This is a genomic window from Microbispora sp. H11081, from assembly GCF_012999535.1.
Lineage (GTDB): Bacteria > Actinomycetota > Actinomycetes > Streptosporangiales > Streptosporangiaceae > Microbispora.
The window spans coordinates 1-54,686 of the sequence record NZ_JABBWV010000007.1 but is presented as its reverse complement, the minus strand read 5'-3'; the positions used below and the strand labels follow the sequence as shown (position 1 = coordinate 54,686).

Here is a 54,686-nt window from a genome sequence, read left to right as displayed (position 1 = left end):
GGCCGACTGCTCGGGCCGCGCCTCAACGAGGGGGAACGGCTGGTCATCGCCGTCTTCGCGGTCGCCATCCTCTACGCCCAGCTCCGCCACCGGCTGTGGCGCCTGGTGCGGCGCTGGGTCATGGGTGACCGAGGCGATCCTTACCACCTGATGTCCGGGCTCGCCGAGCGGCTGGAGCGGACCGACGGCTCGGAGGCGCAACTCGCCACGCTGGCCAGGACGGTGGCCCAGGCGTTCCGCACTCCCTACGTCGGCGTGGAGATCACCCAGGTCAGCGGCGAGGTGCTGCTCGTCGAGGACGGCGAGCGGCCCGCGGAGACGCAGGCGCTCCCCATCACCTACCGCGGGGAGCGGATCGGGCGGCTGCTGCTGCCCAGCCGGGCCGCACATCGCCGGCTCAGCGGCGGCGACGAACGCCTGCTGGCCGACCTGATCCGCCAGGCCGCCGCGGCGGCCCGTGCCGTACGCCTCGCGGAGGAGTTGCAGCGCAGCCGGGAGGGCATCGTCTCCGCCGTGGAGGACGAGCGGCGTCGCCTGCGCCGCGAACTCCACGACGGTCTCGGCCCCGCGCTGGCGGCGGTCGCGTCCAGGATCGACACCGCCCGGATCACCGCCCGCCGTTCCGGCGAGGACGCCGACCGGATCCTCGGCATGGCCCGTCAGGAGCTCACCGGGATGCTCGCCGAGGTACGGCGGCTGGTGCACGGCCTGCGCCCGCCCGCGCTCGACGACGTCGGCCTGGTCGGCGCGGTCCGCCAGCAGGCGGAGCGGCTGCGCGGCCCTGACCTGACCATCCGGGTCGAGGAGCGGGGCGACCTCACCGGTCTCCCCGCCGCCGTGGAGGTGGCGGCGTACCGGATCGCGTCGGAGGCGCTCACCAACGTGGTGCGGCACGCGCAGGCCGGCGAATGCGTGGTGTCGCTCGTCCGCGACGCCGAAGGCGGGACTCTCGACGTGACGGTCGTCGACGACGGCGTCGGCCTGGCCCCGCGGACGGTGGCCGGCGTGGGACTGGTGTCGTTGCGCGAGCGGGCCGCCGAACTCGGCGGGTCGTGCACGGTCACCGCCGTGGAGCCGGCCGGCACACGGGTCCGGGCGCGCCTGCCCATCACGTCGTCCGGGCGGACGCCCGTGCTCGTGACCACAGGAGAGGTGGCGGATGAGCGGTAAGCGGCCGGTGCGGGTCCTCGTGGTGGACGACCATCCGGTGTTCCGCGAAGGCTTCGCGGCACTGTTGGGCAGCATCGACGAGATCGAGGTCGCCGGGACCGCCTCGACCGGCGTCGAGGCCGTCGAACAGGCCGCCGAACGGAACCCCGACGTGGTGGTCATGGACGTGCAGATGCCGGACATGGACGGCATCGAGGCCACCCGACGCATTCTTGAGAAGCATCCGGAGATCGGCATCGTGGTGCTCACGATGTCCGAGGAGGACGGCACCATCTTCGACGCGCTGCGCGCCGGCGCCCGCGGCTACCTGCTCAAGGGCGCCGAGCCGGACGAGGTCGTACGCGCCATCACCACGGTGGCGGGCGGCGGCGTGGTGTTCGGCGCGGTCCTGGCCTCGCGCATCGCCGACTTCATGGCTCCGAGGCCGCGGACCGGCGGCGGCACGCCGTTCCCCGCCCTCACCGCCAGGGAACACGAGGTGCTCGACCTGGTGGCCGCCGGCCTGTCGAACGGCCAGATCGCCGAGCGGCTCTTCCTGTCACAGAAGACCGTACGCAACCACGTGCACGCGGTGCTCACCAAGCTCCAGGCCGCCGACCGGGCGGAGGCGATCATCCGCGCCCGTGACGCCGGCCTCGGCCGCTGATCGTTTGCCGGCGACCCGCCCGGTCTGTTCGGCCAGAAGGGTCAGGGCTCCGGATCGGGCGGCGACGTCACCCGGCCACGCGCGCGGAGCACCTCACGGCCGCGCCGCGACTCCGGGAAACGGTCGAGCAGCGCGCGCAGCTCGGCGGCGCCGACGTTCGCGCCGAACGGCCCCGTCCCCGGCTCCATGCGGACGCCCTCGGCGAGCGGGCCGACGATCACCGGGTCGAAGCCTAGCGCGTCCACGATCGAGGCGGCGACCTCCAGGTCGTCCGGGTCGTCCCCGGCGACGGCGATCGCGCGGCGGCCGGGAGCGCCGGCGGGACGGGCGCTCTCCTCCAGGTCGTGGTAGCCCATGTGGTTGAAGGCCTTGACGACGCGGGCGTGGGGCAGGAACGCCTGGACGATCTCACTGGAGGACGTACGCGGGTCGGTGAGGTCGTCCCGCACCCCGTCCACCTCCTGCCAGTAGTTCATAGCGTCGAGCACCAGCTTGCCCCGCAGCGCCTCGGCGGGGACATCGCGATGCCTGCCGAGCGGCAGGGCGAGCACCACCGCATCCGCCTCGGACGCCGCCTCCGACGCGGTCACCGCGACCGCCCCTGGCGTGACGACCTCGACGACGAGGGAGATCCGGGCGGCCTCCCCTGAGCCCGCGATCAGGACGCGGTAGCCGGCCGCGACGGCGAGGCGGGCCAGGACCGTGCCCACCTTGCCTGCGCCCAGGATGCCGATGGTTCGAACGTCGCCGGGTTTCACGGCCGCTCCATAACGGGTCGCGCGTGGACCGGGCCGGCCGCCAGCAGTTCGCGTACGCGCGGGGCGACCTCGCGGCCGAGCAGTTCGATGGTGCGGGCGCGGGCGTCGCGAGGAAGACGCATGATGTCGTACTTGAGATCGAAACGGCTCAGGCGGAGATCGCGCGCGATTCTGACGATCTTGCGGGCGACCGTCTCGGGCGATCCGACGAAGAGCGCGCCGTGCTCGACCTCGGCTTCGTACTGCTCACGATTCGGTGCGTAGAAGCCGCGCTCCGCCGCGAGATCCTCGACGACGGGTCGCCAGTAGCGCCACCAGGTCTCGACGGCCTCCTCGTCGGTGTCCGCGACGAGGCCGAGCGAGTGCTGGCCGATCGGCAGTTCGGGCCGGCCGAAACGATCGAGCGCCTTGAGGTACAGCTCGACGTTCCTCGCGAACCGCTGCGGCCGTCCGCCGATGATCGCCATCATGAGGGGCAGGCCGTGACGGGCGGCGCGCACCACCGAGTCGGGGCTGCCCCCCACGCCGATCCACGTGGGGATGCCTCCCTGCCGCATCCGGGGATGCAGCACCTGCCCCGTGAGCGGCGGCCGCACCGTGCCCGACCAGGTCACCCGCTCCTCGCGTTCCAGCCGCAGGAAGAGATCGAGCTTCTCCTCGAACAGCCGCTCGTAGTCGGCCAGGTCGTAGCCGAACAGCGGGAACGACTCGGTCGCGGAGGCGCGGCCCAGCACGATCCGGGCCCGGCCGCCGGACACCGCGTCGAGAGTGGAGAACTCGTGATAGAGCCGGACCGGGTCGTTCGTGCTCAGCACCGTCACGGACGTGCCGAGCCCGATGCGTCGTGTGGCGGTGGCGATCGCGGCGAGCAGCACCGGAGTCGCCGAGTCGTTGTGCCCGTCCCGGTAGTGCTCCCCCAGGCTGAAGACGTCCAGCCCCACCGACTCGGCCAGCCGGGCCTCCTCCACGAGCAGGCGCACGGTCTCGGCGTCGTCGAGCACGCGCCCGCCGTCCGTCGCCACCTCCCCGAACGAGTTGAGCCCTATCTCGAAGTGCTCCGGCATGCCAGACATACCGATCATCTCCCCGTACGTGCGCCGACGGCATGGAGCAGAGCCCGCCGCCGGCCTCGGTGATTGGCACACACTGGAGTACACGCCGCTGACCGGTCACTTCAATTGAACCGAGGTCACATCGAGTGAACCGACCGGCTCTCAGTCGAGATCGTCGGTGTCGAACCCGGCCGCCTCGTCGAAGGCGTGGCGGCTGGCGCGGATCGTGTCCTGGTTGTCGGCCGCCCACCGGATGAGTGCCAGGACGGGCTCGGACAGGGTCCGTCCGAACGGGGTGACCTCGTACTCGACGCGGGGTGGGATCTCCGGATAGACCACGCGCTTCACGAGCCCGTCACGCTCCAGGCCGCGCAACGTCAGCGTCAGCATGCGGCGGGAGATGCCGGGGGCCGTCCGCAGCAACTCGGTGAAGCGCATCGGCCCCTTGTCGAGCAGCCCGATGAGAATGAGGCTCCACTTGTCACCGACCCGGTCGAGCACGGACCGGAGGACATCAGGGTCGTGCTCGATGCAGGCTCTGCCCAGCGAACGCAGCACCCTGTCCGCCTCGGTCTGGTGCGACATGGGTCCCGCCTCCTCCGTCACCTCACGGTGATCACGTTATGTTCCCGCCAGAGGTTCCCGAAGCGTACATCAGTGGCGAAAAGCGACACTCAGGCCTCTTCGGGGTCGCGCCCGAGGACCGAGCGGCCTCCGTCGACCGGTACGGTCGCGCCGTTGACGAAGCTCGCGTCCTCGGACAGCAGGTAGGCGACGACGGCGGCCACCTCCTCCGGGCGTCCCACCCTGCCGACCGGGTGCAACACGCCCATCTCGTTCTCGATGCGTGCGGCCGCCGAGGGCTCCTGGCCACCGAGGAACGCCTCATAGCGTTCGGTGCTGATAGAGCCGAGGGCGACGGCGTTGACCCGGACGCCGCGCGGTCCGTAGTCGACGGCGAGCGCCCGGGTGAGTCCCTCGACGGCGGCCTTGGCCGTCGCGTACGGCAGGGATCCACGCACCGGCCGCTGCGCCTGGTGGGAGGAGACGTTGACGATCGCCCCGCCCGCACCGGCGCTCAGGAAGCGACGGATCGCGGTCACGCATCCGACGACCGCGGGGTTGAAGTTCGCCCCGATGAGGTCCAGGACCTCACGCGTGGACGGGGTGTCCAGTGATGCCTCGCGGAACACGGCGGCGTTGTTGACCCAGCCGGCGAGCGGGCCCGCCTCCTGCGCCAGGTCCGCGGCCCGCTCCGCGACGGCCTCGTCGGCGGCGTCGCCGGTCACCGCGATGACCCGGGAACCGGCCGGGTGGGTGCGGGTCCACTCGAGCGCCGACGGGTCGAATTCGATCACGACGACGCTGTTCGCGTCGCCAACGAGCCGTTCGACGATCGCGCGTCCGACGCCACGCCCACCCCCGGTGACAACGTACGAAGAACCCACATCTCCCCCTCGCGTGAGTCGAGATCTACACGACAGACATAAATGACCTATATGTAGATCATCACTACGATTTGGGGGTGATGAGAAAGACAATCTCACTGGCCGCCGCTGCCGGTGCCGTCATCGGGGCCGTCGCTGTGGCCGGCGCCGACCGCGCCTCCGCCTCCTCCACCACGTCCCTGCGGCTGTCCGGCGGGCTGACCCTGGAGATCCCCCGCGCCTGGCGGGTCTATCGGAGCGCCGACCGGGTGCACGTGGTGACCGGCGCCTGCGCCAAGCCCAAGAGCCACTACTTCGAGCCCAGGTGCCGGGGCTTCTGGGTGATGGGAGCGAAGACGCTCAAGACCGGGGGCGAGGGCTTCCGGCCTTACAACCCCGCTAATGGACCGTTCTATCCCGCCGTCGACGTGGCGCCCTGCCCGACGAACCCCAAGCTCGGCCATGTCCTCGGCAAGGCGATCGCGGTCGGTTACCGGAACATCGGAGAGGGCCACAAGGCGCACTACCGCGTATGGCCGGGGCGCTGCGTCACGTACGACGACGCGACCCAGAAGTCGACGTTCAAGCAGCGCGAGTGGTACCTGCCGAAGAAGCGGCTCCTGATCGTCGACCAGTGGGCCACTCCCGGGCTCGCCACCGTGCTGCGGAACGCCACCTGGGAGAGCTAGCTTTCCGAGGTTCGACGGGCGCTGGTTGTGATGGCCTGCGCGGGCGGCCGCCGCGCGACGCCCGGGCGGGGTATCCGCCCGGCCAGGTGAGGCCTGTCAGGCCTCCTTCGCCTGCTGGGTACCGCCGGTCAGTGTGGCAGCGGTCAGGGTGAGGTGCTGGGCCAGCACCTCGGCCGCGGTGTCGGCGTCGCGAGCCAGCGCCGCCTCCTCCAGCCGACGGTGCTCGCCGATGGCGTCCCTGTCCTGGCTGCGCTGCGCCGCCCAGCGGCGGGCCAGCTCGCTCGCGGTCCACATCCGGTCGAACGTCTCCAGCAGGACGGGGTTGCCGCAGCCCTCCAGCAGGGTGCGGTGGAAGACCCGATGGGCCTCGGACCACGCGTCGCTGTAGTGCTCGCCCTCCTCCGGCACGAACGCCGGAGTGCGGGCCAGACGGTGGTGGGCGGCTCGTACACGGGCCTCCCAGTCGACGTCACCACGCTCGATCGACATGCGCAGCACGACCGGTTCGATGGTCCGGCGGGCCTCCGCGATCTCCTGCCACCGCCGGTCGGAGAAGGCCGGGACGGCGAAACCGCGGTTGGGCAACCGGTCGGCCAGACCCTCCCCGACCACCCGCACGAGCGCCTCGCGTACGACGGCCAGGCTCACGCCCTGCTCCTTGGCGATGTCCTGCGGTTTGAGCGCGTCACCGGGGGCGTAGTGCCCGCGCATGATCGCGTTCCGCAGGTGTGCGTAGACCTGCTCGGAGAGCATCTGCTTCCCAGGCGCAACCATCTGAATCACGAGGCCAGCGTAGACGATTCGACAAATAATCGATTATTGGTGCTATGGTCGATCGCGTCGACGGCGGTTGCACCCAGGCGAACGCGGGCTCTCCGTCGGCCGCATCACCGCCGCCCCGCAGCACGATCTGAAAGGAACGACGCGATGAGCGCCAACGACCCCTTCGCCCGCCTCCCCGAGGCGGCCTCCTTCACCGTCACCAGCACCACCGTCACCGACGGCGCGGCCTGGCCGCCCGCGCAGTTCTCGTCCGGCGTCCCCGGGGGGAAGGACATCTCCCCGCAGCTGTCCTGGAGCGGCGCCCCAGAAGGCACCAAGAGCTACGCCGTCACCGTGTACGACCCGGACGCCCCCACCGGGTCAGGCTTCTGGCACTGGGCGGTCGCCGACATCCCCGCGACCGTCACCGAGCTGCCCGAGGGCGCCGGCGACGACACGGGCTCGGGCCTGCCCGAGGGCGCCTTCCAGCTGCCCAACGATGTCCGCGCGGCCCGCTTCATCGGCGCCGCGCCGCCGGCCGGGCACGGCCTTCACCGCTACTTCGTCGTGGTGCACGCCCTCGATGTCGAGTCAATCGGCGTCCCGGCCGACGCCACCCCGGCCCTCCTCGGCTTCACCATGGCCGGCCACACCCTCGGCCGCGCGGTCCTGACCGCCACCGCCGAAACCCCCGCCTGACGAACGGCATGTCCGGACTCATCGACACCACAGAGATGTACCTCCGCACCATCCTGGAGTTCGAGGAGGAAGGAGTGGTCCCGCTCCGCGCCCGCATCTCCGAGCGCCTGAACCAGCGAGGCCCCACCGTCAGCCAGACCGTCGCCCGCATGGAGCGCGACGGTCTGCTGCACGTGGCCGGCGACAGGCACCTGGAGCTGACGGAGGAGGGACGGCGGATCGCCACGCGGGTGATGCGCAAGCACCGGCTGGCGGAGTGCCTGCTCGTCGACGTGATCGGGCTGGAGTGGGAGCAGGTCCACGCCGAAGCCTGCCGCTGGGAACACGTGATGAGCGAGGCCGTCGAACGCCGCGTCTTCGAACTGCTGCGACACCCGGCGGAGTCGCCCTACGGCAACCCGATCCCGGGCCTGGAGGAGCTCGGCGAGAAGCGCACCGCGGGTCCGTTCCTCGACGAGAGCACCGTCAGCCTCAGCGACCTGAAGCCCGGGCCGGACGGCGCGAGCGCGGTCGTACGGCGCATCGGGGAGCCGATCCAGACCGACGCCCGGCTGATGCACACCCTGCGGCACGCCGGGGTGCGGCCCGGCGCGGTCGTGCACGTGACGTCGTCACCCGGCCGCGTGACGGTCGGCAGTGGCGGGGCGGCCGCCGAACTTTCCACGCAGACCGCCGCGCACGTCTTCGTGGCCAAGCGGTGAGTCCAGGCGGTCCCCGGCCGGGTTGCCGTGGCTTTGGACGGCACTCGATCATGATCGTGGGCCGTCCTCGTCCCGGCAGCTCGGCGGGCCGATCAGTCAGATGGTCTCGCCCAACTGCCCGGCCAGCCGCTCCAGGCCTCCCTTGATGAGCCGCCCATAATCGTCGTCGCCGAGCGCGCCGATCTTGGATTGGGCCTGCCGGAGGTGCTCACGAGCGCGACCGAGATCGCCCAGCTTGCGATAGCACTCACTCAAGTTCAGGTGCAACGACGGATACAGGCCCGCCACACTGAGCGGCACTCCGGCTCGCGCCACGTCCTCGTCGGTGACGCGGTCGGCGGCGGCGAGAGCGCGCAGATCCCACATCAGCTCTTCGTGCACGTCGTCCTGCACATCGGCCATCGAGTGGGCAAGTACGCACACGTGCAGCGGATCGCCTTGTTCGCCGCCGATGTCGTCCCAGATCTGCGCGAACAGGTCTCGAGCGGCGTCACGCTGACCTTGGTGGTGGTGCAACTCCACCGCCTGGCCGATCCGGGTCAGCGTCGCATCGGTGGCCATCGGCCGCTCCTTCACATCGTCGGCAACCCGCAGTCAGCCTACGTGCCCGACACGGCCTCAAGATCGCCGATGTCGTCAACCGCTACCGTCTCGCAACCTGGCGGCGACTCCTTGCACCCCTCGACCAGGCTGGCCCCGGCGAACTCATCCACCAAGGTCCTTCAGGCGGTGAGGTTTTCATTCACGACGCGCGGCAGGCTCTATCTATGGCTCCTCGGCTACAGCTCACCGTAGAGATGCTGACGTACTGTGGCGTCGTTCTCCAGGATGTGATCGACGGTCTCCCAATAGTCGGATAGCCAGGGATGGGCGAGGGCTTCCTCGCGAGTCAGCTTGCGGCCGTAGAACGGTTTATCGGGTGCGACCGCGGCGCCTTTCACCAGAGAGCAGGCGGGGGCGGGCTGCCCTTCGATGGGACCGACGCGACATCCGAAGGTGACGCGGTTGGGGCCAGGGCGGCTGACTGGCTCGTCCAGCGCCCAGGCGTCGTCGATGACGACGTCGATCCAGGCTTCGTGGATTCCGTTGTGGTGGTAGCAGGATGCGTAGTAGACCGCATAGGCGCCGTCGTCGTTGTTGATGAAGCCGGTGACGCGATCGTAGGGGGTCTGGCAACAGTCGCAGACGCCGGTTCGAATTTTCCTGTCTGGATCGATTCGCAGTTCCACGCTGGCATTATGAGGCGGCTTGGAGGGATCTTTCGCGAGGTGCTTGGGATCAACGAATGCTGGGCGCGGCCCGGGGCGCCGGCGGCCGGGACCGGCCCCAAGCCCACATGCCGGCCGCCGACTGGGCGTAGGGCCGGGGGAGGGCGGCCCTCAGGTCTCAGCAGGGGCCGCCGAGGCGACGGCGACCATCCCCCCGGTGGGCGCGGAACGCGTGATCGGAACACAGTGTGCCCCCCATGTGCCCACCAGGGCCTTGGAGATCAAAAAGCCCCTCTCGCCGAAGACCGGCGAGAGGGGCTTTGAACTGCGGAGGCTCGGGGATTTGAACCCCGGATGGGCTTAAGACCCAAACCGCATTAGCAGTGCGGCGCCATAGACCTGACTAGGCGAAGCCTCCTGGTAGCGCGTTGCTCAGCACAGAGTACCGGCGATCGCCCAAGGCGGCAAAGCGGATTGCCGAGCGCCGTGTTGGATCACCCCCGTGGATCCACGCGGCAGGGCGATGGGCCGGCGCACAGTCATTGTCCACAGGGTGTGGACAATGACTGTGCACAGAGTGTGGATATCGCGCCCCAGCCTGTCACAGGCTACGCCTGGCGGAGGGCCTCGCCCTCAATCTCGATCTTGACCTTCTTGCCGACGAGGACGCCGCCGGTCTCGAGGGCCTGGTTCCAGGTCAGGCCGAACTCCTCGCGGTCGATCTCGGTCTCCGCGCCGAAGCCGAAGAGCTCCTGGCCCCACGGGTTGTTGGCGGCGCCGTTGAACTCGACCTTGAGCTCGACCTCCTTGGTCACCTCACGGATGGTGAGGTCGCCGACGAGCGTGAACTCGTCGCCCGACAGGCCGGTGACCCGCTTGCTGCGGAAGGTGATCTCGGGGAACTTGTCGGCGGCGAGGAAGTCGTCGCTCCGCAGGTGGCCGTCGCGGTCGGCCGCGCCGGTCTCGATCGTGCCCGCCTTGATGACGACGTCGACGCTGGACTCCAGCGGGTTCTCGGCGATGACGATCTTGCCGTCGTAGTCGGCGAAGTGGCCGCGGACCTTGCTGACCATCATGTGCTTGACGACGAAGCCGACGCGCGTGTGGGCCTTGTCGAGCGCGAACTCGCCGGCCGTCGGGACCTTCAGGCCCTCCCACTCACGGATGCTCATGGCTGCTCCCCTGATTGCTTGCTGTGCGGATGTCTCACTAAGCAAATGTCTACCCGAAAAATATTCCTCGCGTCAACTATCGTGGCGTAGACTCGGAGCATGGACCCATTCGACGACCCCCGGCTCACGGCGATGGGCCTGTTCGCGGAGGTGTTCACGGGGCTGTCGAGCAGGACCAGCCAGACACTCACCGCCGCGGGGCTTTCCGAAGTCGACTTCGAGACCTTGATCCGGCTGGCCCGTTCGCCGGAGCGGCGGCTGCGGATGAGTGACCTCGCGGCTCAGACATCCCTGTCCACCAGCGGGATCACCCGCGTGGTCGACCGCCTGGAGCGTGACGGGCTCGTCGAACGGCATGCCTGCACGAGCGACCGCCGCGCCTCGTACGCCGTGCTGAGCGACGCGGGAGCGGAGCGGCTGCGCACGCTGCTTCCCCGGCACGTCGAGGACATCGAGACCTGGTTCACCGGGCTGCTGTCCGAAGACCAGCTCGCCGGATTCCTCGCGGCCCTGCGGGTGATCCGCGATGTCGTACGGCCCGGCGCGACCGCCGGCGCCCAGGAGACGGGCAGGGCGGCGCGGACCAGGCCGTGCTGAACCGCACAGGAATCGGGATTCGAAGGAACTGACCGGACGGACTGGCGTAAACGATCGATTTCTGGTGGACTCCATAACTCAGGAAACGGCTCCACGACAGCCGACGCAGCCCCCCGTACCCGAGCCTATGGAGCGCCCGTGCGTTTCCCCTCGCACGCACTCGCCGTCCTCGCCGCCGCGGCCCTCGCGGTTCCCGTCGCCGCTTCCACCTCCGCCCTCGCCGCGGCCCCGGCCTCCTCGAACGCGAACCTGAACGCGAGCCCGAGTCCGAGCCCGAGCCCGAGTCCGAGCCCGAGTCCGAGTCCGAGCCCCGCGCAGACCCAGACGCAGACGCCGGCCGCGACGAGCCCGAGCCCGAACGTCCCGCAGCCGGTGGTCACGGTCACGGTGACGGTCACTCCCCCGCCGGGGGTGCCCACGACGACGAAGAGCACCACGGCCACCGCGACGCGGCCGAAGACCGTGCCGAAGGACACCGTCCAGGTGACGGTCAAGAAGATCGTGGACGGTGACACCGCGGATGTCGTCACCACGAGCGGCAGGACCGTACGGATCGGCCTGCTGGAGGCGGAGGCCCCCGCCAAGGGCGTCTGCTGGTCCCCCGAGGCCGTCGCCCGGCTGAAGGCGCTGCTGCCGCCCGGCAAGCCGGCGTACGTCAGGGCCGCCGAGCAGGTGCCCGAGCAGGGGCGTGTCCTGATCTACGCGTGGTCGGCCAAGGGCGTCTTCGTCAACGGCGACATGGTCAGGAACGGCCTCGCCCAGACCGTGAACTCCTACCCCGAGCACAGCTACACCGACTGGCAATACTGGGAGCAGGTGCGTGCCCAGACCGACAGGCTCGGGCTGTGGTCGGGCTGCTGGGCCCTCGACACCTACGACAAGCGCGGCAGCGTCCAGGCCCCGCCGGGAGCCGGTGACACGACGGCTCCGGCGCCGATCGAGCCGATCGACGCGTCCCCCGCCCCGCCGGGAACGACGTACTCCCTCGAACCGGCTCCGCCGGGAAGCCCCGCGGGAGCGGTCGCCACGGTGCGTCCCTCCCCGAGCCCCACTCCCAGCCCCAACCCGAGCGCCAGCCCGAGCGGCGGGACCGACCCCAGGTACGGCACCTGCGAAGAGGCGATCGCCGACGGGTACGGCCCGTACTACCGCGGGACCGACCCCGAGTACGACTGGTACATCGACCGCGACAGCGACGGTGTGGTCTGCGAGTCGTGAGGCAGGGCGTCAGTTCACCCTTTCGCCCGCGTCTGGCACGACCAGGTCGCCGCGCAGCTTGGCCATGCCTCGCGAGACGGAGCTCTTGACCGTGCCGACGCTGATGCCGAGGGTCCTGGCGATCTCGGGCTCGGTCATGTCCTCGTAGTAGCGCAGCACGATCGCCGTACGCTGCCGCGCGGGGAGACGGTCGAGCGCCTGCTCCAGCTCGTCGTACCGGTGCCGCGCGTCCTGCTGCACCGGTACGTCGGGAAGGTCGTCGGAGGGGAAGACCTCCAGCTTGCGCCGCCGCCACCAGGAGATGTTGATGTTCACCATCGCCCGCCGCACGTAGCCGTCGAGCGACGACCTGTCGCGGATGCGGTCCCATGCGACGTACGTACGGGCGAGGGCGGTCTGCAGAAGGTCCTCGGCGTCACAGGGGTTCCCGGTCAACTGGTTCGCCACGCGGAGCAGGGCCGCCCCACGAGACTGGACGTACGTGCGGAACTCCTCATGGTTCACGATCAGGGATCACCAACCCGGCCAGAGAGGCATCTCGTGCCAGAATCGCAGCCGCGCTCCCGGATCCGGCTGAACCGAAATCCAGGTTTCGCACCCGCGCGGGCAAAGACCAGGCAAGCCTGTGGCGGCCCGCTCGCGTGTCTCACACGTCCCGCCGGGCAGGTGTTTGCCCGAAACGGGAGGCAACGCCTTGCACCGGGAGGAGGAATATTGATCCCGGACGCCACCATCGCCCGGAAAACCACCACTCCATCCCCGTCCGGCATGTGAGGCTGGAGGACGTGGAAGGAGCCATGCCGCACCGGTCCGGAGAGCGGCGGAGGAAGCTGGCGGCGGCGGTTCTCGGTCGCGACCCCGGGCCCGCGCCGCGGGCGCCGGAGGAGACCGCGCCCTACGACGTGGTCAGCGGCGACCTGCTCGACGTGAGCCCTCACCTGATCATCCTGGAGACCGCGGGCGGCGAGCAGCGTCGCATGGTCATCGCGCCGTGGGCGACCGTGTGGCGAGGGGGCGCGGTGGCGCCCGCCGATCTGCCCGCCGGGGCGAAGGTCGTCGTACGGGCGCTGCGCGGCGGCGCGGTGGCCGAGCGCATCTGGGCCGACGTCACCCGGATCACCGGCGTCATCCGGGAGGTCCGCGGCCGGCGGGATCTCACCATCGAACTCGGCTGCGGCCCGCATCGCCGGGAACGCTCCATCGTCGTCCCCTACCGCTCCTCCGGGCGCATCCGGGTGCGGCACCCCAAGCTGGAGCCGGGTTACCTGTTCGACGCCATCGGGCTGCTCGACCAGGGCGCCACCCTCGCGCAGCTGCCGGCGACCTCACAACCGCCGTACCGGGCCACGGCCGCGCCCCCGCCGCAGGCGGCGTACGTAGCAGGCCAGACGGGCATCTCTGGCACGGCGGTATGGGCAGACCTGCCGGACGTCTCCGATCTCCCGGACCTCCCGCGCCCCACCGGCCTGCCGAACCTCGCGGACCCCCCGGAGGACGGCGTAGCGAAGGGCGTCGCCTACCCCATGCTCGAACGCGAGGACAGCGGCTGCGACGACGCCGGCGTCACCTGCGCCGGCCTGCCGTACCTCGCGCTGGGCTCGCTGCTCCGGGTGCGCAACGTGTGCGACGGCCGGACGGACGTGCTGCCCATCGTCGCGTGCGGGTGCCTCACCGGACGGTTCTGCGACCGATGCCTGGAATGCGGCACCTCCCCGCGCGGCCGGATCGTGGAACTCTCCGCGTGCTCGTACGTCGCTCTTGGGGGAGACTTGACCAAGGGCTGCTTCAACGCCCGCGTCGGATTGGGGTGACCGGACCGGTGCTATCGACCATCGCGGCTGCAGCGCTGCCGATCCTCGTGGTGACGCTGGCGCTGGGCGGCGTCGCCAAACTGGCCACGGTCCGGCGCGAGACGTCGCCCGGCGCGCTGGCCCGGCTCGGCCCGGCCGTGCTCATGCCCGAGCGCTTCGCCAGGCCCGCCCTGTACGTCTGCTCCCTGGTCGAAATCGCGCTGGCGACCGGCCTGCTGGTCGTCGACCACCCGGCCGCCCGGTGGCTGCCGGTCGCGTTCTTCGCCGTGGCGACGTACGTCCTGTGGGACCTGCGCAGGCGACGGCCGGACGCGGGGTGCGGCTGCTTCGGAGAGGTCAGCGCCGCTCCCGTCGGGCTGCGGTCGATCGGCAGGGCGGCGGCGCTGACCGCCATGACGGCCGTCGTCGCCGTCGAGAACGCCACAGGGTTGCCCGCCCTCACCGCGGAGACGGCCGCCTGGGCGGGTGGCGGGGTCGCCCTGCTGCTCGCCCTGTCTCCCGAGATCGACCAGAGCGTCTCGCGCCTCCGGCACCGCGCGCCGTGCGAACAGCGGCCGATGCCGCCCGGGCGTGCCCTGTCACGCCTGCGGGGCAGTGAGGCGTGGCGCGCCCACGCCGGGTCGCTGCTGACGGACGAGCCGTCCGACATGTGGCGCGAACTGTGCTGGCGCTTCTTCGCCTTCCCCGCCCAGGGGAACGCGGAGGTCGTCTTCGCCGTGTATCTCAGCGGGCGGCGTCCCGCCGTACGCGCCGCCGTCGTCGGCGCAGACGGGCACGTGACCTCGGCCGATGAGCGCCGCGATGCCTCTCTGCGGGAATCTACGCCTGTATCGGCCTGACGCTATACATGCGTAGATTCCCGCATCGAGGTCTTTCACTTCAGCTCTCTACGGCTCTCTAGCTTCCCCTCTAGAAAGCCGTAGAGAGGTCGATGGGCGCGCCGCTCAGAGCGGCTGCGCACGGAGGAACCTCCCGAAATGCGGAACGGTGAACCCGATCACGCCGCGTTCCGCGCTGTAGATCAGGCCCTTCTTGATCAGGCTGTCGCGCGCCGGAGACAGGCTCGACGGCTTGCGGCCCAGCGTCTCCGCCACCTCGGCGGTCGGCACCGGGTCGTCGCCGAGCTGGGCCATGGCGTGCATGTAGTCGCGCTCGGCGGGCGTCGCCCGCTCATAACGGCTGCCGAAGAAGCCGACCGCCAGCTCCTCCTCGGCCTCCGGGGCGGACACCTTGATGTCCTCGGCCGTGATCGGGCTGCGCGGGGCGAGGTCCCAGGCGACCTTCCCGTACGCCTGGACGAAGTAGGGGTAGCCGTCGGCCGCCTCGTACAACGCGTCGAGCGCGTCGGGCGTGAACTCGACGTCCTCGCGGGCGGCCGGGGCGATCAGCGCCAGGTCGGCGGCGTCCCGGTCAAGCCGGTCGATGCGGGCGTACCGGAACAGCCGCTCGGAGTAGCTCTTGCTCGCAGACAACACGCCCGGCAGGTGCGGGAGGCCGGCGCCGACGACGATCAGCGGGCCGCCGTTCTGCGAGAGCTCGTGGCAGGCCGCGCACAGGGCCGAGACGTCCGGCGCCTGCACGTCCTGCATCTCGTCGATGAACAGCGCGATGCCGACGCCGAGGTCCGTCGCCACACCGGCGGCGTCGACGAACAGCTCGGTCAGGTCGATCTCCAGGTCGCCGGAGTCGGCCCGGCCACGCGAGGCAGGCACGTCGATGCCGGGCGACCAGTGCGAAGTGCCCTTCGCGGCGGCGGGATCGCGCATCGCGAACGCCTTGAGGACGCCGAGGAACTCCTCGATGCGCTCGGGGGCGCGGTGGCGGGGGGCGAGCTCCCTTATGGCCATGTGCAGCGCGGCCGCCACCGGGCGGCGGATCGACTGGTCGGGCCTGGCCTCGATCTTGCCGGTGCCCCACAGCCGCTGCATGGCCATCGACTTGAACGTGTTGAGCAGGACGGTCTTGCCCACGCCGCGCAGGCCGGTGAGGACCATGCTCCGCTCCGGGCGGCCTCGGGCCACCCGCTCCAGCACGATCTCGAACTGCTGCAGCTCGCGGTCGCGGCCGGCGAGCTCCGGGGGGCGCTGACCGGCGCCGGGGGCGTAGGGATTGCGCACGGGGTCCACGCTCTCGGACTTTATGACGGGATATAGCGGCCGTCGTAGATTTCCGTAGAGAGCGCTACGGCGTGTCGCCCGGCCCGGCCGCGGCACGCACCGCGCGGCGGCGGGCGGAGCCTGGGCCGGGATGACCGGGACGACGACGGGCGGAGCCGGGGAGGGCACGACCGGATCGCCGGTCACGGGAACGACGGCAGCCGGAACAGGGGTGGCGGACACCGTGGACACAGCCATCACACACCCCTTACCTGGCAGGACTCGACCGAACCCGTGTTCGATCCGATGGGCATGACTGTAGCGCGTCATCGAACACCTGCGCGAGCTTTCCGCTAAAGGTCCGTCAAACACCGTCGTCCAGCGGCGGCAGCCCCATGCCGCCGTCCCCTCCGGCGACTCCCCTGCGGCGCTTCGGACGTCACTACGCCGGCCGGAAGCTCCGGTCCTCGCGAAGCCCGCTCCGCTGGGCCTTCGCTGCGGTCCTCCCTCCCGCCCGCTCCGCTCCTGCCGCCGGGCTTCGGGGTCCGGCCGGTCAGCTCCAGTAGTCGCGTTCGGGGAGCCTCACCCACATGCCCGGCCGTTCGACGGCGTCGGCGTCGGGCAACCGCAGGCCCGCACCGGCGCAGCAGTACGCGATCGCTCGTCCACGGAAGAGGTAGCTGTTGAAGATCTCCTCGGCGGGGTCGTCCGGCGAGGGGCGTCCGCCACCGGGATGGGTGTCCCATTCCACGATCTCGCCGTCCCGGGTGACGCTCCCCTGGTTGCCGCTCTTGGGATTGGCGTACATCGCGTAGCAGACGGTCCCCTCCGACAGGCGCTCCGTGGCACCGGGTGTGGACGACATGTATCCCCAGGGCTGGGTGACGACACAACCGCCGGGCACATCCGTGACCCCCACGATCTGGAGGTTCTCGTCGAAGTTCTCGAAGATGTCGTCTTCGAAGAGCTCTTCGACTTCCGCGCTGTCGACGGGGACGGCCTCCAGGCGGCGCACCGCCTCCGCCGCGCTGATCCCGGCGACGCAGGCGATACTCAGCCCGTCGTCGTCGAGATCCCCCAAGGCGGCGATCAGGCGTGCGGCTTCGGCCACGGCGGCGACCTCGGCATCGGACAGGCCGGGCCGGCCGGTGGGATCTCCGAACAGATCGGGGGCCGGGATGGCCAGGCTGAGCCGTCCGGGCGACCAGCCGTTCATCATCGGCCGCCAGGGATCGGCACCGGCCCCGGCCAGGACCCGGGCGTTGTCCGGACGGTTGGCGAAGACGGCCGTCCACAGCGCCGTACGGCCCTCGTGCTCGGCGTCCACGTCGTCGACGCGGGCGGCCAGCTCCGCCACCACCTTGGGAGAGCCGCGTTCCGCCGCCAGGTGCAGGGGCCGTCCGTGGAAGAACACCTCCGCGTCGGGGTCGGCGCCCGCGTCGAGCCGGGCACGGATCAGCCGCAGGTTCTTCCAGTCGTCCCAGCCGATGCCGGACCAGTCCGCTTCCCGGACGACAGCCATGATGCTCCCTCGGTGAGTAGGTGAGCAGATCATGGCGAAGCCCACCGACAAAACGCGTGCGGCAGGCAGGCCCGCGGACTCCGCCGGGCCCGGTGACTCCGCTATCGGGGCAGGTGCGGGAGCACGAGGGCCGTCGCGGCGGCCAGCGCGACCAGTCCCAGGTAGGCGAGGACGAGCCGGGTGTCCCTGAGATAGCACTTGCTCCTGGTGAGCCCGGCGCGGCGGGCCCGCCAGTATCCGGCGAATCCCAGGGCGGCGAAGCCGAGCACGGCCCAGGCCCCGAACAGCCAGGCGAGCAGCGCCACCGTGGCGTAGACGCACAGCTTCAGCGGATCGTACGGCTTGGCCTGCCCGCCCTCGGACGCCTGGGCCGTCTCGGCGGCACGCGCCTGCTCGTACGCGACGCCGGTCGGCCGGTCGCCGGGAGGCGGCACTCTGTCGGCGGTCACGGCCGCGCCACCGTCCTCATGTGATCTCCACCAGCGGGAGCCGTACGCCGGGGTCGGCCGCGGCGACGGCCGACAGGCGCTGACGCCCGAGCGCGGGCCAGGCCTGGACCGCGCAGAACGGCGCGCACTGGTCCTGGTCGGAGCGGGTGCCGACGTGGACGCAGCACTGGACCAGGCGCTCCTCCAGCATCGTGGACATGTCCATGAACGGCTTGACCGTGATGCGTACGACCCGTTCGCCCAGCAGACGGCGCAGCCGTTTCCTCCGACCAGGCAGGGCCGAGGATGCGAGCGTCAGCAGGGTGGTCATCCCGAGGTCGCAGTTTTCGCAGATGTCGTGCCAGACCTTGCCCATCTCGGGGTGCGACAGCGACGACTGCTCGGACAGCAGGCCCAGCAGCGACTCCTGCACGGCCATGCGGAGCTGCCGGGGGACCTCCGAGTCGGCGATGCGGTTGGAGACGAGCCCGAGGTTCTCCTTGAGGCGGTCGTGCCCGATCAACGCCGTCAGCGAGCGCCACTGACCGGCGTCGTCCCTGATCATGTAGCCGACCGAGCAGCAGTGCGGATGCGAGCAGGGCAGGGCGGTCAGGTCGCGCCAGGTGACCAGGCCGTCCGTCTGCGGGCCGAGGCGCTTGAGCACACCGGTGTGGGTGAGCCGGTCCATCGGGTCGATCGCCCCTGACCGCCCCGACCCGAACTGCGGCTGGATCGACACGCCGCCGACGTACGGCGTGTCGAGGGCGAGACGCACCACCTCGCCGATCTCGCCGTCGTTCACTCCGAGAGCCGCGGTCATGACGAGCGTGGTGAAGATCTCCCGCTCCGACAGCCGCCGCAGCGCCTCCGCCTTCTGCCGCCGCAGGTCGCCGCCCCGGTGATGCCGGGACGCCTCGGCCGACAGGCCGTCGTACTGCAGGTAGATCTCCACGCGTTCGCGGTGCTCGGTGAGCAGGTCGAGCAGCGCGTCGTCCCTGGCCACCAGGAGCCCGTTCGTGTTGACCAGGATGCGGGTGACGGGCCGGGCGGTCAGCTCGGCGAGCAACTCGGGCAGGTCGGGGTGGAGGGTCGGCTCACCGCCGCTGAGCATGAGCACGTCGAGACGGCCGTTCTCGCGGGCCAGTCGCTGGTCGACGTTGGCGAGCACCTCACGGACCGGCACGATCCCCCGCAGGTCGGGCGAGGAGTCGGTGAAGCACGTCGGGCAGCGGAGGTTGCACGCCTCCGCCACGTCCTCCAGGAGGATGCAGGTGTGCTGGGTCTGCATCTCCGGCAGCCCACGCAGGTACGCCTCGGGAACCGGGTCGAAGTTGCCCGCTACGTCGGGCAGGTGCGCCTTGGTGGGAGCGGTCCATTCCTCCAGGTAGGCGAGGATCTCCGGGTCCTCGTCGTAGAGGGTCCTGACCATGCCGTGGGTGCGGCAGCCGCGCTCCAGGTAGACGCGGCCGTCGCGGGCAGCGAGCCAGCCGGACAGGCGCGGCACCTCCGCCAGCGGACGGTCCGGCCGCTCGTCGTGGCAGCGGGGGCAGAACGCGTTGACGTAGCGGAGGATGCGGTCTCCCCGCAGGGGCATACCCGTGCTCACAGGACACCGTCCGTGTACAGCGACGGGTTGACGCCGGTGCAGAAGCCGGCGGTGAAGATCGTCATGAGCGCCCAGCCGATCATCAGGCCCATCCCGAGCCCCCGCGACCAGGGCTTGCGGAGGAGCAGCAGCAGCGTTCCACCGCCGAACGCGATCGCGGCCAGGACCACCGATCCGCCGATGAGCGCGAGGTTCTTGTTGCCGCTCGCGACCCCGTCCGCGATCATCAGGGTCGTGAGGAAGAGCACGAAGTTGACGACCACATAGGCCACGACCCCCGCGATCGTCGTCGCGATGACGACGCCGGTCGAGCTCTTCGCCGCCTGCGGTCCGTACGGCCCGCCCTGACCGTACGGCCCGCCCTGACCGTACGGCCCACCGGGACCGTACGGCGGCGGCCCACCGGGACCGAACCCACCAGGACCAGGCCCACCAGGGCCGGCAGGCGGCGGCGGAACCCACGGCGGGCCGCCAGGACCGTACGACTGGGGCGGGCCGGCCGGGCCCTGAGGCGGCGGCGGACCGCCAGGACCGTGCGGCGCGCCGGGCGGGGGCGTTACGGGCGGCGGCTCTACGGGATCGCCGTGCCGCGAGCCGTCCGGCGGCTCGGGGGGTGTGGTCATCTCTCCTCCTCGCTCGCGGGCGACAGCCGGGCGCCTGATGGCAGCCGGTCGCCTGGTGACAGCGGTCGCCGCTCACCCCGGCGGGGGAGCAGCCGATCGTAATAACCCCTGCGCCAGCCGATCCCGAGGCGGACGGCGAGGAGCGCGAGCCCGGGGACGAGGAACCACTGCGGGCGGGTCAGGTCGAGCCAGACGGTCTCGTTCGCCCTGGTGAACTCGACGAGGAAGCGGAAGGCGGCGTACGCGCCCAGATACAGGGTGAACAGCTCTCCCGGCCGGTCGACCCGGCTCCTGGCCCACAGCAACGCGCCGAAGGCGGCGAGTTGGAAGACGGCCTCGTACAGGTACGACGGGTGCATGGCCTGCCCGGTCACGCAACCGGGGCATTCCGGCACGGTGGCGGGTGCGTGGACACCCCAGGGAAGGCTCGTGGGACGGCCGGGGGCCTCCGTCAGGTAGCAGCCGATGCGGCCGACGGCCATGCCGAGCGCGACCGCGGGCGCGAACAGGTCGCCGGTGCGCTCCCGATAGCCGATGAGCCGCTTCGCGACCAGCACCCCGACGTACGCGCCGGTCAGGCCGCCGAGGATGCTCCGGGCCCCGAACATCCACGCCTCGACGAGGCCGGGGTTGAGGGCGAAATCGAGATGCTCGGCCCACCCGGACAGCCGCATGCCTATCGCCCCGCCGACCAGCGCGCCGGTGACGGCGACGAGGGACTCCTCGCGCAGGGCGCCCCTGCGCCGTGCTTCCAGGACGAACACCACGCTTGCGAGGACGACGCCGAGGCCCACGAAGAACGCGTGGGTCGGCACGGTCACCCAGCCGAAACGCAGTTCCTCGATCACGACGCCACCCTAGCGGCGACGCCCGTCGTTGCCGATGGCCATTTCTTCCGGATTACACCGATCCATATGCCAAGCCCGGCTCTGTACCGCTATTCGCGCAACCGGCCGGGTCCTGTCCACAGGGATCCCGTTGTCCACAGGAGTCGCGCGCTGCCCCGGGCGGATGCGACGCCCGCGGGTAACCTGCCCCTATGACCTCCTTATGGATCCGCAGGTCAGCGATAGTGATGGCGGCCGTCGCCGGAGTGACCGGCTGCGGCGGGGACGGCGACGCGGGCGCGTCCGGCAGGAACCCGCCGCCGGCGACCGCCCCGGCGGCCCCGGCGTCGGACTCGCCGGCTCCCGCCGGCTCCTCGGCCGCGTCGCCTGGGTCGCCGTCGTCCGGGTCCGTCACACCCTCGCCCGCGCCGGTCTCACCCACGTCGGAGACCGGGCCCACACCGAGCCCGAGCGGGCCGCCTCCCTTCACCGCGAAGATCGAGCCGGTGTCCCGCGACGAAGTACGGCACTCGTGGCGTCCTGGCTGCCCGGTCCCGGTGAGCGGGCTCCGCAAGATCACGATGACCTACTGGGGCTTCGACGACAGGGCGCACACCGGCACGCTGGTGGTCAACAAGAAGGTGGCCGACGACCTGGCCTCCGTGTTCGGGAAGCTCTACGACCTTCGCTACCCGATCCGCCGGATGGAGCCGGTCGACGTCTACAAGGGCAGCGACTTCGACTCCATCGAGGCCGACAACACCTCGGCCTTCAACTGCCGCAGCGCCACCGGATCCGGCAACTGGTCCAACCACGCGTACGGCCTGGCCGTCGACATCAACCCCCGGGAGAACCCGTACGTCTACTCAGACGGCTCGAACGCCCACCGCAACGCGGACGCGTTCGTGAAGCGGCCGCTCAAGAAGCCTGGAGTGATCAACAGCGGAGACTCCGTGGTGCGGGCCTTCCGTGAGATCGGCTGGGGCTGGGGCGGTTCGTGGTCGGGCACCAAGGACTACCAGCACTTCTCCGTCAACGGCCGCTGACGCCGGGGCCGCTGGCACCGGGGCCGCCGACCGCGAGAGAGACGACGCGGAACCCGAGGCGCGTACGGCTCGCGCCGCCCCCGCCGGGGCGCGAGCCGTACGCCTCCTCAGCTCCTCTTGAACGACCAGACGCCGTCAGCCTTGATCGTCACAAGGAACGTCCCGCTGGGCAGCGGGACCTCCCCATGCCAGCCGCCGATCTCGTTGATGAGCAGGTCCCTGCTCGACTCGGTCCAGGCGTCCACGATGAAGTTCGCGCTTCCCGAGTGCCGTGCGTCCACCGTCGTGAGGCCGGAACTCGCGGGGTTGAGGATGACGACGTCATCGCCGCGGCCGGTGAGCGAGTCGCCGGACCAGACGCGGGCCGTCGACAGCGGTGCCAGCGTGATCGTCCACGGGCCGTCGGCCTGGATTTTCAGCGCGGCCGTCTCTTTCCCTTCGTCCTCGTTGAGCAGGACGCTCCCCTTGTAGTTCCCGATCTCGTTGACGATCGCGCTCTGCTCGGCGCCGCCCGGGTCGAGCGGAGAGACGATGAAGTTCGACCCTCCACGGTGCGTGAGGGCGACCAGCCACACGGACGACCGATCGCTCTCGCGCAGCTTGAGGACCTTCGCCCCGGTGCCGCTGTATTCGCGCGGCGTGGGCTCCGGGCTGGGCGTCGAGGACGGTTCCCCCTTCTCGCCGGTCTTCTCCGCCGCCGCGGCGCCGGACCCGGCCGGCGCGCTCGGCTTTCCGGCCTTCGCGACCGAGCTCGCGGCATCTGGGCTCGTGGCATCCGGGCTCGTCGTGTCCGGCGCGTTGGAGGCGAGAGAGCCGATGGCGGCCATGCAGCCGAACAGGAGCACGAACGGCAGCCCGATCACCAGCAGCCAGAAGAGGGGCCCCTTGCCCTTCTTCCGATGCGGAGACGGGGGTTGCCGCGCGGGGAGCCGCTGGCGAGGCTGCCCGTACGGGGGCCGGCCGGGAGGCGGGCCGTAGGGTCCGTTCGGAGGGCCTGGCTGCTGATGCATGGCGTTACTCCAGAGGCTCGGGTTGCTCTGTGCGGTAGGGGGACGAGCTCTGGACGAGGACGGTTGGCGGCCGAGATTGGACCGTTGCAAAATCGGGTCGAGCGCCGCCCGAGACCGCCCGGAACAGGGGATATATCCCGACATTGGCCCGAACACGAACGCCCGGCCGGAGGCCGCCGTGAGCGGTCTCCAGCCGGGCGTCTGTCCCGTGCCCCCTTACGGGGCGCAGGAAGTGAGCTCGGGGCGCGGGGCCGTACCCGTCTGCGCGCCCAGGAAGAGGCTCGCGCAGTCGGCCATGAAGCGCGGGTTCTCCTCAGGGACGAAGTGCCCCGAATCGGGTGCCACCACCGTGCGCACGTCATCGGCGACCTGGCGGAACGAGTCCGCGACCCCCGGTCCGAAGGAGTACTGGCCGCCGATGCCCAGCACCGGCATGGGCAGCCGCTTCGCCGCGTTGGCCGTGTTGTTCTCCGCGTCCGCGGCGAACGCCCGGTAGTACTCGTACCCCGCGGTCCGCCTGGCCGGGTCGGCGTAGGCGCGGTAGTAAGGCTCGCGCTCCACCGCGTCCCTGCGGTAGCTGAAGTCGAAGATCATGCCGAGGTACGTGCTGACGTCGTCGTTGTCCATGATCCGCTCGGGGATCGGCGCGGGGGACATGTTGAACCGGAAGTGCCAGCTCACCCCGTAGAGCTCCTCAAGACCGAAGCCGGACAGCGGCGTCTCGATCATGACAAGCCGGGTCACCTCGCCGGGGTGGTCACGCGCCCAGGGGTAGGCGACCAGGACTCCGAGGTCGTGACCGATGATCGACACCTGGTCGAACCCCAGCCGGCGTACGGCCTGGCGCACCCGCTGTGCGGTGGTGACCTTGTCGTAGCCGCTGGCGGGCACGGACGAGTCGCCAAGCCCCGGCAGGTCCACGGCGATGACGGTGTGGTCGCGGGCGAGGTCGGGCATCAGCTTGCGCCACATCAGCCAGGTCTGCGGCCAGCCGTGCAGCAGCACGACGGCCGGGCCCGACCCGCCGATGACGTAGTGGACGGCGCCGCCCTCCACGGCGACCTTGCCGTGCCTGAATCCGGGAGCGAAGCGCGCCGGTCCCTCCGCCGGCTCCTTCGGCGTCGCGCTCGCGCCCGCACCGGCGGTTATGCCGAACACGGTGACCAGAGCGACGAACGCGCCGACGACAGCCCTCCTCAGTCTCCTGGCACGCGACCGCGCGCCCGGAGCCCGCACGGCTGTTTCCTCAAGTGGCATGTGCGTTCCCCTTCCCGGCCACGCATCACGGGGCGTCCGGTGGGTGTAGTCCACCGTCCCCGAATCGGCTGCTCACCGGCGATCGGGCGGCATGGCGCGGCTCGATCGGTGTCAGGTGAGTGATCGCAGCCTGTACGACCCGGGCGAGGGCGGGCTTCTTCCGTCGTGCTCTGTGCCGGACGGCAGGAGGCCGCGGGCCTGGCTGGTGCGCTGTCCACCACACCCTGGGAGGGGGACGAGAGGACGGCCGGTGGGGGCCGACGCGAAAACGAGAAGGAACGAGAGGGGAGGACAACGCCCGCTCCTCCGGCCGCAGGAAGCGGGCGTCTCTCCAGATATGACATCTCCTGATTCTCCGGATAAAGGGGAATCACGAGTGAGGGCTCAAACGTTAACGGGCTCCGGACTCGGCCTTCGAAAGGATCGCTTACCGGTTGATAACGATCGGCCTACGGCCCTGTCACGCACCGTGAATTCGCGCCGGGCACATCAGAGCAACGCCGAGGCAGGCCACGCCCGGCCTACTGCGGCAAGATGGGTGCATGGCGGCGAAGGACGGCGACGGCTGGGCCCTGTGCGCGCTGGGTCACCAGCACTGGGGGTTGTACGGCGCCGCCGGTCTGCTCACCGTCCACCACACCCTCGACGGCATGCCGTACGTGCTGATGCAGAAACGGGCCTGGTGGAGTCATCACGGCGGGACGTGGGGGCTGCCGGGCGGCGCGTGCGACAGCCATGAGGACGCCGTCACCGGCGCGCTGCGCGAGGCGCGGGAGGAGGCCGCGCTGGACGCCGGCCTCGTCCGGGTTCGCGGGCTCTACGTCGACGACCACGGCGGCTGGTCCTTCCAGACGGTGATCGCGGAGGCCGGGGGGCTGCTCGACGCCGCGCCGGCCAACGGCGAGAGCGCCGACATGCGCTGGGTGGCGGCCGACGAGGTCGCGTCGAAGGAACTGCACCCCGGCTTCGCCGCCTCGTGGCCGAGGATCCGGCCCGCGCTGGGCCCGGTGGTCGTCGTCCTCGACATGGCCAACATCATCGGCGCACGTGCCGAGCACGGATGGTGGAAGGACCGCGCCGGCGCCGCGAACCGCCTGCTCAACGAGCTGATCCCGCTCTCCGGGCAGGGCTTCGACGAGATGCCGGAAGGGGTTCCCGCGCTGTCCCGCTGGTTCCCGCGTGTGGTCGCGGTGCTCGAAGGGGCCGCGGCCGGAGCCGCCGACCCCGGCCCGGTGACCGGGGACCTGACGGTCGTGGCGGCCGGCGGCAGCGGCGACGACGCGATCGTGGACGTGGTCCGAGGCGTACGGCCGTGGGAGACCGCCCTCGTCGTCACCGCCGACCGCGGGCTGCGCCAGCGGGTGACGGCCCTCGGCGCCGTGGTCACCGGCCCGCGCTGGCTGCTCAAGCAGCTCGGAATCTGAGATCTTTTATACCTTTCGTCCCATTTGGGCAGGAATAACGATGTGATCCTGCGCTACCGCCGGCTGGCCGCCTCCTGGACCACGGTCATTCCGCTCCTGTCCGTGACAGTGCTCGCGCTGGCGTGGGGGCGGACGGCCATCCCGCCCGTCGTCGTGGTCGTCGCCGCGTTCTTCCTCGCGGCCTCGGTCCTCGCCGCCGTGCACCACGCCGAGGTCATCGCCCATCGGGTGGGTGAGCCGTTCGGCTCGCTGGTGCTCGCCGTGGCGGTCACCGTGATCGAGGTGGCGCTGATCATCAGCCTCACCGTGTCCGGCGGACGGGCCGCATCGTCGCTCGCCCGCGACACGGTCTTCGCCGCCGTGATGATCACCTGCAATGGGATCGCCGGCCTGTCGCTGCTGGTCGCGGCGCTGCGGCGGCGGGTGGCGGTCTTCAACGCGGAGGGCACGGGAGGCGCGCTGGCGACGGTCGCCACCCTGTCGGCGCTCAGCCTCGTCCTGCCGTCCTTCACCACGAGCAAGCCAGGGCCCGCGTTCTCCCCGCCCCAGCTCGCGTTCGCCGCGATCGCCTCGCTCGTGCTGTACGGCCTGTTCGTGCTCACCCAGGCCGTACGGCACCGCGACTACTTCCTGCCGGTCGAGTCCGGCGGCGAGGCCGGGGGCGGGCACGCGGACCCGTCGGCCACGCGGCACGCCGTGGCCAGCCTGGCGCTGCTGCTGACCGCGCTGATCGCGGTGGTCGGCCTGGCGAAGGTCGAGTCGCCCTCCATCGAGGCGGCCGTACGCGCGGCGAGCCTGCCGCAGTCCGCGGTGGGCGTCGTGATCGCGCTGCTGGTGTTGCTGCCGGAGACCCTCGCCGCCGTACGCGCGGCCCGGCAGGCACGGGTGCAGGTGAGCCTCAACCTCGCCTACGGCTCGGCGATGGCCAGCATCGGGCTCACGATCCCGACCATCGCCGCCGCGTCACTGTGGGTGGAAGGGCCGCTGCTGCTCGGGCTCGGCCCGACGCACATCGTGCTGCTCGCGCTGACGGTCGTCGTGGCGACCCTGACCGTGGTGCCCGGCCGGGCCACACTCCTGCAGGCGGGCGTGCACCTCACCTTGCTCGCCGTGTTTCTGCTCCTGGCCGTGAGCCCGTGAGCCCGTGAGCTCCGGGCTCCGGGCTCCGGAAAACCCGATGCGCGACGATCGACGGGCGACCTAGGGTGCGAAGGGTGAACCGGCGACATTGACGCTCACCCGAAGGGGCCCTCGCGGCCCGCCTGTACGCGTACGCGTTCCTGGAGGACCTCGTCGTCCTCTATCCGGTGTACGCCCTGCTGTTCGCCGAGCACGGGCTCTCCCCCGCCCAGATCTCCTCGCTGTTCGTGATCTGGTCGGTCACCGGCTTCGTGCTGGAGGTCCCGTCCGGTGTGTGGGCCGACCTCGTCTCGCGGCGGCTGCTGCTCGCCGTCGCGCCCCTTCTGACGGGCGCGGGGTACGCCCTGTGGACGTTCGCCCCCTCCTACTGGTCGTTCGCGCTGGGCTTCGTGCTGTGGGGGGCCGGCGGCTCACTGCGTTCGGGCACGCTCCAGGCCCTCGTGTACGAGGAACTCGGCCGGCTGGGCGCGACCGGCCGCTTCCCGTCGCTCGCCGGGCGTGCGACCGCCCTCGGCACGACGGCGGTGATGGCCGCGACCGCGCTGGCGGGGCCCGTGCTCGCCGTCGGAGGCATGCGCGCGGCGGGCGTGGCCAGCGTGCTCGTGACGCTGCTCGGAGCCGCCGTGGGGCTGTCGTTCCCCGAGTCGCGCGGCGACCGAGACCGGTCGGAGGACGACGACGGATACTTCGCCGTCCTGCGCGACGGCCTGGCCCAGGTGCGCGGGGGCCGCGCGGTCCGCCGCGCGATCGTGATCCTGTCGGCTATGGCGATCGCGGGGGCGATGGACGAGTACGTCCCCCTGCTCGCGGAGGCGACCGGGGTGTCCACCGAGCGGGTTCCCCTGCTCGTCCTGCTGGTGAGCGCGGGCGGCGTGGCCGGCGGGTGGTTCGCCGGGCGGGGGCGGGGCGTCCTCGCGCCGGCGCTGGTGACGGCCGCCGTCTGCCTGGCGGCCGGCGCGGTCGGAGCGTCCGCGGGCCGACCGGAGGCGCTCACACTGGTGGCCGTGGCCTTCGGCCTGTTCCAGTGGGCGACCGTGGTGCTGGAGGCGAGGCTTCAGGAGGCGATCTCGGACGGCGCGCGGGCCACGGTCACGTCGATGGCCGGGATCGGCACCGAGGTCGTCGCACTGGCGGTCTACGGCGGTTACGCGGCCGGGTCGGTGTGGGCCGGCCCCGGACCGCTGTTCGCCGTCGCGGCGGCGCCGTACCTGCTGATCGCCCTCGCCGTACGCCGGAAGCGGCCGTGACCGGGGTGAGAGGCCGGAACCCCTCGCCCCGGTCACACGGTCGTCAGCCGCGGGTCCACTTCTGGTTGGCCGCGCCGGTGCAGTCCCACAACTGGAGGCGCGCGCCGTTGGCCGGGTTCACGTCCACGATGTCCACGCAGCGGTTCGCCGGGATGTTGACCAGGTCGCCTGCGGCGGTGAGCGTGAAGCGCTGGGCGCCGGTGCCGTTGCACGTGTAGAGCTGGATCGGCGTGCCGTTGGCGGTGCCGGCCGCCGCGGCGTCCATGCACTTGCCCATCGCGCGGATCGTGCCGTCGCCGTTGACCGTCCACTGCTGGGCCGCGGTGCCGTTGCAGTCGTACATCTGGAGGCGGGCGCCGTCGACGGGGTTGGCGGCCGGGATGTCGACGCAGCGGCCGTTCAGGCCGGACTTCAGCGCGCCGCCTGTCCCGCCTCCCCCGTCGCTGGTCCAGGCGGACACGCGGACCCAGTCGATCAGCATGGTCTGCGGGAACGACGTGGTGGAGTCGGGGCTGCCCGGCCAGTTGCCGCCGACCGCGACGTTGAAGATCATGAAGAACGGGTGGTCGAACACCCACCGGTTGCCGCGGATGTCGGCCGGCGTGACGCGGAAGTACTCCGAGCCGTCCAGATACCAGACGATGAGGTTCGGCGACCAGTCCACCCGGTAGGTGTGGAAGGCGTCGCCGAGCGGCGCGCCGATCGTACGGCTGCCGCCGACACCGCTGCCGCCGGAGTAACCGGGGCCGTGCACGGTGCCGTAGACGGTGTTGGGCGCCTTGCCGACGTTCTCCATGATGTCGATCTCGCCGGTGTTCGGCCAGTCGCCGCCGCCGAGCATCCAGAACGCCGGCCAGATGCCCTGCCCCTTGGGGATCTTGATGCTCGCCTCGAAGCGGCCGTACGCCTGGCTGAACCTGTCGGCGGTCAGGACGCGGCCAGAGGTGTACTGACAGGTGCCGTAGTGGCACTGGTAGTTGGACGGGTTCTCCCTGCGCGCGGTGATCGCCAGGTGTCCCTGCCCGTCGTGGTACACGTTGCGGGTGGAGTTCGTGTAGTACTGCGACTCGTTGTTGCCCCATCCGCCGCCGCCGGTGTCGAACTTCCACTTCCCGCCGTCGATCGGCGTTCCCGCCGCGGCGTTGAACTCGTCCGACCAGGTGACTGGGCCGATGGCGGCCTCGGCCCTGTGGGCGGCGGGGCCGGTGGCGAGGCCGCAGGAGATGCCGACGACCATGGCCGCGGCCATGATGAGGAGCCGGGGTCCGCGCATGGAGATCTCCGGGTTCGTCGAGGGGGGACGCGGGCGGGATCACGGCCCGCGCCGCCCGCCATTCCGGGGGCGCGGGGGCCGGGGTCCAGCGCACGCTCTCGACTTGATTCAAGCCCTTACGCGCGACTTGTCAATAGGATTGTTTCCTTTTGACTAATGGTGTCATCCCAGTCCGGGCGTGGTCCGGTGCGGCCGTACGCCGGACCGGCGCACGGGAAGGCGGTAGGTCTCGCCGCGCATCAGGTAGTGGACCATGTGCGACAGCCCGGCGCTGCGCACCTGCTGCCGGAAGTCCCCGAGCGGCGAGGCGAACGCCGTGTAGTCGTCGTAGTGGACAGGCAGGGCCGACTCCGGCTGCATGAGCCTGAGCCACTCCACCCCCTGCGCGCCGTCCATGGTCACCGTGCGGCCGAGGATCCGGGTGCCGCCGAGATGGACGATGCCGACGTCGATGTCGGGGAAGCGGCGGGGAATCTCCGACAGGCAGTCGTCCATGATCGTGTCACCGCTGATGTGCAGGCGCAGGTCCACCTCGCCCGCGTGGGCGAAGTCGAGCACGCTCCCCATCACCGGCGGCATCAGCGAGTCCATCGAACCCGGCCCGTGCCGGCCGGGCGTCGCCGTCACCGTGAGCGAGCCGTCTCTGTGGTGCGCGTGGTGGTACTCCCACGGCTCCAGCCCGACGGCGTGGCCGAACCCCTGGCGGCGCAGCCGGGCCGCCGCGTGCCGGGTGGTGACGATCGGCAGGTCCTTGTCGAGGTTGTCCCTCGCGATCCTGTCCCAGTGGTCGCCGTGCAGGTGCGACAGCACGACCAGGTCCAGCGGCGGAAGCTCCGTGACGTCCATCGCCGGTTCCGTACGGCGGCGGGTGCTCAGCCCCCAGCCCAGATGGGCCCGCTGGCCCTGGTGCAGGAAGTTCGGATCCGTCAGCAGGGTGAACCCGTGAGAACGGATGATCATGGTGGCGTTCCCCACGAAAAACACGGTCGCGTCCGCCGGTCCGGGCATGACGCCTCCCCTCTCCGAGACTTTCAGGCTACGTAAACCACCACAAATCACCCGATAGTGGGGCCCGGGTTATCGAGAGACCGGGGTTATCGAGAGGGCGCGGTCAGCGAAAGGGTGCGGTCAGTGAGAGGGCGCGAACGAGAACCCGAGCTGGGAGTAGAGCTCCAGCAGGTCGAAATACTCCCGGTGGGCGACCACGAGACCGTCCTTCGCCTGGCACGCCCCGCACCCGCGGACGGTGATCCGCCTGCCGCTTGCGCTCGCGACGTCACCGCCGGGCAGCGGGAAGCGTCCCGTCTGCGTGCCGGTCATCGTCCACTCGCTGAAGCCCGGATCGACGGATTCCGCCCTGTTCCAGACCGTCATGGCCAGGTCGGTGAAGCCGGTGAACAGGATCTCCCAGTATCGGGTGATCTGCTCGCGCCCTCCGCAGCTCCACAGCGGCGTGGACATGACGGCGTGGCGGTCGTAGCAGGCCGACAGCCGTTCCAGGTCATGAGCGTTCACCGCGCTCAGCACACGGTCCGCCAGCTGTCGGCCGTCAGGCATACGGATCACCCCCAGGGCGTACACCAACGGTAGCGCCGCGTCGGCAAAGGACGTCAGAGGGAGGCGCAACACCCGCACCGCCCGCCGCCGTCTTCTGGCTGCCGGACAGCCTCTAGCCGAGGAAGGCCAGCACCTCGCGGACGAAGGCGCCGGGGGCGTTCTCGTGCACCAGGTGCCCGGCCGGGATCGTGACGAGCGTCGCGCCGGGGACGCGGCGGGCCATCTCGGCGACCCGGTCCTGGGGGATGTGACTGTCCGGCCCGCCGCCGATCACGAGTGTGCGCGCGGTGATCTGGCCCAGCCGTCCCAGCCACGCCGGGCCGGGCCGGTCGATCTCGGGCCTGACCGCCTCCACCATGGCCCAGTCGAACGTCAGCGGCTCCTCCGGCCGTACGAGCGGAGGCGGGACGCGCGGCACGGGGAGCGGGACGTCCTCCAGGATCAGCGTCCGCACCCGGTCCGGCCGCTCGGCGGCGAGCAGGTAGGCCACGATGCCGCCCATCGAGTGCCCGATCACATCCACCGTGCCGAGCGACAGCGCGTCGAGGAAGGCGAGGACGTCGTCGCGCATGAGTTCCAGGCCGTAGTCCCCCGGCCGGTCGCTGGCGCCGTGGCCGCGCAGGTCGAGGGCGTACACGTGCCGATGGGCGGCCAGCACCGGCGCGACGTCCGCCCAGCCGGCCATGCCCCCGCCCAGCCCGTGCAGCAGGACCAGCGGCACGCCGCCGTCCGGCCCGTCCGGCCCGTACGTCCGGTACGCGATGCGGACGCCGTTCGCCTGGACCATCGCATGATCCGTCACATGGCGACGATATCCACCCGAAAACCCCTGGGGGAGCGACACGCGCTCCAAGTAGCATGACGCCGAAAACGGGATCACCGTTGATCACGGATCCGGCCGATCCCGCACGCCGGGTGGCCGGGAGGCTGCTCGTACGCGGGAGGTCAGGTGTCCGCACTGCGGCGCGAGTTCTGGGCGCCGGTCGCGCTCTCCTATGTCGCCTTCGTCCTGGTCGGGTTGAGCGCCGGCGTGGGCGGGGTGCTGCTGCCCGCGCAGATCGACGACTACGGCCTCGACAAGGCCACGATCGGCACCCAGTTCTTCGCCTTCTCCGCCGGGTTCATGCTGGCAGGATCGACCGCCGGTCCCCTGATCCACCGCTTCGGGATCCGGACCTCGCTCGTCATCGGCGGCGGCACGTTCATGCTGGCCGCCCTCTTCACGGCCGTACGCCCGCCGTTCCTCGCCTTCCTGGCCGCCCAGGTCGTGGTCGGGTACGGCACGGGCGTCCTCGAGTCGGTGCTGAACGCCTACCTGACCGACCTGCCGGGAGCGACGACGCTGCTCAACCGCCTGCACGCGTTCTTCGGCGTCGGCGCGCTGCTCGGGCCGCTCCTGGCCACCGGGATCCTGACCTTCCTGCCCTGGACGGCCGTGTGGCTGGTCCTGGCCGTGGTCTGCCTGCCGCTGCTGATCGGCTTCCGGCTGACCCTGCCCGCCCGCGAGGCCCCGCCGCCGGTGCCCGCGGGGGAACACGCGGACGCGGGCGGCGGACTGCTCGCCACCGCGTCGCGGCAGCCCGCCGTCCTGCTGGGTGCCGTCTTCCTCGCCGTGTACGTCGGCCTGGAGCTGAGCGTCGGCAACTGGGGGTTCACGTTCCTCGTGGACGACCGGGGCCAGAGCGGCCTGCTGGCCGGCTACACGATCTCCGGCTACTGGCTCGGCCTCGCACTCGGGCGCTTCCTCATCAGCCCGGTGGCGACGAGGTTCGGCATGACCGCGACCGGCATGACCTTCCTCTGCCTGGCCGGCATCACGATCAGCACCACAATGGCCTGGCTCGCGCCGGGCGCCGCGATGGCCAGCGTGAGCCTCGTGCTGCTCGGCTTCTGGCTCGGCCCGGTCTTCCCCACCACGATGGCCGTGGCGCCGCGCCTCACCGTGGCCCGGCTGGTGCCCACCGCCATCGGGTTGATCAACGGGGTGTCCGTGGTCGGCGGCGCGGTCTTCCCCTGGCTGGCGGGGGCGATCGCGCAGGGGATCGGCGCCTGGACGCTGCCGCCCTTCGCCCTGGCGCTGGCCCTGCTGCAACTGGTCGTCTGGTGGCTGGTGACCACCCGCATGGCCCCGGCCCCCGCGCCGATGGTGAAGGGAGCACCATCGCCGAACCAGTCGCCGAACCAGTCGCCGAACCAAGGGGCGATATAGGGTCGTCCGGGTGACGGTAAACGACACCCGGGGGAATCGGATGGACCGGCAGCTCACCTTGATGGCCGTGCACGCCCACCCCGACGACGAAGTGATCGGCACCGGCGGAATCCTCGCGAAACTCACCGCCGAGGGTGTCCGTACGGTCCTCGTGACGTGCACCAACGGCGAGCAGGGGGACGGCCCCGGCGGGGTGAAGCCGGGCCAGCCCGGCCACGACGACGCCGCCGTCGCCGAGCGGCGGCTGGCCGAGCTGAGCGAGTCGGTCGCCCACCTCGGCATCTCCCACCTGGAGCTGCTCGGCTACCGCGACTCCGGCATGGACGGCTGGGAGGGCAACGGCAACCCCGACGCGTTCGCCAACGTCCCGGTCGAGACGGCCGCGGCCAGGCTCGCCGAGCTGATGGAGCGCTACCGCCCCCAGGTGGTCGTCACGTACGACGAGATCGGCAACTACGGGCACCCCGACCACATCCAGGCCCACCGCATCGCGGTCGCGGCGTCCGAGATGACCGGCATCCCGGACAAGCTCTACTACCTGGCGGTGCCGCGGGAGCGGATCCAGGAGATGTTCGAGTTCATGCGGTCCAGCGGCATGGCCCCGGAGGACTTCGAGATCCCCGACGACTTCGGCACCCCCGAGGAGCTCGTCACGAGCGTCGTCGACGTGTCGCCGTACGTGGACCAGAAGGTGAAGGCCCTGCGGGCGCACGCGAGCCAGGCCGACACCATCATCCTGCTGAAGATGCCCCCGGAGGCTCAGCACCGGGCCTTCTCGCACGAGTTCTTCGTCAGGAAGTTCAGCCGGGTGGACGCGCCCGCCCGCGAGGACGACCTGTTCGCCGGCCTCCGCGACTGAGCGGTGCGGCTCGGGACGCCTCGCGGGTGAGCGCGACGCCGGGGAGTCACCTCACGGCGACAGCTCTTTCACCAGCCAGCCGGTGACGAGGTCCCGCACCTCGGCGTCGATCGGCTCGCGCACCTCGGTCTTGTACGCGCGCACCGACGGGGTCCCCGGCTGCCTGCGCAGGATGTGGCTGAGGTCGGGGATCCGACGGGTCTCGATCGGCCCCTGCACCAGTTCCGCCATGCGGGCGAGGTCAGCGGGGTCGACCTGGAGGTCCTTCTCCCCCGTGACGGCCAGCACCGGCGCCTTGATCATGGCGAGGTCGGCCGCCGGGTCGTAGTCGAGGAACTCGCGGGTCCACCGGGCGTTCACCCGGACTCCGCCGATCCGGGCGGCGTCGGTCGTCGTACGGCGGATGCGCTCATGGTTCTTGGCGACCTTGGCGACCAGGTCGGTGCGGGTGAGACGCAGCACCGCGCGGACGAACGCCGGCATGGTCGGCGCGAGACGCGCGGCCTGCCACAGCAGCGTCTCGGCGCCGATCTTGGCGGCGCCCGACAACAGCACGACCGCCGCCACCGCGGGGTCGTGGGCGGCGAGGTTCGTCGCGATCAGCGCGCCCTCGCTGTGCCCGGTCAGCGCCACGCGGCCGGAGTCGATCTCCGGGCGTTCGCGCAGCGCGGCCAGCGCGGCTCCCGCGTCGTCCATGTTGTCGCGGAACCCGGCCTTGAGGAAGGCGCCGGTGCTGGCCCCCACCCCGCGCTTGTCGTAGCGGAGCGACGCGATCCCGGCGGCGGCGAGCGCCTCCGCCAGTTGGCGGGTCACCCCGAGGGGGAGCCTGCGGTGGTCGGAGTCGCGGTTCACCGGTCCCGAGCCCGGGACCAGCAGCGTCGCCGGGAACGGCCCGTCGCCCGCGGGCAGGGTCAGCGTGCCGGTGAGCCGCTCGCCGGCCGAGGTGAAGGTGATGTCGATGTCACGCATGTCGATGGCCCCTTCTCACGAACCCTCGAGAGCGGCGACCACGGCGCCGGGGTCGTCCACACCCAGCAGCAGCGAGTCGTAGCCGCGCCCTTCGAGGTGGATCCGCACCGCCGGCTGACCGCTGCGCACGTCGACGAACTCCATGCTCCTCCACGTGTGCCAGGTGCCGAGCTTGCGGAAGCGGGGCACGCCGAGGCCGGTGCGCAGGCCGCGCACAGCGCGGAGCGCGTCGTCCACGACCTCCGCGGAGCGCACGGCGGACCGCGGGACACGCAGATCGGCGCGCAGGGCTCCGACCTTCTCAAGGGGGGAGAGGCGGACTTCGATGGCGTCGGGGGTGATGGTCACGGTGCTCATGGCGTTCCTCGCAGTTCGTGCTGTACGAGTATGATTATTCTCGATTATGAGAATGATGTCAAATGTGAGAACGTCAGATCATGACGACGGCAGAACTGCTGCTGCACCCCATCCGGCTGCGCATCGTCCAGGCACTCCTGGGCGAGCGCACGCTGACGACGGCCGACCTCCGCGCGGTGCTCCCCGACGTTCCGCCCGCGACGCTCTACAGGCAGATCGCGGCGCTGGTCGAGGGCGAGGTCCTGGAGGTCGCGGCCGAACGCAAGGTGCGGGGCACCTTCGAGCGGACCTACCGGCTGCGCGCGGAGAACGCGAACGTCGGCGCCGAGGACGCGTCCGGGCTGAGCGCGGACCAGCACCGTCAGGCGTTCCTGACGTTCGTCGCGTCGCTGCTGGCCGACTTCGACCGCTATCTCGACCGGGACGACGTCGACCTCGGCCGCGACGGCGTGGGCTTCCGGCAGGTGGCCATGCACCTCAGCGACGAGGAGTTCCAGGACTTCCTCAATGACATGAGGCAGGTGCTACTCCCCCGGCTCGCCAACCAGCCTGGGCCGGGGCGCACCCGGCGCATCCTGTCCACCATCGTCATGCCGAGCCGTTGACGCGCTTCGGCCGCTGATCGGCAGACCGGTTCGCACGGCCGGTCACCGACGTAGAGGTCCCACTCGGCCTGGGGAGATCACGCCTGCCCGGTCATGGCGCACGCCCGCCGGGGTCGGCGCCGGGGATGCCTCCCCACCGGTCTAGTCGGAGATCGTGATGCGCAGGCGGCGGAAGCCGCGTCCCTTGCTCTCGATCTTGGCGACCTTGATCCTGCCGATCTGCTTGGTGGAGGCGACGTGCGTGCCCCCGTCGGCCTGGGTGTCCAGCCCAACGATGTCCACGATCCGCACCTCGGGGATGTGCTCGGGCACGAGGTTCGTCGCGGTGCGGATGATGTCGGGGATCGCGAAGGCCTCCTCGCGGGGCAGCACCCGTACGTCGATCCGGCGGTCGGCGGCGATCTCGGCGTTGCAGGCGTCCTCGACCGCCTCCTTGAAGCCGGGCGGCACCTCGGGGAGGTTGAAGTCCATCCGCGCGGTCATCTGCTCCATGTTGCCGCCCGTGACCAGGGCCCCGTAGTCGCGGAACACCACACCGCACAGGACGTGCAGGCCGGAGTGGGTGCGCATCAACTCCGTGCGCCGCTCGTCGGCGACCGCGGCCCGTACGACCGTGCCGGCGGGCGGGATCGGGTCGTCGGGCGCCGGGACGAGGTAGAGGTCGTCGCCCTTGCGCACGCCTTCGATGCGGGTCTCGACGCCCTGCCACAGCAGCACGCCCCGGTCCGGCGGCTGTCCGCCGCCGCCCGGGTAGAAGGCCGAGCGGTCCAGGACGATGCCGTCCGGCGTGGCCTCCAGCACGACCGCCTCGAAGGATCGCAGGTCCTGGTCGGTCAGCTCCAGCCGCGTCGTCCGCCCGTGCAGATCGAACGTCATCCCACCGAGTCTAACCAGCGTCGTCGGCCCGAAAAGCCGGAAGAACCGCTGGGCCGCGTCGGCGTCACCGATCACCCGCAGGTCACCGGCGTTCGAGGGCCCACCCGTCGTCGGTCAGTTCGTACGCGCGGGCGCTGACCGGCGGCCCGAGCTCCACCCGGCGGACAACGCCGTCGTGCTCCAGTTCGCGCAGGCGCTGGTTGAGCACGTTCTGACCGGCGTGGGGAAGGGCCCGACCGAGCCGCCGTACGTGGCGGTTTCAGGCGGGCGAGTGCTCCCTGATGTACCGGATCAGGCCGACGACGTCGTCGGGGACGAGCCGGCCGATCGCTCCGCTGGAGTAGACGCCGACGACGACCCGGCCGTCGGGGTCGAGCACGAAGCCGGTCGACTGGACATACCTGGGGTCGTCGTTGACGAAGGCGCCGGTCACGCGGGCCAGCAGGTCAGGGTCGGCGCTGTGGCCGACCGGGAAGTCCAGCCGGAGCGTGCCGGCCAGTTCCCGCGTCGTGGCCTCGTCGTCCACCGACAGGGCCACCACCTTGGCGTCCACAGCCGCGAGGGTGTCCAGCGACCGCTGGAATGCCCGCAACTGCGCCTTGCAGTACGGGCACCACGAACCTCGGTAGAAGAGGACGACGCCGAAGTGCCCGGCCAGCGCGTCGGGCAGGCGCAGAGTCTCCCCGCCAGGCAGGGCTACGGCCAGGTCGGGGAACCGGTCACCGGGGTGGAGCAGTGTCATGTCGATGTTCCTGTCGTCTCGGGAAATCGCGTTGTCACTGTCTTCGCGTCGCCACCGGCCGAGGTCTTACCTCCCGAGAGCGGTCAATACCATCGGACACATGGCGGCGTCGGATCGCGGCATCGGGGAGAACCAGGCCACCCTCGCCTCGGCCGACGCGGAGTCGGCCGAGTGGCTGCGTACGCTCGGCGGCTCAGGAGCGGAGCGGGAGGCGGCCGTGGAACGGCTGCACGCGATCCTGCTGCGCGTGGCGGGCAACGAGGTGCGCAGGCGCGCTCCACGGCTGCGTCTGTCCGGACCCGAACTGGACGACGTGGCTCACCAGGCCGCGGCCGACGCCCTGCTTGCCGTGATCGCGAAGCTCGGCCAGTTCCGCGGGGAGAGCCGGTTCACCACCTGGGTCTACAAGTTCGCCGTGCTGGAGGTGTCGGCCAAGCTCGGGCGCCACTTCTGGCGCGATCCGGGAGTACCGCTGGAGGGCGAGGACTGGGAGCGCCTGCCCGGCCGGTTGGGGTTCGACCCAGCCGAACGCTCCGAGTGGCACGACCTGCTCGCCGCGCTGCGCCGGGCCGTGGACGAGGAGCTCACCGAACGGCAGCGCCAGATCTTCGTCGCGATCGTGCTCAAGGGCGTCCCGGCGGACGCCGTGGCCGTCGAGCTGGGCACGAACCGCAACGCCGTTTACAAGACGATGTTCGACGCCAGGCGGAAGCTGCGCGCCGCGCTCGTCGCCGGAGGTTATCTGGACATCGGCATCCGAGGACGGTCATGAACGGCTGGGACGAACTCGACCGGTTCCTGCGCACCGACCCGCGCGACGTGGGCTGCGATAAGGCGATGGAACTGCTCCACGTGTACGTCGAACTCGTGGCGCGGCACCCGGACGCGGCACGGGAGCGATATCCGGGTATCGCCGTCCACCTGCGCGCCTGCGGTCCCTGCAACGAGGATTTCGAGGGCCTGCTGGCCGCGGTGGCCGACTCGATCTAGCGCAACGCGTGGAGGCAGAGGTCGACAACGGCGTCGGCGTACGCCGCGTCCAGGGGCTGTCCCGACACCAGCAGGCGATAGTGCAGCGGCGCGAAGACGAGGTCGAGAGCCGTGTCCGGATCGACGTCGGCGCGGACGGCCCCGGCCCGCTGCGCCTCGCGCAGCGCCTGCCGCACGGGTGCCCGCCGGGGCTCGAACCACTGCTCCGCCATGGCACGGGCCAGGTCGGGGTCGGTCTGCGCGGCGCCGATCAGTTCGCGTAGCCGGCTTCCCCCGGCCCCGTCCACGTACAGGGTGAGGAATCCGTGCGCGTAGGCGCGCAGGATGGCGGCGAAGCCGCCGTCGGCGGGGAAGGGGCCGATGCTCACCTTGTCGAGGAACGCCTCGAAGACGACCGCCCCCTTGGAGGGCCACCACCGGTACAGCGTCTGCCGCCCCACACCCGCCCTGGCGGCGATGCCGCCCATGGTGACCGACTGGTAGCCGTTCTCCACGAACAGCGCGTACGCGGCGTCGAGGATCGCCCGCCAGGACTCCTGGCTGCGGCGGGCGGGATCGGCGGGCACGGGCTCACTGTAGCCGAGGAAGAGACGAGACATCTCGTCTCGTGTACGGTTGACGCGAGACGAGGCATCTCGTCTCGCGTATGAGACTCGTGAAGGAGGAACGCGCTGTGAACGGAAACCCCGCCACCACCGTCGGACGCGGCTTCACCGTGGAACGCCGCGACCGATGGTCTATGTGTACGCCCGACGGGACTCCGTTCCTGTCCATCGGGGTCGTCCATGCGGACGACACCAACCTGCGATATTCGCACAACATCGGGATCTACCGGACGCGGTACGGAGGATCACGCCGGTGCTGGCTGCGTGAGGGACTGGTGCCCGAGATGAGGTCGTGGGGGTTCAACACGATCGGCTGGACCTCGGAATACGTCAGCGGCGCCGGCCTCGCCACAGAGGGCGGCGCCGTCGACCTCGGACACTCGGACGGCCTGCCGCCCGACGAGCTCGCCGGGGCGGGCCTGCCGTACACGCTGTCGCTGCGGGTGGCCGAGATCGAGCTGTGGAACGGGTCGCCGGCCTACCGCGATCCCCGTGCGCCGGCCTTCGCGGAGTGGTGCGACCACCTGGCCAGGACGCTGTGCCGCCCGGACGACCCGAACCTGCTCGGCTACTTCCTCGTCGACGTGCCCTGCTGGGGCCCGCACCCCGCGGGCGGCGGCTACCCGGCCGACGAGCTGCCCGCGATCGCGGAGGCCTACTATCGCGTCGCCACCGAGGCGATCCGGCGTCACGACCCCCACCACCTGATCCTCGGCGACCGTTACGGCACCCGGGCCGGGGTGCCCGAGCCGGTGCTCGACGCCATGGCGCCGTACGTCGACGTGCTGTCGGTGCAGGCGTTCCCCCCTCCCGGGCCCGGCCACCTCGACGCGGCGCTCGACCGCATCGGCCGGTGGCACGAACGCACCACCCGGCCCGTCCTGATCGCCGACACGGGCAACTGGTGCCCGACGACGATGAGCCCGGGCCGTACGGGCTCCTGCCGCGACCAGCGGGAACGCGGAGCGGGTTACACGGCGGCGGCCGAGGCGTTCGCCGCCCGCCCGTGGTGCCTGGGCTGGCACTGGTGCAGCTGGATCGAGAACCCCCACCGCGGATTCGGGCTGAAGGACCCGTGGGACGAGCCCTACCGCGACCTCGTCGACGCGGTGACCGAGACCAACCACCGGCTGAGCGGGCGTCTATCCACGCCGGCGCCCGGCCCGCAGCCGTACGGCGATCGTGGCGAACGCCGTCACGAGCGCGATCAGGCCCAGGACGACGAGCAGGTTGCGCCCGTAGTCCAGCGGCAGGAGTGAAGGATTGTCGGCCCGGCGACCGAAACCGGTGACCATCGGCAGGGCGAGGAAGGACAGCACGGCCGCGACGATCAGCCCGGCCCGCACCGGTGCCGGCTCGCGCAGCCGCCCGACGGCCACGCCGGTGAGCAGGACGAACGGCACGAGCACCCCGTCGTGCGCCACGACCAGACCGCCGAACCACAGGGCCCAGCCGAGCGGGTCGGTGAGGCGGGCGTCCACGACCAGGCCGGCGAGCCCGGTGACGACGAGGCCGCCGCCGATTCCGTACCCCAGCAGGCGCGGTGCGTTCACGCCGTTCTTCACGCGGCCACCACCTTCGACACCCATTTGGTCTGCAGCGCGCCCGGCCGGTTCGGCGCGATCAGCCGTACGGGGAAACCGTGGTCGGGCGCGAGCGGCTCGCCGCCGACCCGCAGCGCCAGCAGCGTGAGCGGGTCGCCCCAGTGCGGTGCCCGCACCTCGCTCGACCGGTATCCCCCGCCCCTTTCCAGCGACTCGACGGTGAGGACGGCGTCCGGTGCGACACCGGCCATGGCCGCGAGATCGCGCAGCCGGACCCCCGACCACTCGGCCTCCGCGCTCCAGCCCTCCACGCAGGCGATCGGCAGCCGGACGGTGTGCTGCGGGAGCCGCAGCAGGTCGGCGTACGTCAGGGACAGCGGCGTGCCGACCGCGCCGGTCACGGTTAGCCGATACCCCGGATCGTGGATCATCGCGGTCACTCCCGCCGCCGCGGCGGACCTGTTGACCGGGAGGCCCTGCGGGCCGACGCGGGGGTCGCGGGGCGCCAGCAGGGCGAGCCCGGACAGCGGCGCGTACGTCTCGCCCACCGTGAACAGGACGGTGAGGCCCGACGCGGCGGCCACGGTGCCGAGGAAACGCCGCCGCGCCGTCACCGTCTCCCGCGGCTCGACCTCTTCCCGCGTCCACAACCACCTGCGCACCTTCGCCCATTCGTTCACGACGTGAATGACCAGGGCCCCGTAGAGGAGGTACGCCGTCCAGTAATGCGCGGCCGGGAAGGAGAACGGCCACAGGTAAACGTACGAGACATTGAGCAGACCGGTTATCAGCTGGAACAGCGAAGCGCCGACGAGAACGAGCACGAGCGCGCGTTCCACGGCGTGGGAGAACGACCGGAAAGGCGGCCACTGCCAAAGCTTCGGATAAACGGTCCAGAGTTTCGCGAAAAGCAGCGGAATCGTCGCCAGCCCGCCGATCACGTGGATGCCCTGCGTGACCCGGTAGAGCCCGACCGGCCGGGACGGCCATGCCAGGCGGCCTGGCGGATGCTGCGTGAAGTGGCTGAACAGACCGGTGACGAAGGCGGCGGTGAAACTGATCCCGAGCCACAGACCGAGCCGGGCGGCCACCCGCTCGGAGTGCAGCGCGCTGCCGAAACGGCCGGGCACACCCCGCGCCAGCGTTTCGATCCGTTCCCTCATCACAGAACCACGGGCCATCGTCCGGCCTCTTTCTCCCGGAACAGCGGTGAATGGCGATCCGCGCCGGAAAGGAAATTCGGAAGCACAGTCGCGACCGTACCGGCGCCAAGGCCCGCGAATGCTTACGGACCGGTGACGAGCAGCCGGGGGCGGCCGGCGCGGAGCAGGACGGCCACGAGGTCTCTCACCCGGCCGCCGGCGGACGCTCGCGGGGCGAGGAGCGTGACCCCGGAGGGCGAGGGCCGTACGAAACGTTCACCGTGACACCTGCGGGAACCCGAAATTTTTCGGAACAACTGTGGCCTGTGTCGCGGCAGGAGAGATGTTGACACTCGTGTGCCGCGCCTTGTCTGCCGCGCCTCCCGTGAAGTAACTGGTGATCGTGGCTCTTGACGTACCACGGGCATGTTCCTAGGGTCTGCATTACTTTCGTAACACCACCGAAACTTTTCGGGCGTCACCGTCGTTCGAAGATGGAGTCACCGTGGTCAACCGAAGCCGGCGCCCACGCCGGGCACGTCTTCTCGCGATCCCGCTGGCCGCGATAGGTCTGGTGCTGGGCATGGCGTTTCCGGCCCAGGCGGACAACCCGACTCCCACTGTCGTCGACTCCACCCGCGCCGGCGGGATGTCGGTCGGCTTCACCTTCGATGACGGCCCGAACCCTCCCGACACGCTGCGCCTGCTGGGGGCGCTGCGCGAGCACCACGTGAAGGCGGTCTTCTGCCTCTGGGGTGACCACGTGCGGCAGCACCCGGAGGTCGTCCGGCGGATCGCCGCCGACGGGCACACGCTCTGCAACCACGGCATGCACCACGACGACATGGCGAACTGGCCGGCGGAGCGGATCCGCGCCGACCTGATGGAGACGAGCGCGGCGATCCGCGCGGCGGTGCCGGGAGCACGCATCCCGTACTTCCGGGCCCCGTACGGCAGTTGGGGGCGGACGCCGGCCGTCGCAGCCGATCTCGGCATGCAGGCGCTGGGCTGGCGTCTCGCCATCGGGGACTGGGATCCGCCGGGCACCGCCGAACTCGTACGCCGTCTGCGCGAGGGAATCACGCCTGGCGCGGTGGTCCTCATGCACGACGGCGGCGGGGACCGGAGTCAGACCGTCGACGCGGTCTCCTCCGTCATCCCCGCTCTCCGGTCCGAGGGATGGCACCTGTCACTGCCGGCCCGGCGGGGCTGACCTGACCGCAGTACCCATCAACCCGCACTTTCACCCCGAGGAGTTCGTGTGCTTCGTTCCGCACTGTCCATCGGCCTCGTGAGCGCCACGGTCCTGCTGGGCGGGGTGACTCTCACCGCCTCGGCCTCGGCGGCGCCCGCACCTCCCGCCGCCGGCCCCGGCAAGCCCACCCCCTATCCGGCGGACTCGCTGCGCGCGCTCGGCGACCGGGTCGGCCTGCGCATCGGCACCGCCGTGAACATGGACGAACTCGGCACCAACGCCGAGTACACCAAGATCACGGCCGAGCAGTTCTCCAGCGTCACCGCCGAGAACGTGATGAAGTGGCAGCTCGTCGAGCCCACCCGCGGCACGTACGACTGGGCCGCGGCCGACGAGCTGGTCGCCTTCGCGAAGAAGAACAAGCAGCTGGTCCGCGGCCACACGCTGGTGTGGCACAGCCAGCTGCCCACCTGGCTCTCCTCCGACGGCTACACCACCACGCTGTCCAACAGCGAGCTGAAGGCCCTGCTCAAGAAGCACGTCCAGGACCAGGTGAAGCACTTCAAGGGCGACATCTGGCAGTGGGACGTCGTCAACGAGGCCTTCGACGACGAAGGAAAGCCCCGCGAGACCGTCTGGTACAAGGCGTGGGGCGGCCTGGGCTACATCGCCGACGCCTTCCGCTGGGCGCGCGAGGCCGACCCCAAGGCCCTGCTGTTCTACAACGACTACAACCTCGAGTTCACCGGGCCGAAGAGCAACGCGGTGTACGACTTCGTCAAGACCCTGCAGGCCCAGCGCGTGCCGATCGACGGCGTCGGCTTCCAGGGCCACCTGGCCACCCAGTACGGCTTCCCCGACCTGCAGAACAACCTGCAGCGCTTCGCCGACCTCGGCCTGAAGGTGGCCGAGACCGAGGTGGACGTCCGCACGTTCACCGAGCCCGCGCCTAACGTGAACACCCCGACCAGCCCGCTCGCGCCGTACGCGCAGGAGAGCTACTGGTCCCGCGCGCTGAAGGCCTGCCTGGCCGTGCCCGAGTGCATCTCGTTCACGCCGTGGGGCTTCGGCGACACGTACTCCTGGATTCCCGGCTGGTTCACCAACCCGCAGGAGGGTGCCGCCCTGCTGTACGACGCCGACCTGAAGCCCAAGTCGCAGTACTACGTGATCCAGCAGGACCTCGCCCTCGCCGCGGGCGCTCCGCGCCGCGCCCCCGGCGGTCCGGGCCGTCCCTGACCCACACCCCCGCACGCACGGGGCCGCATCTCTCAGGGGGCGGCCCCGTGCGTCGCGGAGCTAGAGGACGTACGGCGTCGTGCGCGCGCACATCATCACGTGTCGCCGCGGAGCTTGAGGATGTACGCCGCCGTGAGCGCCACGGCACGGTCGTCGTCATGCGACAGCTCCGCGAGCGCACGCGTCGTCGTCGGGCCCGGAATGTCCGCCAGCGCCTGGGTCACCCGCAACCGTGCGGGTGCCCCGGCGGCGCCGCGGGGGAGACGGCCGACGAGCCGGCCGGCGATCTGTTCCGCCCGATCCTCGTCACCTGCCAGCGCGCCGAGCGCGTCCGCCGCGTCGGTGTCGTTCACCCCGTCGACGATCATCTCGATGAGCGTCGGGACCCCGTCCGCCACTCCACGTGCCGCGAGCGCCAGAGCCGCGTACCTGCGGACCACGACGTCGGGGTTCGTGAGCGCGTCGCGCAGCAGCGCGGTCGCGGCGTCGTCCGGGATCTCGGCGATGGACTGGACGGCGCGTTTGCGCACCTTGGCCACGGTGGAGGCGAGCCCCTCCGCCAGCGGCGCCAACGCGCCCTCGCCCGATCGCGCCAGAGCCCAGCGGAGGGCTCCGGCGACGTTCGGGTCGGACTCGCGCAACGCCGCCTCGACCAGCGCCTCCACCGGCGTCTCTCCTGCCGACGACAGGGCCGACGACAGGGCCGCGCGCTGGCGCTTACCCGCGCTCTCCGACCCAAGAGCCTGGAGGAGCGCGACGGTCCGCAGGACGTCCTCCCAGTCGGCGGGTTCGGCCGCGCCGATCCGGCGCAGCCGCGTCAGCAGCTCCGTCTCCCGCGCGATGCGTTCCCGCGTCTCGCGGATGAGGTCCTCGACGAGCTCCGCCGGAGTGAAGGCCGGATCGTCCAGCGCGCGCCCGACCTCACGCAGCGACAGCCCCAACGACCGCAGGCTCTCGATATGGAAGATCCGCTGGATGTCCTCGCCGGAGTACTCCCGGTAGCCGGCCTCGCTACGACCCGTCGGCCGCACCAGGCCGAGCGACTCGTAATGCCTGAGCATGCGGGCGCTGACTCCGGACCGTCGTGCCACATCGCCGATCAACACCGCTCCGTCACTCCTCCCGGCCTGCCGTACCGAGGGCGACGATGCGCTTCGCCTCCTCGATCGCGAATTCGAATCCCGCGTCCGGGTCGCGCGACAACCGCTCGGTCGCGATCGCGTGCTGCCGTACGCGGGGATCGGGGTCCGTCGTCGCGGCGCGCAACACCGGCGTGATCACCTCGCCGAGCGCGATCAGCGCACGGCTGAGGCTCAACCGCGTCTCACGCTCGCCGCGCCCGAGCTGCGTCGCCAGCACCGCAGCCAGCCCAGTTTCCTCACCTTCGGGCACGAGCACGACCGCCGCCCGCCAGGCGCTCCGCGCCACCTCGTCGTCCGCGTCGGTCAGCAGCTCCCGGGTGATCGCCGGCCACGCCCCCCGATCCCCGATCTTGGACAGCGTGTGCAACGCCTGGCTCCGCGCCTGGGCGCGTTCGGAACGGAGCTCGCCGACGAGCCTCGGGACCGTCTCCGACGGCGCGTGGCGGGTGAGCGCCCAGGTGAGCATGTCGCGCACGTAGAAGTCGGGCTCGACCGCGCATCGCTCGACGAGCTTGTCGACGAAGCGCGAGTCGGGCGCCGTCCCGACCGCCATCACCGCCTGCAGCCGCACCGCGGCGCTGCCGTTCTCCAGCCCCTGGAGCGCTCGGGTCGTGTTCGTGTCCTGTTTCGGCATGGCCATCGGGACCACCTCCTCGGACACAGTGAAGGGCTTGTCACTGTGTCAAGGTCAAGCGCAGCCCCGCCAGAGCTTGCATGCCTGCTCTATCGGCCGGATTCCTCGAGCTCGGCGACATCCTTCGCGCGGCTCGGCAGGAGCACGGCGGTGACGACCACGGCCAAGGACAGCACCGCGGAGACGACGAAGGCCAGCCGCATGCCGTCGAGGTTCGCCGGCACCTCAGGGACCCCCGCGGATCGCAGAGCGTCGGCCCGCGCGCTCATCACGGTGATCACCAGCGCCGTGCCGAAGGCCGCGGCGACCTGCTGCAGGGTGTTCAGGATCGAACTGCCGTGGGAGTAGAGCTTCCGGGGAACCGCTCCGAGCCCGATGGTGAACACCGGGGTGAAGGTCGCGGCCAGGCTCACCATCAACAGCGCGTGCAGCCCCAGAAGCTGCCAGTACGGCATGGTCATGGTGACCTGGGTGAGACCGGCGAGCGCGAGCGTGATCCCGATCGCGCCGGGAATGACCAGGACCCGGCCACCGAACCGGTCGAACAGGCGGCCGACGGTCGGCCCGAGCAGCCCCATCGCGAGGCCGCCCGGCATCACGAGGAGCCCGGTCTCCAGAGCGCTGAGCTGGCGGACGTTCTGCAGGTACAACGGCAGCAGGATCATCGAGCCGAGCATCGCCATGAAGGACACCGACATGAGGATCAGCGCGATCGTGTACGCGCGGTGGCGCAGGGTCCGCAGGTCCAGCAGCGGCTCGCCGCGCTTCTGCAGAGCCACCTGGCGGACCACGAAGACGGCGATGGCGGCCAGGCCCGCTCCCACGATCGCGACGGCCACGCGACTGTCACCGCCCTCGAACCGGCTGAGCCCGTAGACCAGCCCGCCGAAACCGGCGGCGGCGGTCACGACGCTCAACCAGTCGATCGCACCGGCCTCGGTGTCGCCCACGTTCTCGAGCTGCTTGAGGCCGCGCCATGTGATCAACGCCGCGATGGGGAGCACCACGGCGAACAGCAGCCGCCAGGACCCGAAATGGAGGATCACACCGGAGACCGTCGGGCCCATCGCGGGCGCGACCGAGATGGCCAGGGAGACGTTGCCCATCACTCGGCCGCGCTGCGCCTCCGGCACCACCTGCATCAACGTGGTCATCAGCAGCGGCAACATCACTGCCGTCCCCGACGCCTGGACGACGCGTGCGCCCAGCAGCACCTCGAACGACGGCGCGACGGCGGCCAACGCCGTGCCGAACAGGAACAACCCCATCGCGGTGGCGTACGCGGCACGGGTGGACACCCGCTGCAGGAACCATCCGGTGATCGGGATCACGGCGGCCATGGTCAACATGAAGGCGGTCGAGAGCCACTGCGCGGTCTGCTCGGTGATGTGCAGCGCGTCCATCAGCCGCGGGATCGCGTTGATCATGATCGTCTCGTTGAGGATGACCACGAACGAGGCGAGCACCAGCAACCGGATCACAGGCGGGGTGCGGCCCGAGACAGGGGTCGCGGGACCGGCAGGGGAATCAAGCTGTGCGACGGACACGGCACCTCGATCAGCGTTGGCAGGGTATGAGCTGGTCATGGCTGGCGTCCCAGCCGGGGCCCCACGGGGTTCGTGGGCACGGCAAGCCTGACAGCCACCACCGACAAACTCGTCGCCCGCACTCAGAATTCCGGCAAGCGATGCGAAATGTCACCAGGTTTTCCCCGGGCCGACTCCGCCTGCGGATGTCGCGCACCTCTCATCTACCGGGGGGCCGTGTCAGGCCCGGACCGTACGAGCCGGGCGACGAAGTCGTCGACCATGGCGATCTGTACGTCCTCGGGGAAGCGCCCGGGGTCGAAGAGCGCCTGGACGACGAGTCCGTGTACGAACGCGACGGCAGCGGCGGCCAGTTGGCCGAGGTCGGCGTCTGCGGGGATCTCCCCGAGGCCGCGTGCCGTCTCGAGGTGGGGGTGGAAGCTGTCGCGCAACCTCGCGTAGCGGTCGCCCTGTTGGGAGGACAGCACGTCGTCGGCGAGGGAGAGGTCCCAGGAGCTGACCCAGATGCGGTTGCGGGCGGTGCCGGCCGGGGTGAGCGGCAGGATGTCGAGCAGCATGGCCCGCACGGTGGGCAGGCCATCGGCGGGAGGCGTCCGGCGTGGGCGTCCAGCGGTGTCCTGTTCCAGCAGGTCCAGCGCGTGCGTGACAAGGGCCCGTTTGCTCGGGAAGTAGTGCGTCAGCAGGCCGGTCGAGACGCCCATCTCCGCGGCGACGGCGCGCAGCGTCAGGCCGCCGAACCCTTTGACGGCGAGGACCTGCCACACCGCCTCGGACACGTCCTTGCGGCGGGCTTCGTGATCTCCGGGTGCGGGTGGGGGCATGCTGCTAGCCTACGTACCAAACGATTGTTACGCACGCACTTCGCCATGTGCCCGCCGACGGCCTCCGTACCGGCGGCCTCACCCCGTTTCCCTCACCGGCCTGAAACCTGGAGGGCAGAACGCCCATGTTCACTCTCGCGCTCGGAGACCACGCTCAACTCCGCCCTCTGGAACCCTGGCAGGCACCGGAGTTCCTCGCGCACATCGACCGGGCCCGCCCCCTGGTCGACCCGTGGATCCCCTGGGCGTCACTCACCACCGACCTGCCCTCGGCCACGACGACCCTCCAGCGCTACGCCGACCTCCTGGCCTCCGACAGCGGCCGGATCTACGGGATATGGCTAAACGGTGAGCTGGTCGGCGGCGTCATGTTCACCCGCTTCGACACCGCTTCGGGAGTGTGCGAGATCGGCTGCTGGCTTGAGGAGGCCGGGCAGGGTCACGGACTGGTGACCCGCGCGTGCCGGGCGCTGATCGGCTGGGCTTTCGCCGAACGCGGGATGAGCCGGGTCGAGTGGTGGGTCTCCTCGGACAACACGCGTAGCATCGCGTCCGCGCGCCGCCTGGGCATGACCCGGGACGGCGTGCTCCGGCGGCGTTATCCGTACCGCGGGCTGCGGCAGGACAGCGAGGTGTGGTCCGTCCTGGCGGAGGAGTGGCCGCCGGCAGCGGGGCCGGCCGCGTCCGGATCAGGAATCCAGGCCGAACTCGACCGACTGATGAGCCTGTTCATGAACTCGTTCACCAACACCGGCGGCAGGCGACCCGATCTGGACATCATCCGCGACCTGTTCGTGCCGGAGGGAAGGATCATCTCGAACGCCGGGGACGAACCCGTGATCATGGACGTGGACGCGTTCATCGAACCGCGCCAGAAGATGCTCACCGACGGAACGCTGACGGAGTTCTCCGAGTGGGAGGTCTCCGAGCGCACGGAGATCTTCGGATCGGTCGCTCACCGGTTCAGCGAGTACGCCAAGTCCGGTGTCCAGGACGGAGAACGCTTCGAGGGACACGGCCACAAGACCACCCAGTTCCTTCGCACCCGAGCAGGCTGGAGAATGGCCTCGATGGCCTGGGACGACGAATGAGGGCAACACCTCACATGTGGTCCAGGATCATTTGCTTGCCAGAGCCACGATTCAGCCGTTACCAACAGACGAACCCGTACGTACTCCGGAGTGACGAGCATCCGGGTCGGCTTCCCAGGCTCGCAGCCAGTGGTCGTACTCGCCTACAAGATCATTTCGTGCATATTCCGTGAGCAGCGGCCGAGAGCCGCTCAGGGTGGCGCACGGCTGGAACGATCAACGGCGTCTGAACCGAGCGAAGTCGCTGGTCAGACGCCGTTCTGGCTGGTTGAGCGGAGAGCGTGGGATTCGAACCCACGAGACCGGTCACCCGGCCTAGCGGTTTTCAAGAGCACTACGGATATCTCGCCCGGAATGGCCTTGACCTGCGGCTCAGCCTCAAGCGGAGGCTTGGCCCAGCAAGATCATCCCGCGCATATCCCGCGCTCAGGGCCGTCCAGCAGCCCTGTCCGTGTGCCGGCTGGCGGACCGCTCGCGGGACGTCCGCCCTGCTCTGGCGGTAGATACGGACTGACGGGATGCGACTACGTAAGGGGCTGTTGCTGTACGGCGCTGCTGTACAGCAACTGCCGTGAGATGCGGTGGCTGTCTCGGATCATCCAGCCCGGAAAGATAATTCTCCGGGCACCCTCTCCCCGTGTAGATAGTGGTCTGGTCACTAGTAGGCCGCGACGGCGGCAAAGTAGAGGCCGAGGCTGGTTGCCCCGGCGCTGGCGCCAGTGAGGATCGCCGGGGCGGTACCGACGCCGGAGGCGCGGGCGACCAGGTACGCGGTGATCGCGATGTTGAGCGCGATGGACACCGCCAGCAGCAGGGACAGGATCTGTGCCAGGTTCATCCGAGGGCTCCCGAGGTCATTGGTGAGCGGCCCTGTGGGTGCCAGGGTCCAGTGGATGAAGCTGAGGTTCACTGTCCAGTGGGCCGTCCAGTAAGAGTCACATCGCAGGTCGGACACATCGGGGTGAGATGGGCTGCTCGCGGGCTTAAAGTGAACGGCACGGGGAGGGCCGTTGCGGACGAGTGTCCAGAGGGCGGATTGGACACCCTGCCCGGACGTCCCTGGAGGGCAGGAGAGCGGGCGAGGGACGGAACGCGATGGCACACGCTGCGGTCGGACCGGGCCAGGAGGACTACGCGTCGCTGATCACCCAGCTGGCTGCCTTCCGCAACGACCGGCTGAACCACCAGCCCTCAGACCGCGCGCTGGCCAGGGCCGCCGGGGTGAGGCCGAGCACGATCGGCAACTGGCTGCGCGGTGAGCACTTCCCCCAGAAGATCGATTCACTCTTGGCGGTGCTGCGTGCAGTGCGGGTGCAGGCCGAAGGGGTACGGCTGGCCGGCGACCCGGCGGTGGCCGCCCTGCTGCATGAGGAGCAGTGGCGGCGTGTTCATCGGGCCGAGGCGGCCCGCCGCGCCGACGGCACGCGTACCGCGGTGCAGGCCGCGCAGGGACGGGCTGTGCTGGAACAGCTCCAGCCGGGCTGGCCGCTTTCCGAGGTGACCGACCCGTTCCGGTTCAACCTGGAGGTTCACCACGCGATCGATGCCCCGATCGCCGGTCTGCCCCAGCTTCCGGCGTACGTCCCGCGCGAGCATGATCGGGCGCTGGGCGAGGTGGTGGCGGCCGCCGCCGCGGGGACCAGCGGCATCGCGGTGCTGGTCGGCGGGTCCTCTACCGGCAAGACCCGCGCCTGTTGGGAAGCCCTCACCCTGCTGCGGGAATCCGACCAGCCGTGGCGGCTGTGGCATCCCATCGATCCCACCCGCCCCGACGCTGCCCTCGCCGAACTCCACAACATCGCGCCGTACACCGTGGTGTGGCTGAACGAGGCCCAGTTGTACCTGGCGCCGGAGAAGGTGGGTGAGCAGGTCGCCGCGGGCTTGCGCGAGCTGCTGCGCGACCGGCAGCGCCGCCCGGTACTGATTCTTGCCACCTTGTGGCCGAACCACTGGGACACCCTGAGCACCCGCAGGGACCCGGATGCACATGCCCACGCTCGGGAGCTGCTGGACGGCCACGACATCCGCGTGCCGGATGCGTTCGCCGGGGCCGCCCTGGATGCGCTGGCGGGCCTGACCGGCGAAGATCCCCGCCTGGGTGAGGCCGCCGAGCACGCCGAGGATGGTCAGATCACCCAATACCTGGCGGGGGTGCCAGTCCTGCTGGCCCGCTATGCCCAGGCCGTGCCTGCCACCGAAGCGCTGATCCACGCCGCCATGGACGCCCGCCGCCTCGGCGCCGGGCTGCACCTGCCGCTGGCGCTGCTGGCCGACGCCGCACCCGGCTACCTCACCGACACCCAGTGGCACCAAACCGGCGAGGATTGGCTGCAAGAGGTTTTGGACTACGTCACCCGGCCTTGTAAGGGTATCCCCGGCATTCTGGTCCCGGTCAAGCCCGGCGCCTCCCGCAACCAGCGGACCCGCCCAACCGCCCACCATGCCGCCACGCGGCCACGGCCGGGGCCGCTGTACCAGCTGACCGATTACCTCGACCAGCACGGCCGCCGCCACCGCGCTGACCAGATCCCCCCCCATCGACTTCTGGACCGCGACCGCTTCCCACGCCCATCCCCCCGACCTGACCGCGCTCGGCGACGCCGCCTGGGACCGCGGCCTGTATCGCGACGCCGCTCAACTCCACAAGAAGGCCACCGAGCACGGCTACACGGTGGCCGCCACCGCCCTCATCAGAAACCTGTACGCCCTGCACCCAGGCGACCACCGCCCCGCCACCTGGGTGGCCAACCACGCCGCCCTGGACAACCCCTACGCGGTGGCCAACCTGCTGGGGGCGTTACGCAAGGCCAGAGCGCACGAGCAGGCCGCCGCGCTGCTGGCCCGTGACCCCGCCGCCCACGCCACCCTGGACGACCCCAGAGCCGTGGCCTTCCTGCTGGGGGCATTGCGCAAGGCCAGAGCGCACGAGCAGGCCGCCGCGCTGGCCGACCGCGCCGCCGCCCACGCCACCCTGGACAACCCCAGAGCCGTGGCCTTCCTGCTGGGGGCATTGCGCAAGGCCAGAGCGCACGAGCAGGCCGCCGCGCTGCTGGCCCGTGACCCCGCCGCCCACGCCGCCCTGGACGACCCCGGCGCCGTGGCCTTCCTGCTGGGGGCGTTGCGCAAGGCCGGAGCGCACGAGCAGGCCGCCGCGCTGGCCGACCGCGCCGCCGCCCACGCCACCCTGGACAACCCCAGAGCCGTGGCCTTCCTGCTGGGGGCATTGCGCAAGGCCGGAGCGCACGAGCAGGCCGCCGCGCTGCTGGCCCGTGACCCCGCCGCCCACGCCGCCCTGGACGACCCCAGAGCCGTGGCCTTCCTGCTGGGGGCATTGCGCAATGCCGGAGCGCACGAGCAGGCCGCCGCGCTGCTGGCCCGTGACCCCGCCGCCCACGCCGCCCTGGACGACCCCAGAGCCGTGGCCTTCCTGCTGGGGGCATTGCGCAATGCCGAAGGGCACGAGCAGGCCGCCGCGCTGCTGGCCCGTGACCCCGCCGCCCACGCCGCCCTGGACGACCCCAGAGCCGTGGCCTTCCTGCTGGGGGCGTTGCGCAATGCCGGAGCGCACGAGCAGGCCGCCGCGCTGGCCGACCGCGCCGCCGCCCACGCCACCCTGGACAACCCCAGAGCCGTGGCCGACCTGCTGGGGGCGTTGCGCAAGGCCGGAGCGCACGAGCAGGCCGCCGCGCTGCTAGCCCAGCGGCTTCCTACCGCAGTGCGATTCGATGCGTTCCTTAAAATGGGTGATCACCAGGAACAGTTTCGGTTTGGGCGGGAACCGAATCAAAGCGCCGCTGCCGCTTGGGGGTGGGAGGACTTGGAGTAACCACAGGTCGGCGTTCGGGTGGAGCTGTGCCGTTCGAACGCTCCCCATCTCATAACCAGCTGCACGACCAACCGGTCTGAACTGTAGAGGAGTAATGCTCTGCTACGGCTACGACGTGAACCCGGAGGGCGGTAGCTTGCGCTGGTGCAACGACCACCGGCGGGTGCGCTGATCGCTGCATGTCGAACAAGGGTGGGAGCGTCGCGGGCGCCTTCGTCTACCGCTGCGGCTATGGCGTCTCAGCGCCAACGCCGCGACCTTGCGACCCCCACTCCTCTCGCACCGGCACCCTCGGCTGGTCGGCCTGAGGGTGCCGGGCGCTCGGCGAATCAACCTCCAAAGAACAGCGGAGGTTGTCCCGTAGCTCGTAGAACTTGAAGTGGCCGTCCCCGTCTCGGGCCCTACCTGGTGGTAGGTCTCGAGCAATCGCCAAATCACTCCGAGTAAGGAGACGGGGACCGTGAGCAAGACCTACCAGAACAACCGCCGACGCGCCCAGCAAGCCGCCGAAGACGTGGCCGTTCCGCATACCGTGAGCGTGGCCATGGAGCAGATCGCCGCCTCGATGAAGGACGGCCTGCTCGCGCTGGCCGTGCAGTCCGGCCTGGCCGTGATGTTCGCGATGCTGGAGGAAGACGTCACCGCGCTGTGCGGTCCCCGGGGCAAGCACAACCCCGACCGCATCGCGGTCCGGCATGGCAGCGACGCCGGGTCGGTGGTGCTGGGCGGCCGCAGGCTGCCGATCCGCCGCCCCCGCGTACGCAGCGCAGACGGCGCAGGCGAGGTCGCCATCCCGGCCTATGAACTGTTCTCCTCCACCGAGATCCTCAATGAGATGGCGCTCGGCAAGATGCTCGGCAAGCTGTCCACCCGCCGCTACCGGCTCGGGCTTGAGCCGGTCGGCGGCGCCGTCGAGCGCTCCTCCACCGGCACGTCCAAGTCGGCGATCTCACGACGGTTCGTCGCCGCCACCGAGCGCGCCCTGGCGGAGTTGATGTCGGCCGACCTGTCCGGGCTGGATCTGGCCGCGCTCATGCTGGACGGGGTGCACTTCGGCGAGCACACCTGCATCGTGGCGCTGGGGATCGGCATCGACGGCACCAAGCACCCTCTTGCGTTGGTGGAGGGCTCCACCGAGAACGCCACCCTGGCCCGAGAACTCATCGTCGGCCTGCGCGAGCGTGGCCTGAACGTCACCCGCCCGTCCTGGTCGTGCTCGACGGCTCCAAAGCGCTGCGCCGGGCGGTACTGGATGTGTTCGACCACCCGGTGATTCAGCGCTGTCAGCTCCACAAGATCAGGAATGTCCGGGACAAGCTCCCTGAGA

The 54,686-nt window shown here is 70.7% G+C and carries 58 protein-coding genes, 1 tRNA gene and 2 pseudogenes (1 of these 61 running past the window's edge); 25 read left to right on the top strand and 36 right to left on the bottom strand.

The annotated features are described in order from the left end of the window. Both HHX31_RS35750 and HHX31_RS19130 read left to right on the top strand, forming a co-directional pair. On the top strand, positions 1-1,170 hold the 3' portion of the coding sequence (locus HHX31_RS35750) for a histidine kinase (protein ID WP_169949677.1). It extends 903 nt beyond the left edge of the window; only the last 1,170 of its 2,073 coding nucleotides appear in the window; its start codon lies beyond the left edge, outside the window; its stop codon occupies positions 1,168-1,170. After that, a complete protein-coding gene (locus HHX31_RS19130) occupies positions 1,160-1,816 on the top strand; it encodes a response regulator transcription factor (RefSeq protein ID WP_169949676.1) in 657 nt (218 codons plus the stop codon). The genes HHX31_RS35750 and HHX31_RS19130 overlap by 11 nt, the downstream gene beginning before the upstream one ends. Before the next feature lie 41 nt (positions 1,817-1,857). On the opposite strand, the gene HHX31_RS19125 is transcribed toward HHX31_RS19130, so the two are convergent. From HHX31_RS19125 to HHX31_RS19110, 4 genes are all read right to left on the bottom strand, one after another. Next, entirely contained in the window at positions 1,858-2,574 is a 717-nt protein-coding gene (locus HHX31_RS19125) for an NAD(P)-binding domain-containing protein (RefSeq protein WP_169949675.1), read from the bottom strand. Then, the gene (locus HHX31_RS19120; RefSeq protein WP_211589966.1) at positions 2,571-3,647 is read right to left on the bottom strand and encodes an LLM class flavin-dependent oxidoreductase; all 1,077 of its coding nucleotides are present in this window, start codon (positions 3,645-3,647) and stop codon (positions 2,571-2,573) included. The genes HHX31_RS19125 and HHX31_RS19120 overlap by 4 nt, the downstream gene beginning before the upstream one ends. Positions 3,648-3,788: 141 nt before the next feature. After that, positions 3,789-4,211: a helix-turn-helix domain-containing protein gene (locus tag HHX31_RS19115; RefSeq protein WP_169949674.1), complete on the bottom strand. Its 423-nt coding sequence runs from the start codon at positions 4,209-4,211 to the stop codon at positions 3,789-3,791. A gap of 89 nt (positions 4,212-4,300) precedes the next feature. Further along, the gene (locus tag HHX31_RS19110; protein ID WP_169949673.1) at positions 4,301-5,074 is read right to left on the bottom strand and encodes an SDR family NAD(P)-dependent oxidoreductase; all 774 of its coding nucleotides are present in this window, start codon (positions 5,072-5,074) and stop codon (positions 4,301-4,303) included. A gap of 80 nt (positions 5,075-5,154) precedes the next feature. On the opposite strand from HHX31_RS19110, the gene HHX31_RS19105 reads away from it, so the two are divergent. Beyond that, positions 5,155-5,742, top strand: a complete 588-nt coding sequence (locus HHX31_RS19105; RefSeq protein WP_169949672.1) for a hypothetical protein — start codon at positions 5,155-5,157, stop codon at positions 5,740-5,742. Positions 5,743-5,838: 96 nt separating this feature from the next. Here HHX31_RS19105 and HHX31_RS19100 read toward each other — a convergent pair whose 3' ends face one another. After that, positions 5,839-6,516, bottom strand: coding sequence for a GntR family transcriptional regulator (locus HHX31_RS19100; protein ID WP_211590010.1), 678 nt, complete (start codon positions 6,514-6,516; stop codon positions 5,839-5,841). 153 nt (positions 6,517-6,669) lie between these two features. On the opposite strand from HHX31_RS19100, the gene HHX31_RS19095 reads away from it, so the two are divergent. Further along, positions 6,670-7,203 carry a YbhB/YbcL family Raf kinase inhibitor-like protein gene (locus tag HHX31_RS19095; protein WP_169949671.1) on the top strand — a complete coding sequence of 178 codons (534 nt, stop codon included), beginning with the start codon at positions 6,670-6,672 and terminating at the stop codon, positions 7,201-7,203. Positions 7,204-7,211: 8 nt separating this feature from the next. Beyond that, the gene (locus tag HHX31_RS19090; RefSeq protein ID WP_169949670.1) at positions 7,212-7,904 is read left to right on the top strand and encodes a metal-dependent transcriptional regulator; all 693 of its coding nucleotides are present in this window, start codon (positions 7,212-7,214) and stop codon (positions 7,902-7,904) included. Between the two features lie 96 nt (positions 7,905-8,000). Here the strand turns inward: HHX31_RS19090 and HHX31_RS19085 are convergent, their stop codons facing one another. The 4 genes from HHX31_RS19085 to HHX31_RS19070 form a co-directional block, all read right to left on the bottom strand. Then, positions 8,001-8,465 (bottom strand): hypothetical protein, encoded by a 465-nt coding sequence (locus tag HHX31_RS19085; RefSeq protein ID WP_169949669.1) that lies wholly within the window; start codon positions 8,463-8,465, stop codon positions 8,001-8,003. A 218-nt stretch (positions 8,466-8,683) separates the two neighbouring features. After that, entirely contained in the window at positions 8,684-9,133 is a 450-nt protein-coding gene (locus HHX31_RS19080; RefSeq protein WP_169949668.1) for a hypothetical protein, read from the bottom strand. 307 nt (positions 9,134-9,440) lie between these two features. Continuing rightward, a tRNA-Ser gene (locus HHX31_RS19075) sits at positions 9,441-9,530 on the bottom strand. 190 nt (positions 9,531-9,720) lie between these two features. After that, on the bottom strand, positions 9,721-10,284 hold the full coding sequence (locus HHX31_RS19070; protein ID WP_169949667.1) for a YceI family protein: 564 nt from the start codon (positions 10,282-10,284) through the stop codon (positions 9,721-9,723). Between the two features lie 99 nt (positions 10,285-10,383). Between HHX31_RS19070 and HHX31_RS19065 the strand changes: the two genes are divergently transcribed. Further along, positions 10,384-10,881: a MarR family winged helix-turn-helix transcriptional regulator gene (locus HHX31_RS19065; protein ID WP_169949666.1), complete on the top strand. Its 498-nt coding sequence runs from the start codon at positions 10,384-10,386 to the stop codon at positions 10,879-10,881. A 125-nt stretch (positions 10,882-11,006) separates the two neighbouring features. On the opposite strand, the gene HHX31_RS19060 is transcribed toward HHX31_RS19065, so the two are convergent. After that, positions 11,007-11,375 carry a hypothetical protein gene (locus HHX31_RS19060; RefSeq protein ID WP_169949665.1) on the bottom strand — a complete coding sequence of 123 codons (369 nt, stop codon included), beginning with the start codon at positions 11,373-11,375 and terminating at the stop codon, positions 11,007-11,009. On the opposite strand from HHX31_RS19060, the gene HHX31_RS19055 reads away from it, so the two are divergent. After that, the gene (locus tag HHX31_RS19055) at positions 11,365-12,099 is read left to right on the top strand and encodes a thermonuclease family protein (protein ID WP_169949664.1); all 735 of its coding nucleotides are present in this window, start codon (positions 11,365-11,367) and stop codon (positions 12,097-12,099) included. The two genes, HHX31_RS19060 and HHX31_RS19055, sit on opposite strands and share 11 nt — an antisense overlap. A 9-nt stretch (positions 12,100-12,108) precedes the next feature. Here the strand turns inward: HHX31_RS19055 and HHX31_RS19050 are convergent, their stop codons facing one another. Continuing rightward, positions 12,109-12,609, bottom strand: coding sequence for a SigE family RNA polymerase sigma factor (locus HHX31_RS19050; RefSeq protein WP_169949928.1), 501 nt, complete (start codon positions 12,607-12,609; stop codon positions 12,109-12,111). A 287-nt stretch (positions 12,610-12,896) separates the two neighbouring features. Between HHX31_RS19050 and HHX31_RS19045 the strand changes: the two genes are divergently transcribed. Then, complete coding sequence (locus tag HHX31_RS19045) at positions 12,897-13,910, top strand: hypothetical protein (protein ID WP_169949663.1); 1,014 nt, start codon at positions 12,897-12,899, stop codon at positions 13,908-13,910. Between the two features lie 8 nt (positions 13,911-13,918). Beyond that, positions 13,919-14,749 (top strand): MauE/DoxX family redox-associated membrane protein, encoded by an 831-nt coding sequence (locus tag HHX31_RS19040; protein WP_169949662.1) that lies wholly within the window; start codon positions 13,919-13,921, stop codon positions 14,747-14,749. Between the two features lie 105 nt (positions 14,750-14,854). Here HHX31_RS19040 and HHX31_RS19035 read toward each other — a convergent pair whose 3' ends face one another. The 6 genes from HHX31_RS19035 to HHX31_RS19010 form a co-directional block, all read right to left on the bottom strand. Further along, positions 14,855-16,036, bottom strand: coding sequence for an ATP-binding protein (locus HHX31_RS19035; RefSeq protein ID WP_169949661.1), 1,182 nt, complete (start codon positions 16,034-16,036; stop codon positions 14,855-14,857). 523 nt (positions 16,037-16,559) lie between these two features. Next, the gene (locus HHX31_RS19030; protein WP_169949660.1) at positions 16,560-17,528 is read right to left on the bottom strand and encodes an ankyrin repeat domain-containing protein; all 969 of its coding nucleotides are present in this window, start codon (positions 17,526-17,528) and stop codon (positions 16,560-16,562) included. A gap of 101 nt (positions 17,529-17,629) precedes the next feature. After that, positions 17,630-17,977: a hypothetical protein gene (locus HHX31_RS19025; RefSeq protein ID WP_249346160.1), complete on the bottom strand. Its 348-nt coding sequence runs from the start codon at positions 17,975-17,977 to the stop codon at positions 17,630-17,632. Between the two features lie 16 nt (positions 17,978-17,993). Next, on the bottom strand, positions 17,994-19,562 hold the full coding sequence (locus tag HHX31_RS19020) for a radical SAM protein (protein WP_311932046.1): 1,569 nt from the start codon (positions 19,560-19,562) through the stop codon (positions 17,994-17,996). Beyond that, positions 19,559-20,185, bottom strand: a complete 627-nt coding sequence (locus HHX31_RS19015) for a hypothetical protein (RefSeq protein ID WP_169949630.1) — start codon at positions 20,183-20,185, stop codon at positions 19,559-19,561. Before HHX31_RS19015 ends, HHX31_RS19020 begins: the two co-directional genes overlap by 4 nt. Next, positions 20,182-21,033, bottom strand: coding sequence for a prolipoprotein diacylglyceryl transferase family protein (locus HHX31_RS19010; RefSeq protein WP_311932044.1), 852 nt, complete (start codon positions 21,031-21,033; stop codon positions 20,182-20,184). Before HHX31_RS19010 ends, HHX31_RS19015 begins: the two co-directional genes overlap by 4 nt. A 191-nt stretch (positions 21,034-21,224) precedes the next feature. Between HHX31_RS19010 and HHX31_RS19005 the strand changes: the two genes are divergently transcribed. Further along, positions 21,225-22,058, top strand: coding sequence for a M15 family metallopeptidase (locus HHX31_RS19005; RefSeq protein ID WP_249346159.1), 834 nt, complete (start codon positions 21,225-21,227; stop codon positions 22,056-22,058). A gap of 107 nt (positions 22,059-22,165) precedes the next feature. On the opposite strand, the gene HHX31_RS19000 is transcribed toward HHX31_RS19005, so the two are convergent. Beyond that, on the bottom strand, positions 22,166-23,068 hold the full coding sequence (locus HHX31_RS19000; RefSeq protein WP_169949659.1) for a hypothetical protein: 903 nt from the start codon (positions 23,066-23,068) through the stop codon (positions 22,166-22,168). Between the two features lie 216 nt (positions 23,069-23,284). Further along, complete coding sequence (locus tag HHX31_RS18995) at positions 23,285-24,325, bottom strand: alpha/beta fold hydrolase (protein ID WP_169949658.1); 1,041 nt, start codon at positions 24,323-24,325, stop codon at positions 23,285-23,287. A 542-nt stretch (positions 24,326-24,867) separates the two neighbouring features. Between HHX31_RS18995 and HHX31_RS18990 the strand changes: the two genes are divergently transcribed. The 3 genes from HHX31_RS18990 (at position 24,868) to HHX31_RS18980 (ending at position 28,136) form a co-directional block, all read left to right on the top strand. Beyond that, positions 24,868-25,749 (top strand): NUDIX hydrolase, encoded by an 882-nt coding sequence (locus HHX31_RS18990; protein WP_169949657.1) that lies wholly within the window; start codon positions 24,868-24,870, stop codon positions 25,747-25,749. Positions 25,750-25,791: 42 nt separating this feature from the next. Continuing rightward, entirely contained in the window at positions 25,792-26,889 is a 1,098-nt protein-coding gene (locus HHX31_RS18985) for a calcium:proton antiporter (protein ID WP_169949656.1), read from the top strand. A gap of 167 nt (positions 26,890-27,056) precedes the next feature. Then, a complete protein-coding gene (locus tag HHX31_RS18980) occupies positions 27,057-28,136 on the top strand; it encodes an MFS transporter (RefSeq protein ID WP_169949655.1) in 1,080 nt (359 codons plus the stop codon). 43 nt (positions 28,137-28,179) lie between these two features. Here HHX31_RS18980 and HHX31_RS18975 read toward each other — a convergent pair whose 3' ends face one another. The 4 genes from HHX31_RS18975 to HHX31_RS18960 all read right to left on the bottom strand — a co-directional run bounded on the left by HHX31_RS18975 (position 28,180) and on the right by HHX31_RS18960 (position 31,768). Further along, positions 28,180-29,409, bottom strand: a complete 1,230-nt coding sequence (locus HHX31_RS18975) for a glycoside hydrolase family 16 protein (protein ID WP_169949654.1) — start codon at positions 29,407-29,409, stop codon at positions 28,180-28,182. A gap of 162 nt (positions 29,410-29,571) precedes the next feature. After that, a complete protein-coding gene (locus HHX31_RS18970) occupies positions 29,572-30,417 on the bottom strand; it encodes an MBL fold metallo-hydrolase (protein ID WP_169949653.1) in 846 nt (281 codons plus the stop codon). 120 nt (positions 30,418-30,537) lie between these two features. Next, positions 30,538-30,966, bottom strand: coding sequence for a nuclear transport factor 2 family protein (locus tag HHX31_RS18965; RefSeq protein ID WP_249346157.1), 429 nt, complete (start codon positions 30,964-30,966; stop codon positions 30,538-30,540). A gap of 112 nt (positions 30,967-31,078) precedes the next feature. Continuing rightward, positions 31,079-31,768, bottom strand: a complete 690-nt coding sequence (locus tag HHX31_RS18960) for an alpha/beta fold hydrolase (RefSeq protein ID WP_211589963.1) — start codon at positions 31,766-31,768, stop codon at positions 31,079-31,081. 147 nt (positions 31,769-31,915) lie between these two features. Here HHX31_RS18960 and HHX31_RS18955 point away from each other — a divergent pair, with 147 nt between their 5' ends. Together HHX31_RS18955 and HHX31_RS18950 are read left to right on the top strand one after the other, a co-directional pair. Next, positions 31,916-33,175, top strand: a complete 1,260-nt coding sequence (locus HHX31_RS18955) for a sugar MFS transporter (RefSeq protein WP_211589961.1) — start codon at positions 31,916-31,918, stop codon at positions 33,173-33,175. Between the two features lie 10 nt (positions 33,176-33,185). Next, the gene (locus HHX31_RS18950) at positions 33,186-34,034 is read left to right on the top strand and encodes a PIG-L family deacetylase (protein ID WP_311932039.1); all 849 of its coding nucleotides are present in this window, start codon (positions 33,186-33,188) and stop codon (positions 34,032-34,034) included. Between the two features lie 51 nt (positions 34,035-34,085). Here HHX31_RS18950 and HHX31_RS18945 read toward each other — a convergent pair whose 3' ends face one another. Further along, positions 34,086-35,003 carry a S9 family peptidase gene (locus HHX31_RS18945; protein WP_169949651.1) on the bottom strand — a complete coding sequence of 306 codons (918 nt, stop codon included), beginning with the start codon at positions 35,001-35,003 and terminating at the stop codon, positions 34,086-34,088. Between the two features lie 15 nt (positions 35,004-35,018). Continuing rightward, positions 35,019-35,360 carry a hypothetical protein gene (locus HHX31_RS18940; protein ID WP_169949650.1) on the bottom strand — a complete coding sequence of 114 codons (342 nt, stop codon included), beginning with the start codon at positions 35,358-35,360 and terminating at the stop codon, positions 35,019-35,021. A gap of 80 nt (positions 35,361-35,440) precedes the next feature. On the opposite strand from HHX31_RS18940, the gene HHX31_RS18935 reads away from it, so the two are divergent. Continuing rightward, positions 35,441-35,965 carry a helix-turn-helix domain-containing protein gene (locus tag HHX31_RS18935; RefSeq protein WP_169949649.1) on the top strand — a complete coding sequence of 175 codons (525 nt, stop codon included), beginning with the start codon at positions 35,441-35,443 and terminating at the stop codon, positions 35,963-35,965. A 141-nt stretch (positions 35,966-36,106) separates the two neighbouring features. Here the strand turns inward: HHX31_RS18935 and HHX31_RS18930 are convergent, their stop codons facing one another. From HHX31_RS18930 to HHX31_RS18920, 3 genes and pseudogenes are all read right to left on the bottom strand, one after another. Then, the gene (locus HHX31_RS18930) at positions 36,107-36,841 is read right to left on the bottom strand and encodes an alanyl-tRNA editing protein (protein ID WP_169949648.1); all 735 of its coding nucleotides are present in this window, start codon (positions 36,839-36,841) and stop codon (positions 36,107-36,109) included. A gap of 82 nt (positions 36,842-36,923) precedes the next feature. After that, positions 36,924-37,076 (bottom strand): annotated as a pseudogene (locus tag HHX31_RS34470) (winged helix-turn-helix transcriptional regulator); the annotation flags it as partial. 24 nt (positions 37,077-37,100) lie between these two features. Continuing rightward, positions 37,101-37,583, bottom strand: coding sequence for a peroxiredoxin family protein (locus HHX31_RS18920; protein ID WP_169949646.1), 483 nt, complete (start codon positions 37,581-37,583; stop codon positions 37,101-37,103). A gap of 100 nt (positions 37,584-37,683) precedes the next feature. On the opposite strand from HHX31_RS18920, the gene HHX31_RS18915 reads away from it, so the two are divergent. Both HHX31_RS18915 and HHX31_RS18910 read left to right on the top strand, forming a co-directional pair. Next, positions 37,684-38,355 (top strand): RNA polymerase sigma factor, encoded by a 672-nt coding sequence (locus HHX31_RS18915; RefSeq protein ID WP_169949645.1) that lies wholly within the window; start codon positions 37,684-37,686, stop codon positions 38,353-38,355. After that, positions 38,352-38,573: a hypothetical protein gene (locus HHX31_RS18910; RefSeq protein ID WP_169949644.1), complete on the top strand. Its 222-nt coding sequence runs from the start codon at positions 38,352-38,354 to the stop codon at positions 38,571-38,573. The genes HHX31_RS18915 and HHX31_RS18910 overlap by 4 nt, the downstream gene beginning before the upstream one ends. Here HHX31_RS18910 and HHX31_RS18905 read toward each other — a convergent pair. Continuing rightward, on the bottom strand, positions 38,570-39,172 hold the full coding sequence (locus HHX31_RS18905; protein WP_169949643.1) for a TetR/AcrR family transcriptional regulator: 603 nt from the start codon (positions 39,170-39,172) through the stop codon (positions 38,570-38,572). The two genes, HHX31_RS18910 and HHX31_RS18905, sit on opposite strands and share 4 nt — an antisense overlap. Positions 39,173-39,246: 74 nt before the next feature. Between HHX31_RS18905 and HHX31_RS18900 the strand changes: the two genes are divergently transcribed. Further along, the gene (locus HHX31_RS18900; RefSeq protein ID WP_211589959.1) at positions 39,247-40,437 is read left to right on the top strand and encodes a hypothetical protein; all 1,191 of its coding nucleotides are present in this window, start codon (positions 39,247-39,249) and stop codon (positions 40,435-40,437) included. Here the strand turns inward: HHX31_RS18900 and HHX31_RS18895 are convergent. Both HHX31_RS18895 and HHX31_RS18890 read right to left on the bottom strand, forming a co-directional pair. Then, entirely contained in the window at positions 40,321-40,743 is a 423-nt protein-coding gene (locus HHX31_RS18895; protein ID WP_169949642.1) for a hypothetical protein, read from the bottom strand. The genes HHX31_RS18900 and HHX31_RS18895 overlap by 117 nt on opposite strands. Beyond that, a complete protein-coding gene (locus HHX31_RS18890) occupies positions 40,740-41,885 on the bottom strand; it encodes a molybdopterin-dependent oxidoreductase (protein WP_169949641.1) in 1,146 nt (381 codons plus the stop codon). The genes HHX31_RS18895 and HHX31_RS18890 overlap by 4 nt, the downstream gene beginning before the upstream one ends. A gap of 484 nt (positions 41,886-42,369) precedes the next feature. On the opposite strand from HHX31_RS18890, the gene HHX31_RS18885 reads away from it, so the two are divergent. Both HHX31_RS18885 and HHX31_RS18880 read left to right on the top strand, forming a co-directional pair. Next, a complete protein-coding gene (locus HHX31_RS18885) occupies positions 42,370-43,077 on the top strand; it encodes a polysaccharide deacetylase family protein (protein WP_311932036.1) in 708 nt (235 codons plus the stop codon). Positions 43,078-43,125: 48 nt separating this feature from the next. Then, on the top strand, positions 43,126-44,298 hold the full coding sequence (locus HHX31_RS18880; RefSeq protein WP_169949640.1) for an endo-1,4-beta-xylanase: 1,173 nt from the start codon (positions 43,126-43,128) through the stop codon (positions 44,296-44,298). Positions 44,299-44,393: 95 nt separating this feature from the next. Here the strand turns inward: HHX31_RS18880 and HHX31_RS18875 are convergent, their stop codons facing one another. The 4 genes from HHX31_RS18875 to HHX31_RS18860 all read right to left on the bottom strand — a co-directional run bounded on the left by HHX31_RS18875 (position 44,394) and on the right by HHX31_RS18860 (position 48,442). Then, positions 44,394-45,389 carry a HEAT repeat domain-containing protein gene (locus HHX31_RS18875; RefSeq protein WP_311932134.1) on the bottom strand — a complete coding sequence of 332 codons (996 nt, stop codon included), beginning with the start codon at positions 45,387-45,389 and terminating at the stop codon, positions 44,394-44,396. Positions 45,390-45,411: 22 nt separating this feature from the next. Beyond that, entirely contained in the window at positions 45,412-46,080 is a 669-nt protein-coding gene (locus tag HHX31_RS18870) for a HEAT repeat domain-containing protein (RefSeq protein ID WP_169949638.1), read from the bottom strand. Between the two features lie 83 nt (positions 46,081-46,163). Continuing rightward, entirely contained in the window at positions 46,164-47,621 is a 1,458-nt protein-coding gene (locus HHX31_RS18865; protein WP_311932034.1) for an MDR family MFS transporter, read from the bottom strand. A 203-nt stretch (positions 47,622-47,824) separates the two neighbouring features. Beyond that, entirely contained in the window at positions 47,825-48,442 is a 618-nt protein-coding gene (locus HHX31_RS18860) for a TetR/AcrR family transcriptional regulator (RefSeq protein WP_169949636.1), read from the bottom strand. 125 nt (positions 48,443-48,567) lie between these two features. On the opposite strand from HHX31_RS18860, the gene HHX31_RS35745 reads away from it, so the two are divergent. Continuing rightward, positions 48,568-49,533, top strand: a complete 966-nt coding sequence (locus tag HHX31_RS35745) for a GNAT family N-acetyltransferase (RefSeq protein WP_169949635.1) — start codon at positions 48,568-48,570, stop codon at positions 49,531-49,533. A gap of 658 nt (positions 49,534-50,191) precedes the next feature. Here HHX31_RS35745 and HHX31_RS18850 read toward each other — a convergent pair. Further along, complete coding sequence (locus HHX31_RS18850; RefSeq protein WP_169949634.1) at positions 50,192-50,371, bottom strand: hypothetical protein; 180 nt, start codon at positions 50,369-50,371, stop codon at positions 50,192-50,194. A 257-nt stretch (positions 50,372-50,628) separates the two neighbouring features. Here HHX31_RS18850 and HHX31_RS18845 point away from each other — a divergent pair, with 257 nt between their 5' ends. From HHX31_RS18845 to HHX31_RS18835, 3 genes and pseudogenes are all read left to right on the top strand, one after another. Continuing rightward, positions 50,629-52,380 carry a hypothetical protein gene (locus HHX31_RS18845; protein WP_169949633.1) on the top strand — a complete coding sequence of 584 codons (1,752 nt, stop codon included), beginning with the start codon at positions 50,629-50,631 and terminating at the stop codon, positions 52,378-52,380. Next, positions 52,310-53,359, top strand: coding sequence for a hypothetical protein (locus HHX31_RS18840; RefSeq protein ID WP_169949632.1), 1,050 nt, complete (start codon positions 52,310-52,312; stop codon positions 53,357-53,359). Before HHX31_RS18845 ends, HHX31_RS18840 begins: the two co-directional genes overlap by 71 nt. Positions 53,360-53,819: 460 nt before the next feature. Beyond that, positions 53,820-54,686 (top strand): annotated as a pseudogene (locus tag HHX31_RS18835) (transposase); the annotation flags it as partial.

Excerpts from the sequence above, each read along its gene's own strand:
- HHX31_RS18860 (WP_169949636.1), bottom strand. The coding sequence starts at position 48,442 with ATGCCCCCACCCGCACCCGGAGATCACGAAGCCCGCCGCAAGGACGTG.
- HHX31_RS18930 (WP_169949648.1), bottom strand. The coding sequence starts at position 36,841 with ATGACGTTCGATCTGCACGGGCGGACGACGCGGCTGGAGCTGACCGAC.
- HHX31_RS18870 (WP_169949638.1), bottom strand. The coding sequence starts at position 46,080 with ATGGCCATGCCGAAACAGGACACGAACACGACCCGAGCGCTCCAGGGG.
- HHX31_RS18995 (WP_169949658.1), bottom strand. The coding sequence starts at position 24,325 with ATGCCACTTGAGGAAACAGCCGTGCGGGCTCCGGGCGCGCGGTCGCGT.
- HHX31_RS18915 (WP_169949645.1), top strand. The coding sequence starts at position 37,684 with ATGGCGGCGTCGGATCGCGGCATCGGGGAGAACCAGGCCACCCTCGCC.
- HHX31_RS18990 (WP_169949657.1), top strand. The coding sequence starts at position 24,868 with ATGGCGGCGAAGGACGGCGACGGCTGGGCCCTGTGCGCGCTGGGTCAC.
- HHX31_RS19105 (WP_169949672.1), top strand. The coding sequence starts at position 5,155 with ATGAGAAAGACAATCTCACTGGCCGCCGCTGCCGGTGCCGTCATCGGG.
- HHX31_RS18905 (WP_169949643.1), bottom strand. The coding sequence starts at position 39,172 with ATGTCTCGTCTCTTCCTCGGCTACAGTGAGCCCGTGCCCGCCGATCCC.
- HHX31_RS19120 (WP_211589966.1), bottom strand. The coding sequence starts at position 3,647 with ATGTCTGGCATGCCGGAGCACTTCGAGATAGGGCTCAACTCGTTCGGG.
- HHX31_RS19100 (WP_211590010.1), bottom strand. The coding sequence starts at position 6,516 with ATGGTTGCGCCTGGGAAGCAGATGCTCTCCGAGCAGGTCTACGCACAC.
- HHX31_RS18975 (WP_169949654.1), bottom strand. The coding sequence starts at position 29,409 with ATGCGCGGACCCCGGCTCCTCATCATGGCCGCGGCCATGGTCGTCGGC.
- HHX31_RS19005 (WP_249346159.1), top strand. The coding sequence starts at position 21,225 with ATGACCTCCTTATGGATCCGCAGGTCAGCGATAGTGATGGCGGCCGTC.
- HHX31_RS19085 (WP_169949669.1), bottom strand. The coding sequence starts at position 8,465 with ATGGCCACCGATGCGACGCTGACCCGGATCGGCCAGGCGGTGGAGTTG.
- HHX31_RS19095 (WP_169949671.1), top strand. The coding sequence starts at position 6,670 with ATGAGCGCCAACGACCCCTTCGCCCGCCTCCCCGAGGCGGCCTCCTTC.
- HHX31_RS18945 (WP_169949651.1), bottom strand. The coding sequence starts at position 35,003 with ATGCGTGACATCGACATCACCTTCACCTCGGCCGGCGAGCGGCTCACC.
- HHX31_RS19065 (WP_169949666.1), top strand. The coding sequence starts at position 10,384 with ATGGACCCATTCGACGACCCCCGGCTCACGGCGATGGGCCTGTTCGCG.
- HHX31_RS19045 (WP_169949663.1), top strand. The coding sequence starts at position 12,897 with ATGCCGCACCGGTCCGGAGAGCGGCGGAGGAAGCTGGCGGCGGCGGTT.
- HHX31_RS19115 (WP_169949674.1), bottom strand. The coding sequence starts at position 4,211 with ATGTCGCACCAGACCGAGGCGGACAGGGTGCTGCGTTCGCTGGGCAGA.
- HHX31_RS18920 (WP_169949646.1), bottom strand. The coding sequence starts at position 37,583 with ATGACACTGCTCCACCCCGGTGACCGGTTCCCCGACCTGGCCGTAGCC.
- HHX31_RS18940 (WP_169949650.1), bottom strand. The coding sequence starts at position 35,360 with ATGAGCACCGTGACCATCACCCCCGACGCCATCGAAGTCCGCCTCTCC.
- HHX31_RS19130 (WP_169949676.1), top strand. The coding sequence starts at position 1,160 with ATGAGCGGTAAGCGGCCGGTGCGGGTCCTCGTGGTGGACGACCATCCG.
- HHX31_RS19070 (WP_169949667.1), bottom strand. The coding sequence starts at position 10,284 with ATGAGCATCCGTGAGTGGGAGGGCCTGAAGGTCCCGACGGCCGGCGAG.
- HHX31_RS18965 (WP_249346157.1), bottom strand. The coding sequence starts at position 30,966 with ATGCCTGACGGCCGACAGCTGGCGGACCGTGTGCTGAGCGCGGTGAAC.
- HHX31_RS19015 (WP_169949630.1), bottom strand. The coding sequence starts at position 20,185 with ATGACCACACCCCCCGAGCCGCCGGACGGCTCGCGGCACGGCGATCCC.
- HHX31_RS18910 (WP_169949644.1), top strand. The coding sequence starts at position 38,352 with ATGAACGGCTGGGACGAACTCGACCGGTTCCTGCGCACCGACCCGCGC.
- HHX31_RS19030 (WP_169949660.1), bottom strand. The coding sequence starts at position 17,528 with ATGGCTGTCGTCCGGGAAGCGGACTGGTCCGGCATCGGCTGGGACGAC.
- HHX31_RS19000 (WP_169949659.1), bottom strand. The coding sequence starts at position 23,068 with ATGCATCAGCAGCCAGGCCCTCCGAACGGACCCTACGGCCCGCCTCCC.
- HHX31_RS19090 (WP_169949670.1), top strand. The coding sequence starts at position 7,212 with ATGTCCGGACTCATCGACACCACAGAGATGTACCTCCGCACCATCCTG.
- HHX31_RS35745 (WP_169949635.1), top strand. The coding sequence starts at position 48,568 with ATGTTCACTCTCGCGCTCGGAGACCACGCTCAACTCCGCCCTCTGGAA.
- HHX31_RS18935 (WP_169949649.1), top strand. The coding sequence starts at position 35,441 with ATGACGACGGCAGAACTGCTGCTGCACCCCATCCGGCTGCGCATCGTC.
- HHX31_RS18890 (WP_169949641.1), bottom strand. The coding sequence starts at position 41,885 with ATGAGGGAACGGATCGAAACGCTGGCGCGGGGTGTGCCCGGCCGTTTC.
- HHX31_RS18845 (WP_169949633.1), top strand. The coding sequence starts at position 50,629 with ATGGCACACGCTGCGGTCGGACCGGGCCAGGAGGACTACGCGTCGCTG.
- HHX31_RS18850 (WP_169949634.1), bottom strand. The coding sequence starts at position 50,371 with ATGAACCTGGCACAGATCCTGTCCCTGCTGCTGGCGGTGTCCATCGCG.
- HHX31_RS18970 (WP_169949653.1), bottom strand. The coding sequence starts at position 30,417 with ATGCCCGGACCGGCGGACGCGACCGTGTTTTTCGTGGGGAACGCCACC.